The following is a 57,671-nucleotide window of genomic DNA, read 5'->3' as shown; positions in this document are numbered from 1 at the left end:
ATTGTTGTTTCATCGGCTGTATAAGACAGCTTCAGCTCTTCAAAATGAATATCCTCCTGCTTGTTTTCCGTTTTATTTATATACGCACTGAATTTCTCTTTATCCGTCAGCTCTACTGTATATACCGTGTTTGCATCCTGCTCCTGCTTCTGGTAGCGAAAGCAGTCCTTCGCTTCCTCGATATATTTCTGAAAAAGCAGTGAGGATAGAAATTTTTCCTTATCCTTGGATGTGGCAGGTGTTTCCTGCATTTTCTCGTAGGTATTGTCATGGTTCACAATATATACATGCAGTATGTCATCCTTCAGCTGTAAAACCGTATCTATCCCGCTTGGATCACTGGTATCCGAGTGGATTCGCACCTGATACTGCTTCAGTTCTTTCTTCTGAAATGCAATATCTGTCTGTATGGTATCGGTATCATGATTGCGTTTTTCATCTATCATTTTTTCATCTTTGAAGTATTGCTGCGTACTGCTTATATCTTGTGTATCTTCGATATGTAAGCCGTTTGTAGCTTTCAGCATATCAATTTTCGCAAGGATTTCCAAGCGTATGTTCTCTTCCTTTGCATGCTCCTTCTGCACACTGCAGCCGCAAAGGACAGCGGCAGCACATAGAAAAATTCCTATCCCTCTACAGTTCATATCCTACCTCATTTTCAGGAAGCTGTTTGTTCCTCTCCCATTGGCTCAGTGCGTTCCAGCACCTCAATCACCGTATAGAGCCAGTCCTTGAGCTTTGGCAGCTTCATGGTAATCTTACCATTCGTATAGCGTATCGTTATATTTTTCGATATGGTTGTCATCATTTCAAATAATGCAACACCGTCAATGCTGTTTGACCAGGCACTTGTAAACGTCAGCTCAACAGCCTTGGGCAGTTCACGGAAGGCATTAACGTGCGGTTCATTGATACAGATATCCAGCCGCTTCTTTTCAAATAACAGCTGTACAGCCTTGGGCAGCTTTCCATAATTATCCTTGATTTCATCCATCATGGCAAGCAGCTCCTTCTTGGAATGAATGTCCTCCATGCGTTGATACAGCGTGATTTTTTCATAATCCTCAGTCGCAAAGGTGCTTGGTATATAGGCATCAACCTTGACATTCGCCTTTGTCATTTCCGGCTTTATCTTTGGCTGTATGCCCTTTTTCTCCATGATGGCACTGTTCAGCATTTCAATATACATGTCAATACCAACCGTATCAATAAAGCCTGCCTGCTGCGGTCCCAGCATATCTCCGGCACCACGTATGGTCAGATCGCGCATGGCGATTTTATAGCCGCTGCCCAGCTGGGTGAATTCCTTGATGGATTTTAAGCGCTTCATAGCTATCTCGCTTAGTTGCTTTTGCGGGGAATACATCAGGTACGCATAGGCAAGCCGATCACTTCTGCCGACTCTTCCCTTAATCTGATACAGCTGACTCAATCCGAAGTGGTCTGCATCCTCAATTAAAATCGTGTTGGCATTGGGAATATCAATGCCCGTTTCAATGATTGTCGTACAGACAAGCACCTGATATTTATTATCCGTAAACTGCAGCATGACATCCTCGATATCCTCCCGTGTCATCTGTCCGTGTGCAACACCGATTTCCACCTCCGGCATTGCATCCCGAAGCTTTCTTGCAACATTGTATATTTCCTTTACATTATTATATAGATAGAACACCTGTCCATTTCTGGCAAGCTCCCGCTGTATGATCTCCTTCACCATTTGAAAGTTCTTTTCAATAACATAGGTCTGTACTGGCATACGGTTCATCGGTGGAGTTTCCAGCTGTGACAGGGAACGGATACCAATCAGTGACATCTGCAGGGTACGCGGAATCGGTGTTGCACTCAATGATAACACATCCACGCTGTTTTTCAGCTCTTTGATTTTTTCCTTATGCTCCACACCAAAGCGCTGTTCCTCATCGATGACAAGCAGTCCCAAATCCTTAAATATAATATCCTTGGATAGCAGACGATGTGTTCCAATCAGGATATCCACATTTCCCTCTTTCAGATCCTGGATGATATGCTTTTGATCCGAAGGCTTTATAAAACGATTCACAACTGCAATATTCACAGGGAAATTGCGGAACCTCTTCATAAAGGTTTTGTAATGCTGAAGTGATAAGATTGTCGTCGGACACAGGAAGGCCACCTGCCGTCCATCCGCAACTGCCTTAAATGCCGCACGGGCTGCAACCTCTGTCTTCCCAAAGCCGACATCCCCGCATAACAGTCGATCCATCGGCTTCGCAGATTCCATGTCCTGCTTGATTTCCTGTACTGCTCTTGCCTGATCCGGGGTCAGCTCATATTCAAAATCCTCTTCAAATTGCTTCTGCAAAGGAGTGTCCTTTGCGAATGCATGACCGATATTCTCATCCCGTGACGCATACAGCTTCACCAGACGATCCGCAAGCTCCGCAATCTTAGCACTGACCTTTTTCTTTGTCTTCTCCCATTCTCCGCTGCCCAGCTTATTCAGCTTCGGACTTGCCCCCTCCTTGGACACAAATTTCCGGATAAGCTTAAACTGTTCCAGTGGAACAAGCAGCACATCATCCCCCTTATAGGCGATATGCAAAAAATCCTTATGTACCCCATCGATCTTTTTATTCACAATCCCCAGATATTTCCCAATACCATGCTGGTTATGAACAACATAATCCCCGACATTCAGCTCCTGATAATCATGCAGAACCTCCGCCTCTTTGAATTTATTGCTGTAGCGTGTTGCCTTTTTTACGCTGTGAAACAATTCCTTTGCGGTATAGACACAGATTTGTTCCTTCAGACAGGTAAAGCCCTCGGGAAGACTGGCATTCAGAAACTGAATCCCTGTTTCCAGCGTATCCGATGACGTTACCGTACGCCAGGATACATTTGCCTCCTCCAGCAGCCTTTTCACCTGTTCCTGCTCCTTATGCTCCAGAGCAAGTAAAACCTTTCGCTCCCTTGCCTGATGCACAACCTCCTGCATCGTACGTTCCAGATTGATATCCCCCAGTGACATCGTCATAATCTGCGAGGTGATTGGTTTTTTATAATCGACAAACTGATGAAATTCCATAGGACTGTGCTGTTTAAAGGAGCTGTTTAAATCTGCGAATACATCAAAGCTGTGCAGACTGATTCCCTCCTGAAAGAGCTCCTGAAGATAGGCTACCATTTCCTCATGCATATGCTTAACACTATCCTGCACTTCCTCTACGCTGGACAGAATAATCTGTGCATCCGGTGCATAATCAAAGACCGTGCTTCTGTTTTTCAAAAAAGCATAATATTTATAGAACCGGCTTTCCATCATGTGGTTACTGATCAAATCCAAATCCTCATTCACATGCTCCTGCAGCAGCTTCTGCATAGAGGAATCATGCTGGGACAGCTGTTTTTTCAGTTCTTTGTTCGCCTGCTCCACCAATTCGGCAATCTGTGCATCTGTAAACAGCAGATCACTGGCAGGAATAATCATAGCATCGTGCACAATTTCAATCGTCCGCTGTGTGCCAATATCAAAGAAGCGGATGCTGTCCACGATATTATCAAAGAACTCTATACGCAAGGGGTGATCGTAATTCATGGAATATACATCAATGATACCGCCACGGGCCGCATAGCACAGCGGCTGGTCAACACGGCTGACATGCGTATAGCCTGCTTCAAAGAGAAGCTGCTTCAAAGCCTCATATTCAATTTCCTGATCCTGCTTTAATGTGATGCAGTGCTGCCTGAATATTTCTGGAGATGGAAGAAAGCGGATAGCTGCGGCTGTATTCAAAACCGCAACATAGGCATCCTGCTGCTGCAGCTTTGCCATCACCTCCATCTGTATCGCTTTGTTTTCCGGTGAGGCGGCAATCGCTTCTACGCGAAGGGACTCCTCCAACGAGAAAAGCAGCACTTCATCCCCCAGGAGGGCCTGCAGGCGCTCGTAAAGTTTCTGTGCTGTATAGGCGTTATTTTTGATAATCATAAGCTTCTGCGGTGTTCGACGGTAATCTGCCGCCAACAGAAGTGCTTCCTCCATATACGAAAGATTTCCCAAAACACTTTCTTTTCTCTGTATACTTAAAGCCGCTTCATTTTGCTGCAGTTCCTTTAAAAGGATATCCATATGCATTCCCCTATTTCCGGTTGAAGTGGCTCATGGTATCCATAAAGGAATGAGAACAGCTGTAAATTGCTGCATCCCTGGCCAATTCAACTGCCTGCTTGTAATCTTCCAGTTCATCCTTGCGTATCTTGCCGAGCACCCAGTCAATTACCGGAATTCGTGCATCCTTGCCAATACCGACGCGAATTCTGTCAAATTCCTGTGTACCGATATGGCGGATGATATTCTTCATTCCGTTTTGACCACCGGCACTCCCCTGTGCACGCAACCGTATTTTTCCTACCGGCAAATCAAGATCATCATAAATCACAAGCAAATCCTGTGCTGACAGCTTGTAAAAGTCCATTGCTGCACGCACCGCTTCCCCGGACAAATTCATAAAGGTTTGCGGCTTCATCAGAAGAACAGCCTCCCCGGCGATTCTCGTATTTGCAATCAGTGCCTTAAACTTTTTCTGTGCTATATCAACACGGCACTCCTCTGCAATGGCATCCAGTACGCAGAAGCCGGAGTTATGACGCGTCATTTCATATTCCTTACCGGGATTTCCCAGTCCTACAATCAATTTCATGCAATCACCTCAATTTCGCTTCCTATATTATACCAAAAAAGCAGAGAATTACATCCTAAAAAGCCTGTTTTCGTACAGGCTTGCTATATGCTTGTATTTCTTAGGGGATGAGACAGGAACAAATGCTGGCTTTTTGCATATTTCCATCTGAAGATTCGTTCAACCTGCTTCCATGTATGCTATGTGATGTTCCTCTTTATGGTTTCTTCTTTTCATCCAGGTCCGTTTCAGGTGCAATATCCTTTTTTGAGTCCTTTTGCTTTTGATTTGCTGACTGTTCCTTTGTATCGTCCTTTACAAAAAAATCTTTATGCAATATAAACTCTGTCCGTTTTAGCTTTTTATCTGTCATGGGAATCTCCTCTTCTTAAGTTACAGAACGATTGCCTGTCTGTTTTGAACAAGCGCTAACATTAGCCGTAAACATAATCATTATCAGAACGAATAGATATTTTTTTCCTTTATTTGCTTGGTATCGTGTCATACCGTCATCTTCTTTCTATCATATTCTGTCACAAACAGCGTTACACACTCACAAAACATATGGTCCAGGGTTATACCTGTGCTTATTGAAGGAATCAGCGTTTTGTTATAAGATTATTTGGCGCATTTTTATTTTTATTTAGATAGCATATTTTTGATTCCTCAATAAGTTCGTTAATACATATTCTAAATGTTTTAGAAATACCCCCTGTATAGCCCATTCTCTTGTATATCTCACTAGCCGATAAATCATTTTCTTCTAAAATTTCCAGAATGAGTTTTTTTATTTCTTCCTTGGTTCTTCTAATTTTTCTTATTTTGCTTTTTTCAATATCTACTTTTTCAATAAACATATCGTGTATTGGTAAAATAACTGAGAAAAATGATCTATCACTATCTGTTAATAATTTTGGTAGAGGTGATCCATTTTCTTTGATACTCTTTAATGCAGTTGGAATACCTGTATTTCTACCTTCTACTAAATGAAGTTCCTTTAAAAAATCACCAATCCTACGATTTCTATATCTTCTCGTTCTCATATTATACTTTTTAATATCCTCATCTTGTATTGATCTATCAGGACCAGGGATACTTGTTATTTCTATTAGATTTTTTTCAATACGAATAGTTATAGGCTCATGAATTTGATATGACTTATGGTAAACCGCATTAGATATAAATTCTTCAAGTGCTTCATAGCTATAGTTTTTAATCCTAACTGATTCAGCCTGATTATCAACTTTATATATTTTTTCAGCAATAATATTATTCTTTATAAATTTTAAAACATCTTTTAATTGTTGATTAATAGGTCCATTGAAAATTCTCTCCTCCATACCTTGTCCTGTAGGGTCAGGTATAATAACCACCTCGATTCGGCAATAGGGAAAGAATTTTTCCGGTGTATCATGAAAGAATAATAAACCTACATTCAATGGCTTAAAATACTCCTTCGGCCCATCAGCTATTCTCAAATCGTTTGCCAATTCATTAACTGTTTTGACCTCTAAATTTCCTAACAAATTACTTTTTACCTCTTCCAAATAATTTACAAGTAACGGATATTTCAAATCTGAAATCTCTGCTTTCATATTTATACGGTCATCATATGGTATATTATGTGATAGCGCCATCAATTCTTTGACATCCATATCTGTTGCTTCTATTGTACTTGAAAGTTTTCGTATGTAATATATCCTTTCTGATTTTTTAATAGAAGGTTTCTTGGGACATTGATATGGTCTGTCATAACCACCAGGGCACCAAATTAATAAGACTTTTTTTCCTTCATAATGAACAGGCTCAATCTGAGGGATATAAGATGGCTTTAAATACTTGCAATATTGTAAAATTTCTTTTTGTATTCTATCGATTTTTTCTTCATTTATACCCTCTATGGGTTTTACTAATTTTCCATTTTTCTCTTTTACACCTATTACAATGTAACCACCTCCCCAATTATCAATATCATTTGCGAAAGCACTTATAGTTTTAAGGGTTGAGTCCGGATTCCAACCTTCTTTAAACTCTATTCTTGCCCACTCTATAACATTTTCTTCCAATAGTTTCTCTATTGATATAGGTATTGACATATAGTTTCCTCCTCACGACTTTACTCACGACTTTACTCACGACTTTACTCACGACTTTACTCACGACTTTACTCACGACTTTATTATACTTCTATATCAAAGATAATCAATCAAAGAAATTGAATATTTATAGAAAAAGAGCAAAGCTGAAGAATCCTACTCTATGCTTTCCTCTTTATTTACTATTAGAATTATTTACATCACAACAGCTTTGCCAGCTCACCGATATGCTCGATAACAATATCCGGCTTTACATCACCTGATGCGATATCTTCTGGCTTTGTTTCACCGCTTAAAACAAGAATACTCGTAACCTCGCTGCCATCTGCCACCTTGATATCCGTATACAGGCGATCTCCGATAATGGCAATCTGACTTGGGTCACATCCGGTTTCCTCAACGATGTAATCTAGTGTTTTTCTGCTCGGTTTCCCGAAAAACTCAGGATATTTCCCCGTACTTGCTTCTATCAGCTTCGCCATACTGCCGCAGTCAGGAATAAATGTATCATGCTCCATCGGACAGTTTAAATCCGGATTGATTCCGTAATACAAGGCACCTTCCCGAATAAAGGTACATGCCTTAGACAGCTTATCGTAGGTCAGCGTTGTATCAAAGCCAAGAATTACGATATCCGGATGCTCTTCATCCAGTGTCCAGCCATGTTCTTCAAACTCTTTGCGTAATGCAGGTGTCCCTACCACATACACACGCTTTCCGTCATGATGCTTCTGTAACCAGCGAAGAATAACATGCGTTGATACCATCATCTGTTTTCGTTCAATATGAATTCCCATACCATGCAGCTTATCGATATACGTTTCCAAATCTCTGGAGGAATTATTCGTAAAGAAATAGTATTCTCTTCCACTATTCTTCACCGTATTTAGAAAATCATGTGTGTATGGAAATAGCTCCTTCCCCAGATAGATCGTTCCATCCATATCCAGAATGAAGACACGTATTGTTCCCATCCTCTTCTGAATCAGTTCCTTATCTGTAATCATATAACTCCCCTTATCTCTAATTCTTCCGATAATAATCTACAAATACCGTAATATAGTCTTCTAGCAACCCAAGATCCCACAGCAGCTGCAAAAGTCCGTACCGCACTCGCACTTCCTTTGCCAGTATCACACTGTCCTTCGCCATTGCTTCATCAATGTCAATCTGTTCTGGACAGTAGGGTGCCTCTACAGACTTTAGAATGGCAGACACTTCTTCCGGCTGCGGCAGCTCCTGCTCGATGACTGCTTTGATATCCGGCCACGTTTCCTCGATTAAATCGATTCGCTTCAACGCCTTTTCAATATTATTTTTTCCGGTTTTTTTCTCCAATGCCAGAACACCAGCTGCAGCTCCTTCAAAGCGATCCTTCACCAGCGCTTCCCATGCTGCACTATCAAAGTTCTTTATGCGCTCTCTACATGCCGCAAAGTCAATACCATCCTGTGCAAGCTTCTTCCACATGGCAAGAACTCCCGGTGTTGCCAATCCGACCTTTGTTCCATGGAATACCGGCTTATGATGGGCAAATAGAAACTTCATTTCCCAGTAATGCGATATATGATGCTCACTGCCGGATGCCGGACGTGAATTACCGACAAAGCCCATAGCCATACCGGTTTCTATCAACGCCTCAGTGATTGCCTTCACTGCCGCTTTATCGCGTGTCAGCACACCATCCGCATGCGCTACAACCTCTTGGATCGATTTATAAACCATATCAACTATCGTCTGACAGTAATACTCATCATTGATAATATGTGCAATCTTCCAGTCCACAAGACAGTTATACTTCCCTACAATATCACCAAGACCTGCCTTGATCATATCCAGCGGTGCATTTGCCAGTACCTCCAAATCAGCGAAAATGGCAGTTGGTACATGACAGTCATAGGTTGTCTTTAGATCATCGATAATCAGCGCTGCACCGACAGAAGCGAAGCCATCCATACTCGGTGCGGTTGCCGCAATCCCATAGTCCAGAGAGACCTTATAGGAAATGAATTTACTCAAATCATTCAGAGTACCGGATCCAATACCTAAAATATAATCATATTTCCGCTTCATATTTACAAGAATACGAAATACGGATGCTTCATCAGGTACAACATCAGCACCAAGGATGACGTGATCACTATCGATGCCATTCGCGTTCAAATATATCTCCAGTTCTTCCCCATAAACACGGCGGGTATTTTCATCCTCAATCAGATAGACTGTTTTATATGCATGCTTCTGAAGATACTTCAGGATGTCCTCCTTCGCATGTTCACAAACACGGACATGCTCCAGACGGGTTGTATGCACTTTACCGCAATCACATGCAAATTCATGATTGAGATAATCATTGATTTCAAAAGAAGCTACATTCATTTTCATAAAAGCACCTTAATCCATATTCACAAAACAGCGCATTGCAGACTCGATATCCTTCTGCATAGCATCCTGTCCTGCTTTGGCAGCATCATGAAAATATTTTACAGGATACGCAGCATTCACACCTTCTCCGCCTGCCTTATCCATATACGTAAAGTAATTGATTTTACGCACACCGTTGGCGATGACTTTTTTGTAGTCTTCATGGCTTACACCACTGCCTCCATGCATAACGATCGGAACGCCGGTAGCCTCAGATAGTTCCTTTACCAGTGCAAAATCAAGCTTCGGCTCTGAAAAATATTCACCATGTACCGTACCAAAGGAGCATGCCAAACAGTCAACTCCCGTCTTTTCTACAAAATCCTTCGCCTCTGCAGGGTCTGTATAATTTTTGCGGTCGGTTGCACGGTTTTCTGTGATACCTTCATTGTTCAATGTAATCCCCGCCATTCTACCGATTTCAGCTTCTATGGTAACCCCATATTTGCGAGCCATGGCAACGGCTTCCTTTGTCTGCCTGATATTTTCCTCATAGCTTAGTGCAGAACCGTCAAACATGACAGAGGTAAAGCCCATTTTCAGTGATTGTTCAATATAATCCAGATTTACACCATGATCCAGATGCACAACGACAGGTACCTTAGCACGCTGTGCCATCAGGACCATAACAGGGCCAATGGTATCCAGTTTCATGACATCGTTTTCCTCATGCGTCTGTGCGAATGCAAGTATGACCGGCATATCCAGCTTCTCTGCCGTTTCCAGCACAGCCAGGATATTTTCAAAATTCACGATATTGAAAGCACCGATGGCAATATTCTTTTCATTGGCAAGCTTATATACATCATTTAGATTTGCTAACATAAAATCTCTCCTTTATTTTTCAGCTTTTTCTTTATCAGGCTGTCGTCTATTACAGTAATTCCGACAGCTTTAAAGAACAGATATTTTAATGCTGCTGGCACTGTCATTTTGAGAAGCGCAGCATGACCTTATAGGTATCCGGACGGCTTGCACATTCCATCGCTTCGACAACATCCTCATAGTCATAGACAGCTTCAATCAGTGGCTTCACATCAATAATCCCTTTGGATATACAGTCAATCGCCTGTGCAAAGGTCTCGATTGTCCCATTCTGTGTTCCGGTCACAACAATTTCCTGAGAGTGAAGACGTCCGGCATCCACAAGGATCGGCTCGTTGGGATGAATAGAGCTGAACATATTGCACAGACCGCTCTTGGCAGTCATCTGAACCGCCTGCGCTGCAACAGCAGGAATAGCGGTTGTATTCTCAACAACATTGGCACCGCGTCCATTTGTCAGCAGCTTAACCTGTTCTACCGGATCAGATGCCAGTGGATCAATAGCGATATCCGCACCGATTTTCAAACCGAACGCGCGTCGCTTTGCGTCCGTTTCACTTAAAATAACACGTGCTCCCTGACGTTTCGCACAAAGCACATGCAGCAGTCCCATAACGCCGCCGCCAATGACAACAACATCATCTCCCATGTTGATATGAGAACGGTTAATACTGTTGATCACACAGGCCAGTGGTTCCGCAAAGGCTGCCTCATCATCTGCTGTTTCCTTTGGGTATACATAAAGATGGCGTGCTTTTACAGCCGCAAATTCTGAAAAGCCATAGAAGCCGGAATATCCGTTGTCATTGAAATATGCAGTACCTTTTGTGAAATTGCTGCAGATATTTTCATGATGATGTTTACAATCCGGACAGACGCCGCAGTCATCAATGATATAGTTTATAACCTTATCGCCTATATGAAACAGACTGGGATCTACACCTGCGCCTATTTTTTCTATAACCGCACTATACTCATGTCCGCCAATACGCGGATATGACCATTTACACCCCTGATAGTCTCTGACATCATTTACACAGATACCGGATGTCAGAACACGTACCAATACTTCATCCTCTTTGATTTCCGGTACCGGTATGTCTTTGATATGATAATCTCTAGGTCCTTCTAATACACAGGCTTTCATTATAGTCCTCCTATTTTCCTAATTATGAATCGCAATTTTATGCAGGGAATATTCCTGTCCCTTCTTCTTTAAAAAGCAGGGACCAGCAAACAAGAACTGGTCCCTTTTCTTCATGATACTATGCTAAGATTCCAGTTAATCCGCCGATAATACCGATGATAACAATCAGAATGATAATCTTGATGGATGTCCATCGCTTCTTCATCAGCCAGTAAACTAACATCGTGAATCCAAATGGCAGTATGCCAGGCATGACAGCATCAAACAGCTGTGTCTGCACATTGAATTTAGACCCCGATGTGACAAGCTCCAGACCACAGGAAACCTTTACATAGTTGGCAATCAAGCCACCCATAACCATACATCCCATGACCTGTGCTCCCAGCAGCAACTTGTCGAGCAGCCCCTTTTCCAGAAAATCCATGATGGCTTCGGAGCCCTGCTGGTAACCGAAGAAGAAGTTAGCGAAACTGAAGATATAGCTGATGGCAAGCATCAGAATCAGATATACGATAGCGCCCCATACCGTACCAGTTAGCGTGATATCGATACAGATTGCCAGAAGGATTGGAATCAATACACCCTGATAGATCGTATCACCGATTCCTGCCAGAGGTCCCATCAGGGATGTTTTCAAGGAAGTGATAAATTCACCCGGAATCGGTTCTCCCAGTGATTTCTGTTCCTCCAGTGCGATTGCCATTCCCAGAATACAGGAACCGAACTCAATATGAACGTTGAAGAATTCCATTTCACGCTCCATGACCTCTTTCCGCTTTGCGGCACCATCCGGATCATCTTTATACAAATCATCAATCACCGGTACAAAGGTGTGACCACAGGCCATCCCCATCATTCGTTCGTAGTTGTAGCAGCACTGTACCCAGGTTTCCCAGTTAAAGGCTGCGCGGTATAAGTGTTTCTTCGGGATGACGTGTCTTGCTTTTTGTTCTGCCATTTTAGAAATCCTCCTCTAGCTCAGCTTCTTCAGCGATGTTCCCCTTGCCGCTGTTTTCTCTGTAACGAACCTGTACGTAAACCAATGCGCATAATAAGGACAATACACCAAGAGGCAGCAGTGCAAGTCCGGAATATACAGCTACAACAAATCCGATGAACAGGAATACACGGCTTTCCCCTTTAAAGATATATTGCAGTGTAATCGCAATACCCAAGGCTGGCATCAGACCGCCAATGATCTGGAAAATTTTCAAAGGTGTTCCGGCAAGCATTGTAATGAATCCCTGAATATAGGTTGCTCCGAAATATGCAGCCAGGGAGCAAGGAACGATACAGATAACTGCAGCCATGATCTGCGGCAGCAGTACGTTGGCAATCCAGATTTTATTGTATTGCTCTTTTTCAACAAATCTGTCTCCGATGTGAACGAAGATGGAGTCAAAGGTCATACGGCAATACCATACCAGTGTACCCAGAAGTCCAATAGGAACAGCCAGTGCAAGGGCTGTATCGGCATCCAGATTACCGGTGATGGCAAAGGCAGCCCTCAGTGTTCCTGCCAGCGCCATGTCCGCAGGCATGGACCCTCCGGCTGAAATAAAGCCTAAATAAACAAGGTTGATGGATGCTCCAACCATAGCTCCCGTTAATGCGTCCCCAAGGATGATTCCCGCAATCCAGCCGCAGACCAGCGGTCTTTGCACCGTCCATAACCCGACAAACGGCAGGTTTGCTTCACCAATCCAATACAGGACCCCCAATAGAATCGCTTGTACTATTGACATAAATTTCTCTCCTCTCTGTTAGTTTTTATGTCCAGCAGAATCTGTCTTATAACAGGTTTGATATATCGACTACCTTCTGCTCAGGTACTAACTGATAATAAACATTTACACCCTTCTCATTTTTCATTCTGCGAATGGAATCCACTTCATCCGGACTCGCTGAAACATTATTGATGAATGGCTTTCGGTCTCCGCGGATTCCCATACCGCCAAGACATACCTCTTTGATTTCCACTCCGCCATCCAGCAGCTGTTCAAATACGATCGGTGTTTTTGTCAGAACGATAACATGTTCATTTCCCGGATCGGGCTTTTGGAGTGCCTTCGTTGCACCTTCGACAGACAATACAGCAACCTTGGTACCCTGTGGCGCCAAAGCCATCAGTACCCGTTTGTTGAATTTATCCGCAGCAACGGTATCATCTACAATGACAATTCTGTTCGCACTCAGACTCGGTGTCCAGGCTGTTACGACCTCCCCGTGGATCAAACGATCATCCACACGTGCTAAAACGATGTTTCGCATTTTTCATCCTCCTCATTATCAAGCATGTCAGCTAAGTATTTTTTTACATCCTGTACGGTGCTGCCTGTCAGCTTCATAGCTTCATCACAAATTTCCGCAGCGCTTTTTCCATTTCCTCTCATCAGTAGGATTTCCATCAGCAGGGGAACATTGATTCCTGTTACATGGTATACATCATAGGTGTTCATCAGCTGTACGACAGCATTGAACGGACTGCCATAGAACAAATCGGTCAGCACAAGGATTTCTTCCCCCTCATCTGCCTTTTTAAATTCATTCTCAATATTTTCTTTCAGGATATCCACTCCCTGATGAGGATACAGGCCAACATATGAGAGATTCTGCTGTTCACCTAATACCATTTCCATTGTCTCAAATAATCCCTTGGAAAAAGAACCATGAGATACTAAGATAACCTTCATAATACCCTCCTTTCTCTATACATTTTTCACTGGTGAAAGCACTGCTCTGGAAGCGGTTCCACCATCTGGTTATATTCTATACGATTTACCGCAGCGTTTTTTATTTTAATATGCGTAATCATTACGTAACCGGATTTTTTATGAGGTTCGTATTGATTATGCAATTTTATAATTTTTTTATTACAGGTGAGCTCACTCCTGCATGATTTGCTTCAGCGCAGAATACATGCGCTTGTATTTTTCATACTGACGATGGTATGCCTGGACTGCCCCATACTGTGCTGTATATACCTCTCCCTGCTGGTCGCAGGACCTCTGCTTCAAAACGTCATCTGCCATAGCAGCCAGAAGCGCCGCCCCATAGCCGGGTGTTGCTTTTCCCGTGACGACCTCCAGCTCAGTGTGCAGAATATCAGCCAGAATCTGCATCCAGATACGACTCTTTGTTCCACCGCCATTGATTTTTATACGGGAAGGCCATTGTGCTAGCTTCATATTTTCAAGCGCTTCACGAATCGCGTAGCCTACTCCCTCGAACACAGCTTGTGTCATATCCTCCCGTCGGGAATTGGCGCTTAAACCGATAAAGGCACCCCTTGTGCTCAGATCATGATAGATGAGCTTATCCCCTGTGATATGCGGAAAAAAGAGAATGGTGTTCTTTCCGAAACGATCCGGTGAAATAAGCTTTTGATCCACTGCCATATCATCTGTTTTAATTATATTTTCCACCCACCATTTATGCGTTCCTCCGGCTGCGCGCACGGTTCCCTGCACCACATTGACGAACTGTGTATGATCGGCATTGAACAGGACATTCTTTCCTCTTCCTTCAAAATCCATATCCTGCTTTGGCAGAATAACAACTCCGGAGGTTCCCAGCGAAATGATCGGCTCTCTCCTGTTTACTATCCCCATTGCCACCGCATTTGCGGGGTTATCCCCGGTTCCTGCAATTACACGGATATCATGTGTCACCTGCAGGCGTTCACAAAGTGACTGCTGCAGTGTCCCTGCCACATCACAGCTGGCATACAGCGGTCCCAGAAAGCTTTCCGTGATACCAAGCTTATGCAGCATATACGGTGACCATTTCTTTGCGGCGATATCATATAGGGAGCTTGTGGAGGCCTCACAGTAATCCGCACTGCTCTTCCCTGTCAGTCTATATACGATATATGCATACGGTGTCATGATCTTGTGAATGCGTGCAAAGCTACGCGGTTCATGCTCTTTGACCCAGAGTGTATTCACTGCCGGACTGCCCGGTGATAAAATTTTAGCGATATATTTCGTTTCTTCTCGCTGCAGGCATTCCTTACGAAGCTTTTCCACCATACAATCTGTTCTTAGGTCTGTCCACATAATAGCATTGCGCACAGGCTCTTTGTTTTCATCCAGAAACACGGTGGTATGCATCTGTCCGGTAACCCCGATTACAGAAATATCCTTTTGGTTAAAGGTATCAACTATATCTGCCAATCCCTGCATAACAGCCTGCATCCATACGTCTGGATCAATCTCCCGCCAGCCCTCCTTCGGCTGCAGGATTGTATATCCATAGCTGTTTTCGTATATGATATTCCCACTATCATCAATCACTGTTGTTTTCAATGCGGATGTACCGATATCAAGTCCTATATAATACACAGAATCCGTCCCTTCCTATGATTCCTTCAACCCGTTGATAATTTGAACAAGATCAGCGGCAGTTGCGCTGACATTCTCTACTGCCTTGGCACTGAGACCATACAGATTTGCTTCGTTATGGTTCTTTTCATAAGCCTCACCAAAGGTCTGAATAAATGCTTTGCGTAAATCTGATCCGTAATTCACCTTGATCATGTTGTAGTCCTTCATGCGTTTCACCTGATCAAACGGGATACCGGAGCCGCCATGCAGCACCAGCGGAACAGGAGATACTGCCGCAAGCTTTTCCAGCAGAGCAAAATCTATCTTCGCTACCGCATCCAGACCATGTACATTTCCGATGGAAACCGCCAGAATGTCACAACCGGAGCGCTCCACAAATTCTTTTACCAGAGATGGATCTGTTTTACAGTCTGCCTCATTTACATCATCATCCTCTTTCCCCATGATTGCTCCCAGCTCTGCTTCCACCGGAACATTATAGAAGTGACAGTATTCCACTGTTCTCTGCACCTCTTTTATATTTTCTTCAAAATCAAGATGGGAAGCATCTACCATAATGGAGGTGAAGCCCGCATTCACACAGGCCTTTACATCATCAAAGCTTTTTCCATGATCCAGATGCAAACCGATCGGTGTATCTGTCCCCTTTAAAAATTCTCTCATCATATAGGCTATCACTTCCGGATTTGATAAATGCAGATTATTTGAAGATATCTGTACCATACCCGGGAGATGAACAGCATGTAAGCCCTGTATAATTGCCTTTGTCATTTCCAGATTCGTCGTATTGAATGCCGGCAGCAGAAGATTTTTTTCCTTTGCATAAGCAAGCAGGTCATATCCATTTACAATTTTCATCCTCGTTCCTCCCTTATTCTGAAAACCTTAGCAGCACCTTAAATGTCTCCGGACGCATAGCATCCTCCAGGGCAGCCTTAACATCGGTATAGTCATACACCTTTTCAATCAGCGGCTTTACATCAATGATTCCTTTGGCTATGCAGTCAACCGCCTGTGCAAAGGAGCGCACCGTCGGACTAACTGTACCAGTAACCCGGATTTCCTGAGAATGCAGACGCCCTGCATCCACAAGAATCGGCTCATTGGGGTGAATGGAGCTGAACATATTGACAAGACCACTCTTGGCACACATAGCGATTGCCTGTCCGGCAACAGCCGGAATCGCCGTGGTATTATATACAACATTTGCTCCGCGTCCGTTTGTCAGCAGCTTTACCTTCTCCACAGGATCTTCCTCCATAGGATCAATCACTGCATCTGCCCCCAGTTCAAGTGCAAATGTTCGACGTTCGGCGCTTGTTTCACTGACAATGACCTTTGCCCCCTGCCGCTTCGCACAAAGAACATGAAGCAACCCCATAACACCACCGCCGATAATCACCACATCATCCCCCATGCGAATGCCGGTTTTATTGATGCTGTTGATCACACAGGCAAGTGGTTCACTAAAGGCAGCCAGCTCATCCGGTGTATCCTGCGGAACGATATGCAAATGACGCGCCTTTACCGCAATGTACTCGGCAAACCCAAAGTATCCGGAAATACCTCCCTCGTTATAAAAGGTTTTCCCTTTTTCCGCAGCGTCACAGATATTCTCATGCGCATGCTTACAGTTGTAACAGACTCCGCATTCATCTATAATGTAATTTACCACTTTTTGACCAATGTGGAACATTCCGGTATCAACACCGTTTCCAAGCTTCTCGATTACACCGGCATACTCATGTCCGCCAACACGCGGATACGTATACTTGGAGCCTTTGTAATCCCGAACATCATTCGTACAAATTCCAGCGACAGTAATTCTCAACAATACTTCATCGTCTTTTGGTTCAGGAATGGGAAGATCTTCAATACGAACATCTAAAGGTTTCTCTAAAACACAAGCTTTCATACTTCCTCCTTTTACGTGGTAGGCTTATCCTTTCTGTAACAAAAAGCCTTACCATACGTCTTACAATACCATTATAAATAAATTCAATGGCCGTAGTTTCGGATAATTGCAGAGTAATTATGAAGTCATTTCAGGGGTAGTCTTGCGTATCAATTACGCAAAAGACAATTTTTTTCGTAATTGATAATACGGTATGATGTACTTGCTTGCATAGGGTGGGGCCTACTTATTTTTGATTTGTTCGTTTTGAATACATAAGGAAAGGAGAAGTGAAATCCCGCAGACAGTTTTGGGTTTCATAGTGAAAAGAATGCTAACAAAAAGACAATCCAGTATTTTTTTAGAGCTTTGCGAAAAAGTTGGTGAGTACTATAAAGCGAACTATTTTTCGGATAAATTTAATATTAGTCTTCGGACCATCCAAAATGACATCAAGGCGATCAAAGAGGACACTGCTTCTTTATCTGATATATTCATCATTGATTCCAAGGTACCCTTTGGTACAAGGATCAAAATTCTGGATAGAGAACGCTTTACACACTATCTCAATGATTTGAAGCTGCAATCAGATGAATACAACATCAATTACAGGGATGATCGCATCTATAAGCTTCTGAATTTCTTATTAAGCCAAAGGAAAAGTATATCCCTGACAAAATGTGCAGATTATATCTATGTATCAAAATCCACTCTGACCAGTGATTTAAAGGAGCTGGAAAAGACCCTGTCGAAATTTTCTTTACGTTTGATTCAGACAAAGGGATATATATGGATTGACGGACTGGAACGGGATAAACGCATCTGTCTGATGGATGTCAGCTATGCATATCACCCCATGATTCCCAGTAAGCTGATTTCTGATACAGAAGCTGTTCATGTTGAATTTATACGAAAGACGCTGATGAAGGAGCTGCTGGAAAAGCAGTATCCGATTTCCGATGTTGAATTTCAGAATATCATTATCTGGCTAAATATCTCCATCCGAAGAATCACCAATTTCTTTTATCTGAATGACGAGGATATTGACGGTGAGGGAAACTATGACACGGAAATCAAAATTGCAGGAAATATATTTGAGCGTATTGAAACAAAATATCTGATCCGTGTACCGCAGACAGAAATCAATTTCCTTGCCATGTATATTAACAACCACAGTAACTTCAGCAATACTGATTATATATCAGAGGATCTGAATACATTTATTCTGCATGCGCTGCAGAAAATACACGAATCCTATCCAACGGATTTCACACACGATGTAAACCTGCGAATATCACTGGCTCTGCATTGTGTTCCGCTGATATCCAGAGCACGCAATAATGTACAGATCAAAAATGAAATGCTGGATTATATCAAGCAGAGCTTTCCATATGCATTTGATATTGCCACATATTTCTCCTATCTGTTATCCGAGCGGTATACATGTAAAATTAAAGAAAGTGAAACGGCCTTTCTTGCAATTTATTTCAATAAAAGCATCAATGAGTATTCTGTTTTAAAGGGCAACAAACGAGTATGTATCATCACAAATCTAAAACGCTCCGAGTATTTTCTTCTGGAACAGTTTCTGTATGATAAATTTCAAAAATATATCGTATCCATAACCTTTGTTTCCTCCAATGAACTGGATGATCTGGATCTGGATGCATATGATTTGTTTTTTTCTACCGAGGATAACCGGGCTACGGAATCCGGTTTAGCGACAAAGATTGCATTTTTTCCGGATTCCAATGAGCTGGAGAAAATCAAGGTGCGGATCGAAGGCTTTAAAAACGTTGAGGACATTATGAAGCTGTTTGATCCAAAGCTGTTTTTCGTAAAGGATTTCACAGAAAAGGAAGAGATTCAAAAGTGTCTGGTCGATGCTGCCTCTGTGCTGTATCAATTAGATAATCTCGCTGAGGAAATCGAGCTGCGTGAGGAATTCGGCTCCACCTATTTTGGCAATGGAATTGCAATTCTTCACCCGATGCATCTGCTTACAGACGATTCATTTATCGGGGAGATCATACTCAAAAAGCCGGCAGTCTGGGATACGGAGGGAAACCATGTCAATCTGATTTTCCTCGTATGCATTCAGAAAAACAATTTAGAGGCCTTTCGTGCCTGGGATTATCTTTCCCCTCTGCTGTTCAATAATGAATTCAAGCAGGAAATACTGTCCGTTGAGGATTACGGAGATTTCAAACGGATATGTGAAGAGAATCTGAAATCGCATATATTGTAGGAGGAACATCATATGACATTTACATTTCTGATTACCGCTGCTGTTCTTATTATCCTGTTGATCATTCCACAGATCATGAAACGTGTTGTATACAAAAAACTGACAGGTTATCTGTCAGAAAGAGATTATGAGCAATTTGAAAAGCTGCTGGACGGGTTTGCCTGCACCTTTTCCTTCAAGCCATACAATCGGGAATACATGCGGTTAAATTCCTATTTCATGCAAGGTGATAAAAGGAAAATCGAGGCACAGCTGGATACGATTTTCAGTAAGATGAAAATGAAGGATGAGCAAAAGGCAGCAGCGGCCAGGCAGGGATTTTACTTCTATATGGAAAATCAGAGGTATAAGAAAGCAGAAAGCATGCTGCATATCTGTCGAAAAGCTGATAAACATACTCCTGAGCTGCATACGATGGAAATGATGTACAGTATTCTTGCTCTGAAAAAGAGTGAGTATATACAGGAAATCAGAGAGCGGCTGGAGCCGATGAAGAAAATGCCGGATGCTTTTACCAATGATGCAAAGCGTGTTCGTATTGGTATCTTTGAATATTTGCTTGGTCTGCAGTATACGTATCTCTGCAATAAAAAATTAAGTAAAACCTATCTGAACTCTGCACTGAAAAATTGTAGAAATACGCCTTATGAGGTTGAAATCCAAAAGCTGTTGAAGGCGTGATACCATGAAGCTATCCACCACAGAATACAGTTTCAATGCCTCTTTGTCCTGTATCGATCTGGGACATGTCGCAGACAGTATGAAGGAAATCAATCAGTCGCGTATAAAAAGTCTTCACTATGATATTGTGGACGGTCAGTTTAATGAATGCTTTATATTTGGTGATCTGATGCTGAAGGTATTTCGCAGCTATACGACACTGCCAATCACTGTGCATCTCGCCTGCCGTAACCCGCTTCCATATATAAAGCCCTGTATAGCGAATGGTGCTGATTATATCGCCATTCATTACGAGGCGGAAACAGACATCGAAACGGCCTTTCAACAAATACGCAGACTTGGAGCAAAGCCGGTACTTGCTTTTCGCTGTGACACGCAGGTACCAAAGGATTTTATTAAGCTAGCAGCACATTCTGAATGGATTCTTAAACTGAGTGTCCAGCCTGGCTTTTCCGGGCAGCTTTTTCAGAAGGAAGCACTTCAGCACATAGTACAGATGAAGCAGCTGCTTTTGGAGGCAAAGCTGAATAAGGTGATAGAGGCTGATGGAAATATTCATACGGGAACGATACACAGCTGTGCAAAGGCTGGTGCAACGATGTTCACAGGAGGAACCTCCGGTTTATTTCACCAAAAGCACAGCATTGATGAAAGCATCGTGCTTCTTGAACAGGCCATCGCTTCAGGAGGAATTTCAAATGGCATTGACAATGAATGAGGAAAGTAAACAAAAGGAACTGAAAAAGCTGCTTTGTGAGAACGAGAAATATCTGGCTTCCACATGGGGAAATATCGTATCCTCTACACCGAAGCTGTTATCCTATGCCGTTGCCGCAGACAGACGTCCGAAAATTGGTTCCAGTAATATATACTGCTATGTCGGTTTGACAAAAGCAAGTCTGAATATCGTCACATTGCATTCTCTGGATGTGACAAGAGCAACCGGATATTTTCGTATACCATTGCAGGATATTCAGAATGCAGCAGTGAAAAAGGGAGTATTAAAAAGCAGTGTGATTCTGAGCTTTGAAAACGAAAGGTTTAAAATATTATGGTTTAATGAGGCAACCGGCACGGATATGAAGATGCAGAGAATCAGTGTACGAAGAATCTGTGATTATTTCATTCATGTATCAGAACAGTAAAAACCGGCAGTGCTACCATAGATTCTTACGCACATTGGATACAAGTAGTTGAAAAGCTAAAAGAAGAAATAAAATCCTATCGCAGGAGCTTTTATTTCTTCTTTTTTTTTTTACTTGACTCTACGATTTCCATAATCGAAGAAAACCTTCAATAAGCTTCCGTTTTTTTAATCTTCCCTGTGTATCGTTTCCAAGTCGGATACCTTCCTTTCGTGCGTATCATATTTTAGAAAAGGTATGATACGCGTCGAAGAAGGCCATATAGCAAAAGGCTGTTTCATAAGCATAGTTACTTATGAAACAGCTGTTTGCCTTCATCCTGAAAAAGAAGTCAGAGATGTTAAGATATATGGTTCGTGAACTACCACCGGCTATAGAGCAAGCGGCTTCTAATGATTGCTTGCGCATTCATAAAATCTCTATTCATTTCGCTTGTCAATAGATGATATGCTCCAGTATTCCCTTCATATATGCAATGGCAATTCCGTAATTCGTCATCGGTATTCCTTCCTGTTTTGCCTGCTCGACTCTGGACAGGACATATTTCTTATTGAACATACAGGCACCACAGTGGATGATCAAATCAAACTCCTGTAAATTCTTTGGAAAATCTGTACCGCTCACAATATCCACCTGCAGGCTGTCTCCATATTTCTTCTTAAGCATAGCCGGAATCTTCACACGCCCGATATCTTCTGCAAGAGGAGCATGTGTACAGGCCTCCGCAATAAGTACTTTGCTATCCGCATGCAGCTGATCAATAGCCTTTGCACTCTGGATGAAATATTGAATGTCCCCCTTGTAATTTGCGAATAACACAGAGAACGAGGTTAGTAGACTCTCCTCTGGTTTTTTTTCATATACAAGAGGAAACACCTGTGAATCCGTAATAATCAGCTTCGGCGGCTTTGCCAGTGCTGAAAGAGCAGCCTCCAGTGTATCGCTTGTACAGCTTTGAACAATACATTTATGATCCAGTAAATCTCGAATCGTCTGTACCTGTGGCAGAATCAGTCTGCCTTTGGGAGCCTGTATATCCTGTGGCATAACGAGTAATACAAGATCATTTGCTGTAACCAGATGTCCGATTATGGTTTCTTCCGTAAATTCAGAGGGAAGCAGTCGAATCAGAGCCTGTCGAACAGGCTCCGCTGCCATATCCTCAGCCGCATTCACAACGAGTATCTCCCCACCTGTTTTTCTTTCCAATTTCTGTATCGTATCCATTGCATGATCCCTGTCAGCTGTAGCTGCATTCCATATACAGAGAACAGGAATCTGTTTCTCTTTCAATTTTGCATACCATTTCATTTCCCAGGAAATATCTAATTCCCGAAACACGAGAATAGCGATATCTGTTTTCTGCAATACCTCTTCTGTTTTTTCAACACGCAGTCGGCCAAGCTCCCCCTCATCATCAAAACCAGCCGTATCATAGAACACCACCGGTCCTATTCCATGAAGCTCCATCGCCTTGCTTACAGGATCTGTGGTAGTCCCCGCAACAGGAGAAACGGTAGAAACCTTCTGCTTCGTAATAGCATTTAACAGAGTGGACTTTCCGCTGTTTCGTTTTCCAAATATTCCAATATGCAGACGCACTGCATTGGGTGTATCCTGCATACTCATATCAAAACCGGAAATCCCGTTTCCCCTCATCGATGGAATGCAGATAGGAGGTACAGGTTTCTCTTGCCTTTTCATTTGGAATATTTAACAGCTCCTGTTCTATTCTGGCACTGCCAAGCTTTTTGGTATCCTCTTTTGCATAATCATCAAGATACTCCCGCAGTGTCAATAATGCATTTGGATGACAGCAGTTTGCAATCTGCCCGGATTTTACCAGACTCATAAAGCGGTCCCCTGTTCTACCTTCCCGATAGCAGGCCGTACAGAAGCTTGGAATATAGCCCAGCTTCAGCAGCCAGTTAACCACCTCATCGAGAGTACGATTATCACTTACATCAAACTGTGCACTGTTTTCCTCTTCCTTTTCCGGTACTGCATAGCCGCCGACACTGGTGGAAGAAGCACCGGATATCTGTGAAATACCAAGGTCAAGAACCTTTTCTCTTGTTTTCTGTGATTCTCTAGTAGAGATAATCATACCGGTGTATGGTACCGCAATCCGTAATACAGCAACGATTTTGGTAAAGATCTCATCACTGATCGCATTTGTAAATTCATCCGGATTGATATCATCGGCAGGACAGATACGTGGAACACTTATGGTATGAGGTCCTACGCCATGCACTGCCTCCAGATGCTCAGCATGCATCAAAAGTCCTACAAAATCATAGCGATACATATTTAAGCCGAACAATACACCGCAGCCTACATCATCAATACCGCCCTCCATGGCACGATCCATTGCCTCCGTGTGATAGGCATAATTTGATTTTGGACCATTGGGATGCAGCTGTTCATACGATTCCTTATGATAGGTTTCCTGAAACAGGATATAGGTACCGATACCGGCATCCTTCAATTTCTTATAATTTTCAACGGTTGTTGCCGCGATATTTACATTTACTCGGCGTATTGCTCCATTTTTATGCTTGATACCGTAAATCGTTTTAATGCTTTCCAAAACATAGTCGATCGGTGAATGAACAGGATCCTCTCCTGTTTCCAGAGCAAGGCGCTTATGTCCCATATCCTGCAGAGCAATGACCTCCTGCCGAATTTCTTCCTGCGTCAGCTTTTTTCTGCGAATATGCTTGTTCTTATGATGATAGGGACAGTATACACAGCCGTTTACACAATAATTGGAGAGATACAGCGGAGCAAACATGACGATTCGATTGCCATACAGCTTCTGCTTGATCTGCTTTGCCAGCGTAAACATTTTTTCGTTTTCCTCCGGTAGCTCACATTCCAGTAATACAGCAGCCTCCCTGTGTGTAAGCCCCTTACAATCTTTTGCACGTTCAATCAGGGAGCTGATCAATTCCTTATTACGCTTGTTCTCCTGTGCAAAGCGCAGCGTTTCTTTGATTTCCTCATCGTCGATAAATTCCGTCGCTTTCAGTGAATGTTTATTGTACATATACGTTTTTCCTCTATCTTTCTTATACTGTCGCCGCGATCTATTACCAGTTCATATCCTATGCGTTTCATACGATTGGACAGACATAATCTGCATTCGGCTGCTTCATCACCGGTGCAGATTTTATTATCATACAGCATATATTTTTTTCTCACAGCCACCGGACTTAGATTCGGCATGACAACATTGGCACCTGCCAGAATTCCCTGTTCTCTTCCCTGTGGATCAATCGTACCCAGAGCTGTAGTTGCCGGAAGCAGAACATCCGGCAGTATCAGGCGAATGATGGAAAGCAATGTCAGTGTCAGCGTGAAGCTGCCGGCCTGCTCATTACAAAACGGTGTATCATGATGCGGAAGAAAAGGTCCGATGCCCACCATTTCCGGCTGCAGTTCCTTCATGAAATGCAAGTCCTCCACAATATTCTTTAGCGTCTGTGATGGAGAACCGACCATAATTCCACAGCCGGTTTGAAAACCGATTGCCTTCAAATCCTTCAAGCACTGCTTACGATGCTCACTGGAAAGCTCTTGCGGATGCAGACATCGGTAATGCTGTGCATTGCTTGTTTCATGTCGCAGCAGGTAGCGATCAGCTCCCGCATCAAAGTAGCGCTGATAGCTCTCCTTTTCTTTTTCCCCAAGTGACAGTGTAATGGCACAGTCTGGATACTGCTGTTTTATATCGGTTATGATTTCAATGAGTTTCTCATCCGTATAATACCCGTCCTCTCCGGACTGCAGGACAAAGGTGCGAAAGCCCAATCCATAGCCTTCCTTACAGCAGGCAAGTATGTCTTCTTTTTCCAGACGGTATCTTTGCGCACGGGTATTGCTGCGGCGGATACCGCAGTAATAACAGTCATTGCGGCAGTAATTGCTAAATTCTATCAGTCCGCGGGTATAGACCTTATTTCCATAATATCTGTGCGCTGTTTTTCTTGCATACGCAGCAAGCTGACTACGTAAGAAAGCATCCTCGTGATGAGCAAGCAGTTCCAGAAATTCTTCATCCCGCAGCCATCCACTCTTATACAGCTTTTCCATCAGAAATCCGTAATCAGCCATCCGTTTTCTCCATCACATTGGAATACAGTGCCTTTGTACTGACACCCTCCAGCTTTCCAAGCTTTCCGGATAAAGCAGAAATCACAGGCTGTGGCGCGTCCATAATGATACTGATTACCGAAATTTTTCTTTTTTGATACGGTACTCCCATACGTCCGAGAATATATTGTGCATATTCATGAAGTATGGAATTGATTTTCTCTGCAGATTCCGTATTTTCTACAATGATGCCGATAACAGCTACTCTTGTTTCCATATGATCCTCCTAACATAAAAAAATTCTTGTCCGAAAAAACAAGAATACAGTAAAAAAACTATTTGCATTCCCGTCTTTTTCCTCAGGCTGTTCCTTTAGAAGCAGATCGTCAGCGATCGATGTTTGATGTTTACAGTCAGATTTACTTTCCGCTCACTTCAACACCTTGATTATAGCACCTTGTTTATTTGTTCACAAGCAATATGGTGCGGCTATTAAAAAAAATGTAACCCTTTATTTATAAAATTATGTATAGGATACAAAGCATCTGTCAATCCTCAGCCTTTCACAATTGATTCATAAGAAAAATACACCGTTATTATGTTCATTTGTTTCTATATATGTTTTCATATGTTTTCCTTCATATATGCTGTAAAAGAATTTCAATAAATTCATAATAGGATTTTGCTTTTAGTAATTCTTCCAGCTGCATATCTTCCATCAATACAGATGATAGAAATTCATATAATTCAATAAACAGCTTTTTATCCTGATCATTAATAGCGATGAGTATAATCAAATGTACCTTACGGCTTCCCCAAAGTACCGGCTCCTTATTCAAGACAATATTCATACAGGTTTGTATTGCATTCATTTTTGTCGCATGCGGGATAGCAACAGAATGAAATGAGGTACTGGATAAATTTTCTCTTTCCTGGACATCATGTTCAAAAAATTCTTTCACCATTCCAGCTTCATACAGCTGCTTTGACATTACATGAATTGCCTCCTCCTGCTTTGAAAGCTTGCATTTTTCTTAAATAGAGACGGCTTTGTATATTCCATTAGGATGGATTGAAATTTCTGTTTCTTTTTCTCAATCAACAGACGATCCATCAGCAGCTGCACCTTTCTTTGGTCTGCCTTATTGAAAAACGGTGTAATGATAACCTTTGGCATATCCAGTTTTCTATCAATCGAAACCGTAGTTAAAATAAAATCAGCTGTATTCGTGATATCTTCTTCGTTGGTAATAATATTTTTTATGTCAGCATCCTTACGAAAAACAGATACAATTCGATCAGATAAGGAAATATCAAGATCATAATATTGTGGAAATAACAGAATAAAAGATAGCTTATGCTTCTCGTTATTATGATTTTCATAGACACTTCCAATATGAAATGCCAGATATGCTATTTCATCGTCATTGATAATATAACCTGTTTCTCTTTTAATAATGTGAGAAATATTCACAGCATAATCATAAATCAGCGGACATTTGTTCCGTATATTTTCAGTAAGTGGATTCTGCGTAAAAAAACTGTTTTGACAACGAATAAGAAGTCCATTCATATGAAGTGTAAATCGATAAATAAAATTCTTATCGGACAGATCCAGAAAATAGTTTTCACTCATTTCACGGATAATGCGTTCTGTTATATCCGAGCATTCTTTGGTAACAAGATTTTTTAATTCATGATCTCTGAAGTTTGTATTGATGGCACTTCCGATAACCAGCAATGTTAACTCATATAATTCGCTGTCATTAAAATGCAATTCATAATGCTCTTCTAGGGATGCTATAATCTCTTCTGTCAACTTGAATTCATGCTGCTTAATTTGAAATAATTTTTCAGGCTTCTCCATGTATTCATATTCATGATCGATTCTATCCATTGCAATGATAATATACAAAATTAAGTTTATCATGGAGTAATCATTGATATAAAAATGATATTTCCGGAATATCTCTTTCAAAACATATTGGATAAATTCTACATTATACTGCGGGTATGATTTCTGAATAAATCCCATATTCATGAATTTATCACTGGATTCCTCATACAGAAGTGTACGAACCATCTTTCTTTTATTCTTTTCGAGCCCTTCCAAATAGATATCATCCCCACACTGTACCAGCTTCAAATCGCATTCATACAATTTTTTACCGACTCTTTTCAAATCAAGCTTTAATGTGGACTCACTGATATAGAGCTCATCTGCAAGGTCATGAATGTTAATTTTTTCCTGATTGAAATCAATCAGCTGTTTTATGATATACTTTGTTCGTTCATAGGGTGTTTGCGGTAACTGTTCCTTGAATAAGACTTCAACCTCGATATCCTCCCTGAGCTTATATCCCAGGTTGGAAGATAAAATAATCTGTCTGCCTGTATCCATATTTATATCCGCAACATATTTACGTAATGTGCGAATGGAGCAGTCAAGCTCAGCAGCTAGCTTTTTTGAAGACTTCCAAAATGTGGTATCAAGAAATTTCAACAAATATCGCTGATTCTCCGTCATAGTATCCTCCTGCTCCACCGCATACCATATTCTCCGCCATATATATTATCCCATAAAATATATAAAAATGCAATCATTGAAATGCACAGCAGGTGTGCATTTTCTTATTTGAACCTACTGAATTTACAGCTTATAATGCAATCGTCAAAGAAACGGAGGATTTTATATGAACAAACGAGTATTTCCAGAAACATTTTTCTGGGGAGGTGCTATCTCTGCCAATCAGTGTGAAGGCGCCTGGAAGGAAGGAGGTAAGGGTTGGTGTATTGCAGATATCAATAAATTTGAACCACATAAGGATATCAAAAAGAAATTCAATGGTGAAATCACAACTGATGATATCCGTGTAGCAATGCAGGATACAGACGATCTGTATCCGAAGCGGAGAGGCATCGATTTCTATCATACCTACCCGCAGGACTTAAAGCTGCTTGCAGAAACCGGTATGAATTCTTTCCGCATATCCATTAACTGGTCAAGAATCTATCCAAATGGTGATGATGCAGAACCGAATGAGGAAGGACTGCGTTATTATGATCAGCTGATTGATGAAATCAAATCAAATGGAATGGAGCCGCTTGTTACACTTTCCCATTATGAAATGCCGCTCAATTTAACATTAAGCTATACCGGCTGGTACAGCAGAGAAACGATTGATTTCTTTACACGATATTGTGAAACATGCTTTCAACGATTTAAAAATAAAGTCACATACTGGATTTTGGTAAACCAGATCAACTTAATTTCACTGGAATCCTTCAATCACCTTGGTATTGCAGCGGATAAGGTTTCAAATTTAAAGGAGGCGAAATATCAGGGACTTCATAATGAACTCGTGGCCTGTGGCAGAGCTACAGCTGTAGCAAAAAAAATAAATCCGAATTTTCAGATAGGTGTGATGGTATGTGATGAAATATCACATCCTGCATCCTGTCGTCCTGAGGATATCTTTGCTACGGTGAAACGAAATCAAATGGAATATTATGTCACAGATATTGCACTGAGGGGTGCCTATCCGACATATGCCTTAGCTTTTTACCAGGAGAAGGGCTATCATATAAGCATGCAGGAAAGTGACTTTTCCGATATAAAGCATACAGCGGACTTTCTTGCTATATCTTATTACTATACACGGATTTCCGATTATAACAGTGTATTTCATCCAAAAACAGAAACAGCAAGTGTAAGTGAAACAAACGGTGCTTATCCAAATCCATATTTAAAAGCAAATGACTGGGGATGGGCCATTGATCCGCTTGGTTTGCGAACCTCTTTGAATATCTACTGGGACCGGTACCAGAAACCTATCTGTGTTGCAGAGAATGGATTTGGTGCCTATGATACACTGGAAGATGATGGCAGTATCCACGATGCTTACCGGATTGAATATTTGAAAGCACATGCTTCATCAATTAAGCAGGCGCTGCTTGACGGTGTGCAGTGCTTTGGATATTACCCATGGGGTCCAATTGACATTATAAGCTGCTCCTCCAGTGAAATGAGCAAGCGCTACGGCTTTATTTATGTTGATCTGGATGATTATGGTAATGGTAGTGGTAAACGATTGAAAAAAGACAGCTTTTACTGGTATCAGCATGTTATACAGACAAAAGGAGAGGATTTATAATGAAAAAGCTTACCATTATGCTATGCTGTGGTGCAGGTATGTCCAGCGGGTTTCTGGCACAGAAGACCCGACAGGCTGCGAAAAAACAGGGAATTGAAGTAAGGGTGGACGCAAGAAGTGAAAGTGCTGTGGAGCAATATGCGGAAGATATAGATGTTCTTCTAATAGGACCACATTGCGCATCATCATTTAAAAGTCTGTCTGAAGTATGCAGGGAAAATCAGATTTCCATCGCAATGATACCCTCTGATATTTATTCCAATCTGGACGGCGCCGGAATCCTTGCACTGGCATTTGAAATTTACAGGAAGGAGCATACCTTATGAAAAAAATTATGTTATGGATTACAGATAAATTTGCACCAAAAATGAATAAGGTGGTGGAAAATCCATGGGTTGCTGCTGTAGCCGGATCCATGATGAAGGGGCTGCCCTTTATTCTTGCAGGCTCCCTGATTTCCTTCTACAATGTATTTCGTTCCTATGTTTCAGCGCTTCCGGACTTGGGTAAGGTTGCGGATTTCAGCTTTGGATTTATCAGTATTTTTCTCGCCTTTCTTGTCGCAAACCAGTGTATGGAAAAAAAGAAGCTCAGTCGTTATACCATTGTTGCCGGATTGATTTCAATCGCTGTATTTGTCATGTTCTCTATGCCAGAGTTCAATGAGCAGGGAGAAATCATTCTTACGTTTAACCGTATGGGGGCAACCGGTATGCTTGTAGCTATGCTAGTCGGCTTATTTACAGGATGTATATTCAATTTATACTCTAAATTACATATACTTGAAAATAACGTAACTATTCCTGATTTTGTAACGGAATGGATTAATAATCTGATTCCTATCCTATGTATTCTATTGATTTCCACCACCATTGTTTTTACCATTCAATTTGATATCTTTGATTTCATCTTATCCTTATTCTCACCGTTGCAGAATTTTGGACAAACACTGCCCGGCTTTGTTCTCATCTGTCTTATCCCTGCTGTATTGTATACATTAGGTGTTTCCAACTGGCTGTTCTATGCCGCCAGTCTACCTATCTTTATGGCCGGTATTCAGGGAAATATTGAAGCGGTTGCCGCTGGAAAAGAGGCTGTGAATATTGTTACATCTGAAACTGTATTTACAGCTGCTTTGATTACTATGGGTGGTATGGGAGCTACACTTCCGTTAAATGTCATGATGATGTTTTCAAAAGCAAAAAAATTAAAGGTCATGGGAAGAATCTGTATTGGTCCATCTATCTTTAATATAAATGAACCTCTTGTATTTGGTGCACCTATCGCCTTTAATCCGATCATGATGGTGCCTTTCTGGCTCAACTCAATTGCAGGACCTGTTATCATCTGGTTCTCTATGCGCCTGGATCTGTTAAATATTCCTTACCGTATGATGCAGATTGGGCAGATTCCCGCACCATTTTCCAGTGTTATGATAACGGAGGATATGCGAGCTGTGATTGTGTATATCATTTTATTTGCAGTATATTATATAATCTGGTTACCGTTTTTCAAAGTCTATGAGGTTCAATGCCTAAATGAAGGAGAATAACGTGGATACAGAAATTACACAGATAGCCATGCAGATTATCCTGCATGCTGGTGATGCACGAACACAGCTTGAAAAAGCACTGGGTGAAGCGGAAGATGGAAATTTTCATAAGGTGGATCAGCTGATGGAGGAGGCAAGAGATAATATCATCCTTGCACATAATTCACAAACTGCACTTATACAAGAAGAAGCCCGTGGTAATCATCATGAATTCAGTATGCTGTTCACACACGCTCAGGATACCATGATGACAATTCAGTGTGAATTAAGAATAGCACAGCATATTATAAAAATATTACGACGTCTTTAATAGAAAAAAGCCATATGATTGTGAAGCCTATGGCTTTTTTTCTGAAATCTCTTAATCTTATTTATATTCCAACACAATAATATCGTGAGAGCCTTATGAATGCTGTGATGTTAAGCTCTTTTCATCATTTCTGCCATAAGCTTTTCTCCTTGTATAACACAAATTGTGATATACAAATTGTCCTTGTTTATAGGTATCTGACACAATACTCTATTATAATATGGAGGTTCGTTATGAAAATAGAGGCAAACCCCCGAAATATTAGCTGTACACCTCTTATGGAGTTACGATTCACAGCCAATTCATAAATATGTGATTTACGTATGAACTATTAGAATATGGGGCTAATGTAGCAGGTCCTATATTTTCATTTATTCTCATATGCTGATCCTTCTCTATGTTTCAAAGGGCTGTGAATCGTAACCTTATGGATGATGTTTCTTTTTTTGCATCGCCTGTATTATCCTCTCATAATGAATGATTTTCTGGTCATCGGGTATAGGAAAAAGCGCAGGCTCTGATAATCCTATGGTTTTATATTTTTCTCTTCCAAATGTATGATAGGGAACAATACGAATTTCTTCTAGTGTGTGAAGCTGTGCGGCAAGTTGGGCAATCGCCTCTATTTCCTTTAGATCATCATTGATTGTAGGAATGAGAGGAATACGGATAAAAATTTTTTTCCCGCAGGAATCCAGTCGATGCAGATTATCTAAAATTTTATGATTTGAAAAACCTGTAGCTTTCCTGTGTATCTCTTCGGATGCCGCCTTTACATCATATAAAACATAATCCACAAACGGAAGAACAGCTTCAAAAGCCTTCCAATCTACATTGCCGGCAGTGTCTATAGCGATTGTATTTACGCCCTTCTTTCTACACAAATCAGCCGTTTTTGCGACAAATGAGGCCTGAAGAAGGGGCTCTCCACCAGAAAATGTGATACCTCCGTTTTGCTGGTAGTACGGCATATCCCTTAAGCCAATCTGAGCCAGCTCCTCTGCAGTATATTCTTTCCCGCTTTTTTGTAATGCATTTGATGGACAAGAATTGATACATTCTTCGCATAAACTACATTGATCGAAATGAACGATATGTACACTTTCATGAAAAACATGCACATTCTTTGGGCATACCTTTTCACAGATTCTACATTGAATGCACTGTGATTCATCATACTGTAATCTGACCCTACTCTGTAATCCTTCCGGATTATGACACCATTGACAACGCAGTGAACAGCCTGTAAGAAAAAATGTTGTACGGATACCTGGTCCGTCATGCAGCGAAAAGCGCTGAATATTGAAAACGGTACCCATCAGTTCACAGCAGTAATGCGGTTGATTACATGGTCCTGCATTTCCTTGCATAAGGTGACAAAGCGGGCGCTGTATCCCCATACACGTACAATGATATCTTTGTGCTGCTCAGGATTTCGCTGTGCCTCTCTTAACAGTTCAGCATCATATATTCCTATATTCATATGGTTTAATCCACCCGCAACTGCTGCCCTGTTTAATCCGTCCAGAATCATCAGACTTTCTTCATCCGTATTGCCAAGATTACGAGGAAGCGTAATCTGTACTGCACATACTCCAACCGCCATACTGATTTCTTCCTTTGCTTTTGCTATGGAATTAAGTAAAGCCGTAGGACCATTTACAGCTCTTCCAGGTGTTGCGCAATAATGCTCAGCAATTGGATCACCATAATGTCTTCCATCAGGAGTTGCTGCTACACCATAGGATTCCTCCAGAAAACGGAATCCATACAATGCCGGCATAACAGCAAATCCACTCTCTTTCCGAAAGTTTTGCAGGCAGTCACAAAAGCAGCGAGCGATATCTCGAGCAAGTAAATCTACTTCATCGATATCGTTACCGAATTTAGGAGTGTTCAGCATTTGTTTTCGCATTCCCTCATAACCCTTAAAATCTACACGAATGGCCTCCTTTAGTTCCGAAATCGTATATATTTTTCTGTCATACACAAGTGATTTAACAGCTATTAAGCAATCGGCTGCTGTTGGAATAGAGCCTGAAAATAGCATATATTCTGCGAAAGGAAAACCGCCTCCCAGAATATCATCCCCATGTTCCAGCACAAAATCATAGGTTCCATTCAAAAATACAGAAGTGGTCACAAAACTCATTCGGTCATCGTAAAGGCGCTTCAATTCCTCAGCTTTATTTCTAATCTGAAATTCATACTGCTTCAAAAACATCTGATAGAATTTTTCAAAGGTCTCACAAGTCTGCGGATCGCCCGATGCATATCCACAGACTGCATGAGGTGTATAAAAATAATCCGGATCACTGTTATTCCAATAATGAACCTTTTTACGGTAAGTACGGTCTGCCCAGCTTCCATTGTTAAAAGCCAATTCAAATACTCCGACAATATCTATATGAGCATAATCAATACCACTATATCCATCTAAAGTTATTTCAGAACAGCCGTCATTGGCATAACAGCAGGCAAGCTCTTCCGGGATGCCAAACTTCATAAGGGATGGAATTATGACTTCATCATTATACATAGTCGCCTGTCCCTGCCCCATGAGCTGTACCTCCAGCATGGCCTGATAAATAGCAGGATCCAATTCCGGATGTACACGCACATTGATATGCGGCTCCGTCTGCCTGCAAAGCTGTACTGCTTTCAGCATGAGAACAGATAGCCTGCTGCCGGCATCACTTCCATCTATATTTCTGCCACCTACCATAACATTAAGCAATGTATCCCCGCTGTCATTTTCATTCAAGAGCTCCCAAAAACAAAGCAGATAGTCAAGCACATCCTGCTCGCTCATATAGCCGGAAGTCATATCCTTTTCAAACAACTCTCGCAGATGAACATCCAGTCTTCCCAAGTCAGCATGTTTTTTATACAATGTACGAAGCTTCCACATGATATACACAAGCTGAAGTGCTTCATCAAAATGCTGTGGAGGTCGTGTCGACAAAGCCTTCAGCATGTCCCCTGTATGCCGCTGTTTATCTGATTCAGCTTGCTTATGAACAGCTTCTGCATAGCGTGATAAATAATTGCTGATTTCCCTATATACGATTGCTATGGATGATAATAATTCACGCTGCTTTTCGGTTTCCACAGTTTTTGATGATTCTTCAGCTTTTTCAGATACCCCAAGAATACCAAGCTTAAGATAGGCTGTTCCCATGGCGTAATGATAATTATCGTTCATAAACATTTCCTGCTGAGGTGCTCTGTACTCTTTTACAATTCCCGCTAAAAGTCTGCTTTCAGGAAACGGTACAGGCAGCTGGCAAAGTATTTCTACCGTATTTTTTACGATTGCTTCATACATGAAATCCCTTCTCTCATCGTTTTTCTACTATACGCATATCTATAATGCATACATCAAATCGCTGTGATCTCCTCTTTTCTACTTTTGTAATCCCAATACAACAGGAACGGATTTATACCCGATTCCCATTCGTTCTACCCCCATGTCAATCAGCTTCAGAAAATGCTCTCTGGTACGTATACAGCCGCTTCCTTTAACTTTGATTTGATCTCCCACCTCATCCAGCATGATTTGTATAATTTCAGGTGTTCCTCCGACACATTCATGTCCGGTTAAAAAGCCTGTGCTTGTTTTAACAAAATCAGCACCTGCAGCTGCAACGCTATGACAGGCTTTTCGGATCTGCGCTTCAGTCAATGCATCTGTTTCCAATATGACCTTCAATCCATAACCTGCGGCATGAACTATTTCGGCTACTGCCCGAATATCTTGTTCAACAGCTTCGTACTTCTCAGAACGGATCCATCCATAATTGGCGACCATATCCATTTCACTGATATGTGGATATCTGCATAATATTTTTGCCTGTTCCACCTTACATTCGGTAGAGCTTGTACCAAAGGGAAAGTCTAAAACAGGGGATAGCTTGGTATCTGTACCCTCAACATAAGGAAGACATAAATCCATGTAGGCCGGATTGATACATAGATTAAAACAGCCTAATTTAACACAGTCCTTTGTCAATTTGATGATTTCTTCTTCTGTAAATTCCGGTTTCAATACACTGTAATCAATAAATCTTGCCAATTCTCTCTGACTCATTTCAGCAGCTTTCTTTTTCAATTTCATATGACATCACCTCTTATGATTTAATTCTATCAATATCTATCACAGTTGTAAATGAATATTGATAGTTTTTGATTATTAGACAATATTTTTGTAACTACTCATTGGTATGAAAATCGATATATGCCCATAAGAAAGTTTCATAAAAATATCAAATGAAAGGGTATTTATAAACTACGAAAGAACGTACTATACATATAAATGATATTACATCATATGCTATCAGCACTGTTAATTGGTGAACAGTAACCTGACTCTTCTAACAAAAAATGGCAGTAAAGGGTTCACTTGTAAAGGGAATAACAGTATAAATCCTACTCCCTCATAGCATGAACGCAGCTGAAAAAGATACTTTTCAAACATGTTGAAAAAAATATTGGAAAAACTAAAGATATGTTAATTATCCCTTCATTAAAATGTGAAAAAGGTCCCGTTATCATTAGCGGATTTCAATTTCAAATAATTCACAGATAGAGTAAAGTTTCTTTATTCTTTTAATCGCTGCCTGTGACTTAATTTAAGATTTTGGGATTCTCCATAAGGTTGAGCATAGTAGTTCAGACAATTCAGTGGAACTTCAATAATAGTAAGGAAAAGTGCAAAGCTATGATTACATGTATTTAATAATCTGTAAATACAAATCTTTATTGCGATTACTATCACAGTTAAAATTTCGCAAATTATGATTTCTTAAAGTTATCAAACATGATAAAAAGCGGAAGGTTAGTCCATCCACATTTTTACTTATTTATATCCGGACATTCATAAATCTGCGGCAATCATCCAGAAAATTATTCTCTCTTCTTTTTACATGCTGAATAAGGAAAATCATATCACTAGAAATATATACCCTCTATGTATTATATTTCATACTGATTTGAAATCTCTGTATAACTATTTTAAACCAGCTATATCAAATGAAGCATCACTGATTTTCTCTGCTGTTATATCTAACAGATATCTATGAGATTTAAAATTATCCTACTTATCTATTCCTTATCCGCTATGATTAAAGCTGCATCAGTATTCAGAGCATCGCTGATTTCCTCCGTAATAAGACCGTTGAAGCTGTCAAGATTGGCAAAACTATAAAACCCGTAAATATTCAATTTACTGGAGTCCATTACCAGATAGACCTCCTGTGATTTTTTTATCGCTTCTTCCTTTATCTGTGCTGTACCTACTTCAGAAGTAAATACATTTAAATTTTCTACACTCATTCCTGCACAGCCAATAAACGCTTTATCAAAATTGAAAGAATGCAGTCCCTTGATAGCGAGTGGGCCGAGATTCATCTTATAAAACGTGCTGTTCTCTCCACCAATGACAAATATAGAAAGTGTAGAATCATCTTTTGCTCTGATTAAATCACTGTGTGTTACAATCGTTACGTTCTTCCCTTCCAGATATTCACACATATACATAAAGGTAGTCCCGCCATCAATAAATATACAATCATTTTCTTCCACCAGCTCAGCACTTTTTCGGCACAATCGGCGTTTGATTTCCGGCACCATATCCATACGGTTATCCATATGAATATCTGTGCTTTCATAAAGACGGTTATTGAATTTAACGCGAACCGCCCCACCATGCACTCTCCGGCATTTGTTTTCTTTTTCCAATTTTTCAAAATCTCTGCGTATGGTACATATGGAAGCATGCAACTCTTCACTTAACTGCTTTAGATATACGACACCCGATTTCTCCAATTTCTTCAATATTATTATTTGACGTTCACTAGCAAGCATATTTTTCACCCTGTTTCTGTTTTATTTCATATAAGAAAACTGCAATTAGAATCAATCTCCTTTGATTAGTATTAACAGTATACCATATGATTTTTAAGTTTAACACTTTTTCTATGAGACGATTCTTATATTATCTGATTTCCATGCTACTGTTTACTTCAAATTTTCATATATAGTAAAATCTTTATATCTGCGCCAGCAAAAAGAATTGCGTTCCGGTCTTTAAAACAATACCGAAATACAATTCTTATCGTTTATTCAATCGCAATCAGATAGGTCGCAAATGCATAGGAGAGATTACGGAGCAGCGATAAATCATCTTCATTCCATTCATGTACTCTTCGATCATTCATACCAAGTACACCAATCATTTTATGATCATACAAAATCTGATGCTGCATGGTAGCCTGAATGTGATAATATTCATATTCATTTACATACTGAATTTCGTTAACATTGATCTGATTCTGATAATAGAGATGTCTGTCATCAAAGACCTTCAGATAAATTGGATCTGTCTGTATGTGAACATGCTTGGATGCCTTCTTCTTTTCCAAATCATATATATACACTCTGCCCATAGTATATGCTTCATTTTCAAAGCGAAGCAGAAATATGTTTTTTACATTCATAGAACGACAGATGAATTCCATTGTCTGCTCCAGTAGCTCGTCCCGTTTATCAAACACATTCAGCATTTCAAATACCTTTGGCAGAATGTCATTGACGGTGACCTCGTGGCGGTCCTTGCGCTTTTCCTTTTTCTGCATAATCTGACTGAAATAATCATTTTTATAGACTACAAACTGATCACGTCCGTTTGCTTTCGCTTCATACAGTGCATGATCTGCTTTCATAAAGATATCTTCAAAATCCTTTTCTGTATCTACGACACAGATTCCCATACTGACTGTCAGCTGTTTCTGCAGCTTGCTGATATTTAAATTGCGTATATTGTCAATAATACGCAAAGCATTTTTTTCTATATCCTCAATGCGGGAAATATGATTCAGGTACATACAGAATTCATCACCACCAATTCTGCCAACGAGATCATCCTCTCTCAAATTATTTTGAAGATTGGCAGCAACCTGCACGATCACCTGATCACCAACCAGATGACCGCAGGTATCATTGATAATTTTGAAATTATCAATATCCAAAATAAAGAAGGCCCCCTTTTCCTCTGGACGCTTTTCGCGGATTGCATCCAGCACATGGTTACGAAAGGCTGTTTTGTTCAATACCTCGGTAAAGGGATCCAGCTTGTTGCTGCGAAGGAGCTCTTCATTGCGCTGCAGGATAATATGCTGTTCATAAAGTGCATTTTCCAAATCCATTTTATTCATCATGCTTTGCAGATTATTGCGCTTCTCCTGTTCTCTGGCTTTTCTGTTCAAACGATAGGCCTCCAGCAGATGGAGAAATAATTCTTCCTTTGAACAAAATTGCATTGCCAGCTCCACCTTGATATCCGCAAGCCTTGCAGAGTTAATAGAGCTTGGATGCTGTGATTCCATTTTTTCAAGATTGCGAAACAGCAGATAAGCCTGATCCTTTAGTTTTAATGATATGCAGATTTGAATACAATCCATATAATTTCTCACTGTATTCTTATAATCAGAGGTATGGGAAGCTACCTCCAGAAAATCATATAGCTGCTGCTTAATTTTTTCTATATCCTTCCTGTGCCATAATTCAAATATACGTATCATAATTTTATTCTCTGTCAGTACGACATGATCATCATCTTTGAAATAGCGCAAAAAGGTTTCATACCAGGGTGCTGCCTCTGCCGCCCGATTCATTTTCATATATACCATCAAAATATTCGTCAGGATGATACCGTCATGCAGCGAAAATTCCAGATGCAGCTTTCTACGTTCCTGAAATGCCCGGATAAAGTATTCAATCCCCTTTTCTTCACAATCTATCTCATGAAATAAAGTTCCCAGATTGTTGATAATCGCATAATGATATTCAAACTCCGGATGATCCATTGTTAGGTAATAGGCTTTGAGAAGAAAATGCAGGGAGGTGAGAAAATCTCCCAGATCAGAATAAACGATTCCCTGAAGGTTGTGTATGTAAGCAAGAATTTTCAGATAGTCATTCTTTTCACAGTATTCCTCACTCTGAAAGCAGTGCTGAAGGCATTCCTTATAATTCCCTTTTGAAAACTCATAGTATGCCTGAAAATACAATGCTGCTGCAGTGTAGTAGGAATCCTGATGAAGCTGCGCAATTTCCAGTAATCGGGAAGCCCTTTTAAGAATATCCTCCGGTCTTCCCTGCTTGCGCAATGTAAGAAGCTGTTCTACAAGATCAGCAGCCTCTTTTTTATATACTTCCATACTCATCCTCTTTTCTTTTAATAAAATAACACGTATTCGACAAATTTCGCATATGGAAAGGGAGCCATGCTGTCTTGCATGACTCCCTGATTTTATGCATTATCTTCGCTGTAAACGATTTTCAGACGTCGCTGATTACCTTCCCCTTCACTAACAGTAGCAATATGCTTCATATTGGCTAAGTAGTTGTGAATAGCCTTTCTTTCATCGGCCGGCATAGGATCCAGTGTTGCATCAGTTTTTGTCCGTTGTACGCTTTTCGCAACCCGAAGAGCCAATGAACATACTTTCTGATATTTCTCTTCCTTATATCCGTTGATATCAATCAGTACACCGATCCGGCGCTTAAATTCACTGGAAGAAGCAGACTTCAGGACGGTATTGATTGCCTGTAATGTCTGTCCGTTCTTTCCAATCAGAATCGCGTTGTTCTCAGCATCCAGATTAACACGGAAATATTCACCGTCATCCACTACATCAATGGAGACCTCCATATGAATACCTTGGAAATAGGTCTGCAGATATGCTTTCATGAATTCCCGAATATCATTTCTACAGTAAGCCGTAATGGTTGTTTTGCTGCCAAGTCCCAGAAAACCTGAGGTTTCCTCCGTTACATTATAAGTGAGCTCTTCAACACTTACTCCCTTATCCTCAGCAGCCTGCTTCAATACATCTTCCAGATTTTTGCCAGTATACGATTTCATCCTGTTATCCTCCTAATCTTTGATAAAGAATTTGTGGATTACAATATTTTGGATAACTCTAGCAAGAGAGTTTACCAGCCAGTAGAAGGACATACCCAGCGGCCAGTTGATTGCGAAGATGGCAATCATACCGGTACTCATGTACATCATCATGTTCATGGAGCCCATCATACCATTTCCGCCCTTTTTCTTAGGCTCTGCATATTTTTTCTCTTTGACATGCATCTTTTTCTTTCTGTGTTCCTGCAGCCACTGCGGCATCTTGAAAGACAACAGCTGGAAGGCTACCATCAGAACAAAGATGACAACATACCAGTAATTTCCTAGATTGAAGCCTTCGATCGGCGTCTTAGCCAGGTTGATTCCCTGGAAGGAACCGGTAACCACGCTGTACGCACGCATAGTCGCCTGATACATCCCCAGAATTACCGGGAACTGTATAAACGTTACCAGCAGTGTTCCAAACGGATTGATTTTGTATTTGCTGTAGAGCGCCTGCATTTCCTGTGCCTGCTGCATCTTGGAGCGGTCATCGGTTTTGCCTGCATATTTCGCCTGAATCTTATTCATTTCCGGCTGAATTGCCTGCATACGCTGTGATGCTACCTGTGATTTGATTGAGAACAGGAAGATCAGCAGCTGAATCAGGAAGGTTGCTGCAATGATACCGATACCTGCATCACTGAAATCTGCTACAAAGTTGATCAGGAAAGCAATCGGCCATACGATCAGCCCATTGAACCATCCTTCATCCATTGCATCAGAGAACGTTGTTTTTTCGATTGTAATCAGATCATCTGCCTTATAATCCTTATACTTCTTTTGAAGTTCTTTATCGTCTGGAATGTCAACTTCTCCGCGCTTCACCTGAACGTCATTGTTCGTGTAAATAGAATTGACATATGTCTTACCATTCTGCCCACGTGGAACACTACATCCGGTCAGTGTGACGACCATCAGCATAACGACCAGAAGAAACTTCTTTTTGCTTCTAAAAAAATCTTTCATCTTTTTGTCTCCTCGCTAAGTTTGCCTACCTTTATATTTTAACTTTTTTAACCAATCTTTCCAAGAGTTTTTTGTTGTTTATATAATTTTCTTCATGATATTTAACGCGAACGAGTATAATCGTATCAAATTTCTCTTCAAAACTGTAAATATCCTGTACCATCATGCGTACCTGACGCTTGATTTTATTACGTACAACTGCTTTTCCCATTTTCTTGCCAACGGAAATTCCTACTCTTGCATGATCTTCTTTTCGCGGCTTCACATAAATAGCAAAGGAAGGACAGGTGTAAAATTTTTTGTAATTCATGATTTCGGCGAATTCCTGGCTTTTTTTCACACGATATTCCTTTTTCATGCAGTTCTTCCTTTCTGTCTTCCGCTTCCCTGATGCTGTTATCTGCCTGCTATACGCTTTCACAGCATCATACGCTTAATCATAGCCTAAATCAGGGGAAAAAGCAATAACGTACGACAGGAAAGCACCTGAAACAGGGGAAGCCTTTACTTTTTACAAAGCGAAAAAAAATCACCACAGGGTGATTTTTTATGCTGATAACACTTTTCTACCTTTGGCACGACGACGCGCTAATACTTTACGTCCTCCTACTGTAGCCATACGGGCTCTGAATCCATGAGTTTTCTGGTGTTTTCTTTTGCTCGGTTGATATGTTCTTTTCACAAGAGCCACCTCCACTTCTTCTTTATCATTTTATACAAATTGAGCATTGCTTTAAAATTATACATAAAAACTCTGTCAAAGTCAATAATTCGTTAAAAATATTTGAAAATACGTTTATTTGTCAATCCATGCCATTTTTCGACAGAAGACATGTGTAAAAATAGGGAACAGCAGCACAATAAAGGTTGAAACCACTACAAATATAAAGATACTTGCATGAAAAAATAAAATGGTGGAGATCAGCGCCTGAAGCAGCAGCATAATACCGTAAACAATTCTGGTTTCCATACGCAGCGACATGACTGCATAAAGAAAGATAATTCTTGCCGCTACAAGTACAGCGAGAATTCCAAAGAACACAGATAAGGAAGAAATCTTATCCGCAATTAAAACAAAGGAAAGCAGCGCCAGAAACAGTTCCAGCAGCAGACTCATCTGATAGGTTGAGCCTAGACGGTGCTGAATCGTGCGTTTTGTACTTTTTTCAAACCAATTCATATTATCACTTCCTATGTATTTATCCTTTTCATTATATAGGAAGATAAAAAAGAATACAATTCCGCATTGCAAATTACTGAAGTTTTCTATTATTCAAAGAGTTTTCAACAATTCACCCTCCAACCGGTGGAAAACTTGACGCTGCAAAGCAATTTACAGCATGAATCAGCGAATATCCGAAAACCTCACAATGCCGACTGGTTTTCCACGCTTCTTCCACAATGATAAAACCAATCGTTTTCCACCATGTGTGGAAACTGTAGAAAAGCTTTACATCTCCTTTGTTTATCGTATTTCTGATCAGTGTAGAAGGATGGAAAAGTGGAGAGTGACAATACTTGTTTTCCACTTTTCCACAGAATCATATATTCCACACCCTATTTTTCCCCATGTTTTCCATATGGAAAGCTGTGGAAAGTGGAGAAACTCCTTTATTTATCCTGTTTTTAGGATGTTTTCCTGTGGATAACAGCAGTGTGAAAATAAAATCCACTGGACATTCTTCAGAACATGACTCCTATCCGGTGGAAAACTATCATCACTGCGATGCTTTTCCTGCTATACACAAATAATTTCCATTTTCTCCTTGAAACACGGCACTTTTCATCGCTCTCTTTGAATCCCTTCATCTTAATCAGAATAGCCGTGGTATTTTTCCACAATCTATAGTAAAATATAAGGTGCATGAAAAAGGAGTCGTTTATGTCTAATTTTGCCAAGGTACAGCTTGAGCAGATCTGGCAGAAGACACTTCAGCTCATAAATGAAAGTGCGCATTTTGATGATGCCGTATTCAACGCATGGTATAAAGAAGATTCTCATCTCTTTGATATAGAGGATGATTTTGCGACCATTGTTGTTCCTTATAAGATCAACAAGCAGATTATGATGGATTCCATTGATCTGATTCAGCAAAAGCTATCTGATGTACTGGATATGAAAGTCTCCTGTCAGATCCTGCTAAAGAGCGAAGTGGATATGCTTCAGCCATCATCTGTCATTAAAAGAAGAAATGAAATCTTATTTGAAGACAAAGTAAAAAAAGAGTATACCTTCGACAGCTTCGTCGTAGGAAAAAACAACCGGGAGGCTCACGCAGCGGCATTATCCGTATGCTATTATCCCGGAAAATTCAACAACCCGCTGTTTATATTCGGAAATTCCGGACTGGGAAAAACCCATCTGCTGCATGCCATCGGAAATTATGTTAAGGCAAATAAGCCGGATGAAAAGGTTTTGTACATTTATAGTGAGGATTTCGTCACGCTGCTGATTGAGGCGATGAAAAACAAGACGGTTGAGGACGTTAAAGAGATGATCTGTTCGGTAGACTATCTGCTGATCGATGATATTCAGCGTCTGAAGCAGAGCACCTCGCAGGAAATCTTTTTCAATATGTATAACAAGCTGATTTCCGACAACAAACAGATCGTCATTACCAGTGATATTCATCCCACGGAGCTAAAGGGGATTGAAAACCGTCTGATTTCACGTTTCTCCAGTGGTTTATCCGTATCGGTAGGCTCTCCGGAATTCGAAACTGCGAAAGCTATACTGCAGAAGAAGATGGAAGGCCGCAGCGATGAAATCATGATTGATGACGAGGTTCTCGATTATCTGGCAACCCGCTTTGCGAGTGATGTCAGAAAACTGGAGGGAACACTCAATGAGCTGTTCTTCAAAGCAATATTATACAATCCGGAGCGTATCGATATCACTTTTGCGAAAGAGATATTTAAAGAAAATCCAATCGTTGTCAAACAGGAGGATGAATTAACGCCGAAGAGAATTAAGAATGCGGTATGCGAATATTATGGTCTGACCAGAACTCAGATTGAATCAAAATCGAGAACAAAAAATATCGCCAATGCACGACATATCGCAATTTATCTATGCAGAACACATCTGGAAATGCCGTTTGCCAAAATCGGTTTTGAATTTGGAAATCGTGACCATTCCACGATCATGTCCTCTTATGAAAAAATGATGAAGCTGTTGAAGGAAAAAGAAACCTTTCAGCAGGCAGTCATGCAGATTGAACGTAATCTGGGGATAAAATAGGTAAGATATCCACACGTTTCAACTTTTCATCCACAGCAAAATTTGTTAAAATAAGCCTATGTTCAAAGTGTTTTCTTATCTTTTCCACACTTTCCACATACTTATTATTGTTTATTTACTTATAAAAAATAAAAGAAGGGAGCATCACCCATGTACTTTAAGGTGTCTAAAAAAGAATTCTACAATGCACTATCTGTGGCATCCCGTGCCATCTCTACGTTTTCACCACTTCCTGCGTTCTCCGGTATTAAAATCGACGCAAAAGAAGACTGTCTGATTTTAACCGGAAGTGATTCCGATGTATCCATTCAGACAAAGCTGACAAAATCAGAAGAATGCGTACTTGAAATTCGTGATATGGGATCGATCGTTATTGAAGCCAAGTATATTCTGGAAATCGTACGTAAGATTGATGCAGATGAAATCGAGTTTGAAATGATTGACGGTTCTCTGACAAAAATCAGCGGCAACACAGCAGAATTTCGTATTAACGGAATGCGTGCAAATGAATATCCGGCAATCGACTTCTCCAAGCCGAAGGAATGCTTTGCATTAAAAGAAGAAACATTGAAAAAAGTCATTTTGCAGACCAGCTTTGCGACAAGTGACAAAGAAACCCGTCCGGTATTGACCGGTGTGAATTTTCACTGTGAAGGTAACACCCTGAACTGTGTTGCTACCGATTCCTATCGACTTGCGAAGAAAACCATCGATATCAAGGAATCCCTGAACTTTAATATTACCATTCCTGCAAAATCCCTATCTGAGGTTGTTAAAACACTGGAAGGGGAAGGAGAGGTAGAAATTGCCGTCAATGACAAAAAGGCGCAGTTTATCATCCATGACACGATTGTCCAGACGCGTCTGATTGATGGCGTATATCCGGAAACAAGCCGATTGATTCCTTTGCAATTTGACTATGAGCTGACGATTGATTCTCGCGATCTTCTCAATGCCATTGATCGTGCCAGCTTCATTAAGAATGACGGTGTATCGGTAATTAAATTCAGTCTGAGTGAGCAGGAATGCGTGTTATCCAGCAAATCCGTAGAGGTCGGCTCCTCCACTGAGGTTTTAAGCAGTGCCAGCTTTACTGGAAGCTCTCTGGAAATCAGCTGCAATGGAAGGTATGTGTTCGATGCGATCAAAGCATTGAGCGGCAGTCTGGTGACCTTCCGCCTATGTGGAGAAATGAAGCCGTTTATTATCAAATCAGTAGATGACGATAACGTTCTGCAGCTTGTTCTTCCTGTCAGAACCTACGCTTAGCCTATCTGGCAGCACGGTGAAAGCCCTGCTGCTTTTTCTATGTTTTTTAACAAAAGTAGACCTTTTTAACGGCACGAGCGCAACGTTTGAAAAACGAATAAAATTACATGTGTAAAATGATGCAGAAAAGTTTGAAAACCATAGGAAAAACTAACAAAAAAGCCTTTAAATATGATATAATATATAAGAATGTGAAAGAGGTTTTATAATGGATATAAAGATAACCGGTGAATACATAACATTAGGTCAGCTGCTTAAAATGACGGATTTTATCCAAAGCGGCGGTGAAGCAAAATTTGCGGTGAAAGCCCTGGCAATCAAAGTGAATAGAGAACAGGAAAATCGCAGAGGACGCAAGCTGTATGCAGGCGATGTCATCGAAATTGAGGGCAGTGTATTTACTTTGTCATGAGATTGGAAACACTTCGTCTTCATGATTTTCGCAACTATGCAGATGTAAATGTCAGCTTTTCTGACGGTATCCATATTCTGACAGGGAAGAATGCGCAGGGAAAGACCAACCTGCTGGAATCTATTCTTTATTTGTCAACGACCAGATCCCATCGAACCAGTGAAGATAAAGATCTAATCAAAGAAGGTGAAGAGGCCTTCTTTATTAAAGCCTTGATTGCAAAGGAACAGAAAACGGAGGAAATTCGTGTTGCAGTAAATGAAAAGGGAAAAAATCTTTTTATTTATCAGAATCCCGTGAATCGCGTTAGTGATTTTATCGGGGAATTTAACTCCGTGATGTTTTGCCCGGATGATATGAATCTGTTTCAGGCCTCTCCTCGCGTCAGAAGACGCTTTGTGGACATGGAACTGAGTAAGATAAGTAAGAAGTATGTATCGACGCTTTATGTCGCTTCACGGCTCTTAAAAGAGCGGAATGCATATCTGAAGCAGGAACGGGTGGACCGCTCGTATCTGGAGGTCTTGACCGCCCAACTGGTAGATGCATCCGTTGTCATCATGAAGCAGCGGCATTTCTTTCTGGAGGAGCTGTTGGAAAAATGCAGGACGTTTTACCGTCAGCTTTCCAATGACGATACGGATATCACGGTTCGCTATCTCAGCTGTGTACCCTTTTCCGACAGGGAAGAGGAGCTGAAGGAAGCCCTGCTGAAAAAGTATCAGAAGCATCAGGAGCGTGATCTGCTGTTGAAACAGACGACTGCCGGTATTCATAAAGAGGATTTTATCTTTGAAATGAATGGCCGCGAACTTGTCAGCTTTGCTTCCCAGGGACAGAAGCGAAGTGTTCTGCTGGCATTGAAAATCGGTATGATTCATATGATTCATGAAATCATACAGGAATATCCGGTGCTTTTGCTGGATGATGTGTTTTCGGAGCTGGACAGCTACCGGAAGAAAGAATTGTTAAAATCTCTGCCGAAAGAGGTGCAGATTTTTATATCCACGACAGATGTTGTGGAGCTTGACGATATGAAAAGTGATCGCAGAGTCACGTTGTGGAATGTGAACAACGGTACAATCGAGAGATGTTAGGAGGATGAACTATGGATGAGAATCAGATGAAAGAAATCGAAGAAATGGAAGATAAGGTTGATCATTCTTATACGGCTGATGATATTCAGGTCCTGGAAGGACTGGAAGCTGTACGGAAACGACCTGGTATGTATATCGGTTCTACCAGTGAGAGAGGTCTTCATCACCTTGTCTGGGAAATCGTTGATAACTCGATCGATGAGGCTCTTGCCGGATTCGCTACAGATATTGAAATAACGATTGAAAAAAATAACATAATCCGGGTAGAGGATAACGGACGAGGAATGCCGACGGGAATCGTTGAAAAGACTGGAATATCCGGTGTGGAGACGATTTTTACCGTACTGCATGCCGGAGGTAAATTCGGCGGTGGTGCCTATAAGGTATCCGGAGGTCTGCATGGTGTCGGTGCCAGTGTTGTAAATGCATTAAGTGAATGGCTGGAGGTTAACGTACATCAGAACGGACATGAGTATTTCCTTCGATTTGAAGATGGTGGAAAGGCAACAGGACCTTTGAAAATCATCAATGACAGCGGAAAGCATGGCTCTATTGTGCGCTTCAAGGCAGATCCTGAAATTTTTCAGGAAACACAGGAATATGATTTCGATACCTTAAATGCCCGTATCCGTCAGCTCGCCTTTTTGAATAAAAGCATCCGTCTGGTGCTTTGTGATGAGCGGGAAGCGGACGTGAAGCGTATTGAGTATAAATACGATGGCGGTATCCGCCAGTATGTGGAATATCTGAATAAAAATAAAACACCGCTGCATGAAGAGGTTGTGTATGTGGAAGGGATCGAGGATGGTATTCTTGCGGAAATCGCCATGCAGTATAACGATGGTTACATTCCTAGCATCTATTCCTTCTGTAATAACATTAACACGATGGAGGGCGGAACGCATGAGGACGGCTTCCGACTCGCTCTGACAAGAATTATCAACGCCTATGCGAGAGAGCAGGGAATGATAAAAAAAGACGAGACACTGGCCGGGGATGACGTACGTGAAGGTTTAACGGCGATTATCTCGGTAAAGCATCCGGATCCGCAATATGAAGGGCAGACAAAGACCAAGCTGGGAAACTCAGAGGTACGAAAAATCGTTTCCAGTATTCTGGGCGAACAGCTGGATCGCTTCTTCATGGAAAATCCGGAAACAGCAAAGATTATTGTAGATAAAGCGATTCTTGCAAGTAAGGCGCGTCTTGCGGCAAAAAAGGCAAGAGAGCTGACAAGAAGAAAATCTGCCCTGGAAATCACATCGCTGCCAGGCAAGCTTGCGGATTGTTCCAGTAAGGATGCCTCGGAATGTGAAATCTATATCGTCGAGGGTGATTCCGCCGGCGGAAGTGCAAAGCAGGGAAGAAATTCCAAGTTTCAGGCAATTCTGCCACTGCGTGGTAAAATTTTGAACGTTGAGAAGGCGCGTTTACAGAGAATCTTTGAAAATAATGAAATCCGCTCTATGATTACAGCGTTTGGCTGCGGGATCGGAGAGGAAATGGATGTCAGTAAGCTGCGTTATCATAAAATTATCATCATGACCGATGCCGATGTCGATGGTGCGCATATTTGTACACTGATGCTGACCTTCTTCTACCGTTATCTGCGCCCGATCATCGAGGGTGGCTATGTATATATCGCCATGCCTCCATTGTTCAAGGTTGCCAAGGGAAACCGCGTAGAATACGTATATAAAGAAGAGGAAGTGGAAACGGTACGTGCTTCTATGGGGGAGAATGTAAACGTACAGCGATATAAAGGTCTGGGAGAAATGAATCCGGAGCAGTTGTGGGAGACAACCATGGATCCTGCTTTCCGTACGCTGAAGCAGGTAAATATCGATGATGCTATGGAAGCTGACAGTATCTTTGAGATGCTGATGGGCGAAGAGGTTGAGCCAAGACGTGACTTTATTCAGGAAAATGCAATCTATGCGACACTGGATATCTAAGGAGGTGTAAAGGAACATGGATTTAAACAAGGAAAAACTGATTCAGGTAGATATTTCAAAAGAAATGAAAACCTCCTTTCTGGACTATTCAATGTCTGTAATCGTAGATCGTGCACTGCCTGATGTTCGTGATGGAATGAAGCCTGTTCATCGCCGTATTCTGCATGCGATGAATGAGTTGGGAATCGTAGCGAGTAAGCCGTTTAAAAAATCAGCGCGTATCGTTGGTGAAGTAATCGGTAAGTATCACCCGCATGGTGATACGGCTGTATATGATGCCATGGTTCGTATGGCACAGGATTTCAGCTATCGTTACATGCTTGTACAGGGACATGGAAACTTCGGTTCCATGGATGGTGACGGTGCTGCGGCAATGCGTTATACCGAAGCTCGTATGTCCAAGATTGCTATGGAAATGATGAAGGATATCAACAAGGATACGGTTGACTTCATACCCAACTATGATAACGAGGAAACTGAGCCGGCTGTGCTTCCTGCCAGATTTCCGAATCTGCTGGTAAATGGTTCTGTCGGTATTGCTGTAGGTATGGCGACCAATATACCGCCGCATAATCTAACAGAGACAATCGATGCGACCTTTGCCATTATGGATAATCCGGAGATTTCTGTCGTGGAGCTGATGGACAATTATATCAAGGGTCCTGATTTTCCAACCGGTGGTATTATTCTGGGAAGAGCCGGAATTCGTCAGGCCTTTGAAACAGGTCGCGGCTCCATCATGGTGCGCAGTAAGCATCATCTGGAGGATATGGGGAACGGTAAGACAAGAATTGTTGTGACTGAAATCCCTTATCAGGTAAATAAGGCGAATCTGATTACTAAAATTGCGGATTTGGTAAGAGAAAAGCAGATTGAAGGTATCACCTATCTGAATGATGAATCAAACCGTGAAGGAATTCGTATCGTCATCGAGCTGCGTAAGGATGCTCAGCCGGATGTCATACTGAATCAGCTGTATCGTATGACACAGCTACAGACCTCCTTCGGTGTCAATATGCTTGCACTGGTAGAGAAAACACCGAAGCAGATGGGTATTCGTGAGGCACTGCAGCATTATGTGAATCACCAAATCGATGTAACGGTGCGCCGTACAAAATTTGAATTGAAAAAAGCCGAGGATCGAGCTCATATATTGGAAGGTCTGCGCATTGCTTTGGATCACATAGATGAAATTATTCATCTGATACGTTCCAGTCAGAATGATGCAGAGGCACGAGCAGGTCTGATGGAGCAGTTTAAGCTGACAGAGATTCAGGCAAATGCAATTCTGGAAATGCGTTTACGCCGATTGACAGGGTTGGAGCGCGATAAGATTGAAAATGAATATCGTGAGCTGATGGCTACGATTGCCGATTTGCGTGATATTCTTGCAAATCATGACCGTGTTCTTGCTATTATCCGTGATGAGCTGACAGAGGTTAAAAGCCGCTTCGGTGACGAGCGTCGTACTGAAATAAGTGAAGCTGATTATGATATGCAGGATGAGGACCTGATTCCTGTTGAGGATGTTGTTATCACGATGACAACAAACGGTTATATCAAACGTATGCCGACTGACACCTACCGTACACAGAACCGTGGAGGTCGCGGTGTAAAGGGGATGTCTGTAAATGAGGATGATATTGTTGATCTGCTGATTACGATGTCCACGCACGACTATCTGATGCTGTTCACCAATCTTGGCAAGGTTTACCGAATCAAAGGATATAAGGTACCGAATTCAGGAAGAACGGCAAAGGGTCTTCCGGTTGTGAATCTGTTAAATCTGGATAAGGAAGAGAAAGTGCGTGCACTTGTTCCTGTTCGTCCGGATAGTGAATCCTCCTTCCTGCTGTTCGTTACAAAGAACGGTCTGGTGAAACGTACACCGATGAGTGAATTCGATTCCATTCGACAGAATGGAAAAATAGCTATTACGCTTCGCGAATTTGATGAGCTGGTCGGAGTGAAGGAAACTACCGGAGATGATGAAATTATAATTGCCGGTTCCAATGGTAAGGCAGTGCGATTCCATGAGGATGATATCCGTGCTATGGGACGTACAGCAAGTGGTGTGAAGGGCTTTAATGTGGATGGCTCTATCGTTGTTGGAGCCGCTACTTCAAAAGAGGGAACGCATCTGCTGGCTGTTAGTGAGAATGGCTACGGTAAGCGTACAGCAATTGAAGAATATCGATTGACAACACGTGGAGCGAAGGGTGTTAAGACGATCAATGTTACCAATAAAACCGGTGAGCTGGTATCTGTTCGCGCTGTAAATGGTGATGAGGATGCTATGATTGTTACAGATTCCGGTATTATTATCCGTATCTCTGTTGGGGATATTGGTATTTACAGCCGTAATACACAGGGAGTTAAGCTGATCAATGTCGCAGATGAGGAGTCTGTTGCCAAGGTAGCTATCGTTGAAAAGGAAGAAGAGCCCGAAGATGAAGTTGTCGGTGACACTTCAGAAAACAATGAGGAAAATGCAGAAGAGATAATTGACAATCCTGTAGAAGAATGATATAAAATAATAAAACGTTGAAAAGGTCAAGTAATAAAGCAGACTACTTTCAGAGATATAACGGTTGGTGTGAGTTATAATAGCTGCTTATGAAATCCGCCTTTGAGTGAATCAATGAACTATGAGTAGTTGATTACGGTAGCACCGTTATAGCTATGAGTGGGTATATCTATATAGATATATCAAAAAGGGTGGCAACACGAGGTATCGTCCCTTTATGGACATACCTCTTTTTTATATTCTAGGAGGTTATGATTATGCTTGATATGAAATTTTTACGCGAAAATCCTGAAATTGTTAAAGAAAACATCAAGAAAAAATTTCAGGATCACAAGATTGAGCTTGTTGATAAAGTGATTGCTATGGATAAGGAGAATCGGTCTCTGAAGCAAAGAGGAGATGAACTGCGTAGCAAAAGAAATGCTATGAGTAAGGAAATTGGCGGATTGATGGCAAAGGGCTTAAAGGATGAAGCAAATGCCATAAAAGCTAAGGTTCAGGCCATGGCTGATGAAATGAAGGAAACAGAGATCAAGGAAGCTGAACTTGCTGAAAAAATTAAGGAAATGATGATGCAGATTCCAAATATCATCCATCCGACTGTACCAGTTGGTAAGGATGATTCAGAAAATGTTGAGCTGCAAAAATATGGAGAACCTTTGATTCCGAATTTTGAGATACCATACCATACTGAAATTATGGAAAGATTCGATGGTATTGATTTGGATAGTGCTAGAAAGGTTGCAGGAAACGGATTCTATTATCTGATGGGAGATATTGCTCGTTTGCATTCTGCTGTTATTTCATATGCACGTGATTTTATGATTGATCGAGGATTTACATATGTTGTTCCTCCGTTCATGATCCGCAGTAATGTTGTTACAGGTGTCATGAGCTTTGCGGAGATGGAGGGAATGATGTATAAGATTGAGGGAGAGGACTTGTACCTGATTGGAACCAGTGAGCATTCCATGATTGGAAAGTTCATTGATACGATTCTGGATGAGAAAAAGCTTCCTTATACCTATACGAGCTATTCACCTTGCTTCCGTAAGGAAAAAGGTGCGCACGGTATCGAAGAGAGAGGTGTCTACCGTATTCATCAGTTTGAGAAACAGGAAATGATTGTTGTCTGCAAGCCGGAGGAAAGCGCTGACTGGTTTGTAAAGCTGTATACGAATACCGTTGATCTATTCAGGAGTTTAGATATTCCAGTAAGAACCTTAGAGTGCTGCTCAGGTGATTTAGCCGATCTTAAAAACAAGTCTGTTGATGTTGAGGCATGGAGTCCTCGTCAGAAAAAATATTTTGAAGTGGGTAGCTGTTCTAATTTGACCGATGCTCAGGCAAGACGTCTTGGTATTCGTGTTAAGGGTGAGAATGGAAAATATTTTGCTCATACGTTAAATAATACAGTTGTTGCTCCACCACGTATGTTGATTGCATTTTTAGAGAATAATTTGAATAAGGATGGAAGTGTGAATATTCCTGAAAAATTGCAGCCTTATATGGGTGGTACAAAAATTTTAATGCCAAAGAACTAAGTGTATAGAAAAGGGTGATTTTATATGAAATTCACCCTTTTTTTGCTTTGAAAACTGCTTGTTTTAATACTGGATTAAATGCTCATAAAGCCTTTATTTATCGTGTTTTTTTATTAACATCCATAATTATAATGACCCTCTGATTTGCATTAATATCTAAATAGCTGGATAACTGGTCATGTCAATGCAAATGGTTATGCCAGTTTTTATAGGAATTTTATGTTTCACGTGAAACAATTAAGGAAATGCAAAGAGGTCAGTGTATATCATGACTCTATGACTATGTTTAATGTTTTTTTTATGGAAGTGAAAACATCTTTAATGAAGGAAGAAAAAGTTATTTTATGCGATTCATGTTTTTATGTACTTGAATTAGTATAGTTTGTATTTAGTAATACCACCAAATAATAAAACGAGATTTTCTTTATTGTACTGATATTTATATAATCAAGAAATTTGTCTTTTACCAATACTTTACAAATATGTGTTTTAATGAAATATGTGAAAGAAAATTAACAGTTGAAAAAAATAGAGAATATGCTATAATATATAAGCTACTACAATGATATCTACTGAATTAGGTCAGATTGGGAATAAAGCAGCCTTAAGGGAGCTCTATCATGTGTGGTAGCCCTTTTTTATATTTGAGGTAATTTATGAAGGAAGAATATATGCGGGCTGCTTTAAAAGAAGCAGAAAAGGCTAGAAAATTAGATGAAGTACCTATTGGGTGCGTTATTGTTAAGGATGATAAAATTATAGCGAGAGGTCATAATCTGAGAGAGACAAGGCAGCAATCAATTAACCATGCTGAAATTATTGCAATTCAAAAAGCATGTAAAAAGATTGGCAGCTGGCGCCTTGAGGATTGTGAACTGTATGTTACCTTAGAACCCTGCTGCATGTGTGCTGGTGCTATCCTGCAATCGCGGATAAAAACTGTTATCTATGGTGCTGCTGATCCAAAGGGTGGAAGTATTGAGAGTACCCTCCATATGTATGAGCAGCCGGGATATAATCATTATCCGGATGTTACATCAGGTGTTCTTCAGAATGAATGTGCACGGCTCTTGAAGGATTTCTTTAAAGAAAAAAGATTAAAAAAGAAATAAAAGCAAATACTGTATGGAAGGAAAAGTATTTGCTTTTCTTATGTAAAATTCATTGTCAGCATGATATAATTGACAGTGGAGAAAGCAGGTGAAGTATGGCATATAAAGCGTTATATCGTACTTATCGTCCAAATAGTTTTGATGAAGTAGCTGGACAAAAGCACGTAGTACAAACCTTGCAGCATGCGGTGGAACAGCACAAGATTGCTCATGCTTATTTGTTCTGCGGTCCCCGTGGTACAGGGAAAACATCAATTGCAAAGATTTTTGCAAAAACTATAAACTGTGAGAATCCGGATCATAAGCCATGTCTGGAATGTGATAACTGTAAAGCGGTACAGGATGGCAGCCATCCGGATATCATTGAGATAGATGCTGCCAGTAATAATGGTGTTGAAGAAGTACGTACACTGATTGAAAAAGTTAAGTATGCACCTTTAAAGGGTAAATTTAAAATTTATATTATTGATGAGGTTCATATGATGTCAACAGGTGCATTCAATGCACTGTTAAAAACAATTGAGGAACCACCGGAGCATGTCATTTTCATTTTGGCTACGACAGAACCGCATAAAGTACTGCCGACAATAATTTCACGTTGCCAGCGATTTGATTTTACAAAGGTGCCAAGAGAAGAAATTATACAGAGAATTCATACAATTCTGGATAAAGAGCAGATTACGTGTGAAGAAGAAGTGATTCGGATTATCGCTCAGCTGGCAGATGGTGGGCTGCGTGATGCCTTATCAATCCTAGATCAGTGTATTGCCTATGCACAAAACGATATTCAGGTTCAGCATATAAATGAAATTTACGGTATTACAACTATTCAGGAAAAATTAGATTTATATCGTTATATCTATGGCAAAGATGCTATATCTCTATTGAATCAGATTGATCAGCTCATTGAAAAGGGAATCGATATCAAAAGATTAACAGTTGATCTTATTGAAATATTAAAAGAGAGCATTATTTTTGAATATACAAAGGATGCCTCTTTGTTACATAATCTAAATAGTGAAGAGGTTTTGACTTTAATTGAAGGAAAATCCATTGCGGAAAGATTTCAAATGATTCATCTTCTTATGGAAACATATGATAAGTATCGTAGTGCTGCTAACGTTGGATCTTATTTTGAGGTCTGCTTACTGCAAATGCTAGATGTACAGGCAACAGTAGTGTCAGCTTCCTCACAACCAGTAAAACAGCAGTTTAACAATGCAGCTTTACCAGAACAGAAACCTGCGAAAGCAGATAATAATGTTTCACGTGAAACATTAAAGAAAAAGCCAGTACTGGATATTCCTATAGATGATGAGCCATTTATACCGTATGATACACCAGTATTTGATACACCTGAACCAATACAGACTGCAGCCCCTCATATACAGGAGAATACGATAAGTAAGAATGCTGAAATGATTCCAGCAAAAGCACTAAAGCCATTGGATAATGAGTTTGTTCTTGGACTTCTTGCTGGAGCAAATAAGCCAGAGAAAGCAAAGGATAGTCAACATTTTCAGAGAATCCCTGAATTCATGCTTGATTTTAAATATGCCAAGTATGGAAGTCTTTTGAAAAACGCAAGTATCGTAGGTAGTGGTAAAACCTATATTGTCGTATGTGTTGATAATCAGGCAGTAGCAAATGAAATAAATGAGATGGACAGTAAAAATGAATTTCATGATTTCATAACAGAATTGATGGAAAGAAATAAAAAAATATTTGCTATTTCTGTTGATCAGCAGAAGTATGTTATCAAAGAATTTAAAGACCGTATGATTGCCGGCACACTGCCGGATCCTATACAAATAGATGCTGTAACAATCGAAAAAAAAGAAATAAAGGAATTAACACAGGAAGAAGCTGTATTGGATTTATTCGGTCAGGAAAACATAATAATAACGGAGGAATAAAATTATGAATATGCAAGGATTATTAAAACAGGCACAGAAGATGCAAAAGGAGCTTACAAAGCTTGAAGATGAATTAAACGAAAAAGTGTATGAAACAACAATGGGCGGTGGCGTAATCAAAGTAGAGGTAAAAGGAAATATGTCTGTAGAAAGTATCTCGATTGATGAAAGTCTGCTGGAAGTGGATAACAAAGAGGATTTGGAGGAAATGCTAAAGTCTGCTTTGAACGATGCATTCGCAAAAGCAGTTGAGGATAAAGAAAAAAATATGAATCAGATTACAGGCGGAGTGAAAATGCCAGGTGGCTTCTAATGTATCCTAAGAAGTTTGAAGCACTCGTTGAATGCTATCGGAGACTGCCGGGTGTAGGAATAAAAACTGCAGAGCGCTATGCATTTCAAACGCTCGAATGGGATGATGAAACTATGGACTCTTGGATTCATGCATTTCAAAATGCCAAAGAGGGCTTAAAGAAATGCGCGGTATGCGGTAATTTATCAGAAGAGGACACATGCGATATTTGTGGCGATCAAAGTAGAAACAGTCAGATTATCTGTGTTGTACAAAGTCCAAAGGACGTCATCGCAATGGAGAAAACAAAAGAATATTCTGGAGTATACCATGTGTTAAATGGCGTGATTTCAACATCAAAAGGTATTTTGCCAGAGGACATCAATATAGACTCTCTTTTAAACAGAATCAGTGAGGAAACTAAAGAAATCATTATTGCAACCAATCCAACAGTAGAAGGAGAAACTACAGCATTGTATTTATCAAAGCTGCTGGAAAAATATCCGGTTACTGTAACAAGAATCGCCCATGGACTTCCGATGGGTGGACATTTGGACTATGCGGATGAATTAACTCTGATTAAAGCAATTGAAGGAAGAAAGATAATGGAACCATAATTTTGGTTCTTTTCTTTTTGTAGTATAAATGGAACAAATGAATAGAAAGACAACTATATTAAAGTCAAGTAGTAATTTATGAAAAAGTATGAAATATAAAATACTTGAAAATATAGTATTCGATCTTTGAAATTGTGAATGTAAATATGTTGAAAAGAACTATAGTTAAAA

The 57,671-nt window shown here is 40.8% G+C and carries 51 protein-coding genes, 1 other RNA gene and 1 other annotated feature (1 of these 53 running past the window's edge); of the genes, 20 read left to right on the top strand and 32 right to left on the bottom strand.

The window, feature by feature from the left end; translation table 11 throughout:
* The 16 genes from NE665_RS09745 to NE665_RS09670 form a co-directional block, all read right to left on the bottom strand.
* Positions 1-647, bottom strand: the 5' portion of a protein-coding gene (locus tag NE665_RS09745; RefSeq protein ID WP_117443614.1) for a hypothetical protein. Its footprint begins 148 nt before the window's first position; the window shows 647 of its 795 coding nt (coding positions 1-647); the start codon lies at positions 645-647; the stop codon falls past the left edge of the window.
* 14 nt (positions 648-661) lie between these two features.
* On the bottom strand, positions 662-4,117 hold the full coding sequence (gene mfd, locus NE665_RS09740) for a transcription-repair coupling factor (RefSeq protein WP_117443615.1): 3,456 nt from the start codon (positions 4,115-4,117) through the stop codon (positions 662-664).
* Positions 4,118-4,127: 10 nt separating this feature from the next.
* Positions 4,128-4,688, bottom strand: coding sequence for an aminoacyl-tRNA hydrolase (pth, locus tag NE665_RS09735; protein WP_008816078.1), 561 nt, complete (start codon positions 4,686-4,688; stop codon positions 4,128-4,130).
* 196 nt (positions 4,689-4,884) lie between these two features.
* Entirely contained in the window at positions 4,885-5,040 is a 156-nt protein-coding gene (locus NE665_RS09730; RefSeq protein WP_178760147.1) for a hypothetical protein, read from the bottom strand.
* Between the two features lie 226 nt (positions 5,041-5,266).
* A complete protein-coding gene (locus tag NE665_RS09725) occupies positions 5,267-6,763 on the bottom strand; it encodes an RNA-binding domain-containing protein (protein WP_117443616.1) in 1,497 nt (498 codons plus the stop codon).
* A 200-nt stretch (positions 6,764-6,963) separates the two neighbouring features.
* The gene (locus NE665_RS09720; protein WP_117443617.1) at positions 6,964-7,770 is read right to left on the bottom strand and encodes an HAD-IIA family hydrolase; all 807 of its coding nucleotides are present in this window, start codon (positions 7,768-7,770) and stop codon (positions 6,964-6,966) included.
* 16 nt (positions 7,771-7,786) lie between these two features.
* Positions 7,787-9,148 carry a sn-glycerol-1-phosphate dehydrogenase gene (locus NE665_RS09715; protein ID WP_117443618.1) on the bottom strand — a complete coding sequence of 454 codons (1,362 nt, stop codon included), beginning with the start codon at positions 9,146-9,148 and terminating at the stop codon, positions 7,787-7,789.
* Between the two features lie 9 nt (positions 9,149-9,157).
* Positions 9,158-10,012, bottom strand: a complete 855-nt coding sequence (locus tag NE665_RS09710; RefSeq protein ID WP_117443619.1) for a class II fructose-bisphosphate aldolase — start codon at positions 10,010-10,012, stop codon at positions 9,158-9,160.
* Positions 10,013-10,115: 103 nt separating this feature from the next.
* Positions 10,116-11,159: a zinc-binding dehydrogenase gene (locus NE665_RS09705; RefSeq protein ID WP_178760275.1), complete on the bottom strand. Its 1,044-nt coding sequence runs from the start codon at positions 11,157-11,159 to the stop codon at positions 10,116-10,118.
* Between the two features lie 118 nt (positions 11,160-11,277).
* A complete protein-coding gene (locus NE665_RS09700; protein ID WP_002606658.1) occupies positions 11,278-12,117 on the bottom strand; it encodes a PTS system mannose/fructose/sorbose family transporter subunit IID in 840 nt (279 codons plus the stop codon).
* Position 12,118: 1 nt separating this feature from the next.
* The gene (locus tag NE665_RS09695; protein WP_178760276.1) at positions 12,119-12,904 is read right to left on the bottom strand and encodes a PTS sugar transporter subunit IIC; all 786 of its coding nucleotides are present in this window, start codon (positions 12,902-12,904) and stop codon (positions 12,119-12,121) included.
* Positions 12,905-12,950: 46 nt separating this feature from the next.
* Positions 12,951-13,430 (bottom strand): PTS sugar transporter subunit IIB, encoded by a 480-nt coding sequence (locus tag NE665_RS09690; RefSeq protein ID WP_178760278.1) that lies wholly within the window; start codon positions 13,428-13,430, stop codon positions 12,951-12,953.
* The gene (locus tag NE665_RS09685) at positions 13,412-13,852 is read right to left on the bottom strand and encodes a PTS sugar transporter subunit IIA (RefSeq protein WP_178760280.1); all 441 of its coding nucleotides are present in this window, start codon (positions 13,850-13,852) and stop codon (positions 13,412-13,414) included. The genes NE665_RS09690 and NE665_RS09685 overlap by 19 nt, the downstream gene beginning before the upstream one ends.
* 192 nt (positions 13,853-14,044) lie before the next feature.
* Positions 14,045-15,502: an FGGY family carbohydrate kinase gene (locus NE665_RS09680; protein WP_178760282.1), complete on the bottom strand. Its 1,458-nt coding sequence runs from the start codon at positions 15,500-15,502 to the stop codon at positions 14,045-14,047.
* 15 nt (positions 15,503-15,517) lie between these two features.
* A complete protein-coding gene (locus tag NE665_RS09675; protein ID WP_117443622.1) occupies positions 15,518-16,363 on the bottom strand; it encodes a class II aldolase in 846 nt (281 codons plus the stop codon).
* 13 nt (positions 16,364-16,376) lie between these two features.
* A complete protein-coding gene (locus NE665_RS09670) occupies positions 16,377-17,420 on the bottom strand; it encodes a zinc-binding dehydrogenase (protein ID WP_117443623.1) in 1,044 nt (347 codons plus the stop codon).
* A 310-nt stretch (positions 17,421-17,730) separates the two neighbouring features.
* Between NE665_RS09670 and NE665_RS09665 the strand changes: the two genes are divergently transcribed.
* Genes NE665_RS09665 through NE665_RS09650 form a run of 4 tightly spaced genes read left to right on the top strand, consistent with a single transcriptional unit; the run spans position 17,731 to position 21,473 of the window.
* Positions 17,731-19,647 (top strand): PRD domain-containing protein, encoded by a 1,917-nt coding sequence (locus NE665_RS09665; protein ID WP_008816064.1) that lies wholly within the window; start codon positions 17,731-17,733, stop codon positions 19,645-19,647.
* Between the two features lie 12 nt (positions 19,648-19,659).
* The gene (locus NE665_RS09660; protein WP_117443624.1) at positions 19,660-20,328 is read left to right on the top strand and encodes a hypothetical protein; all 669 of its coding nucleotides are present in this window, start codon (positions 19,660-19,662) and stop codon (positions 20,326-20,328) included.
* A 4-nt stretch (positions 20,329-20,332) separates the two neighbouring features.
* The gene (locus NE665_RS09655; RefSeq protein WP_117443625.1) at positions 20,333-21,046 is read left to right on the top strand and encodes a ribulose-phosphate 3-epimerase; all 714 of its coding nucleotides are present in this window, start codon (positions 20,333-20,335) and stop codon (positions 21,044-21,046) included.
* Positions 21,027-21,473 (top strand): hypothetical protein, encoded by a 447-nt coding sequence (locus NE665_RS09650; protein ID WP_008816061.1) that lies wholly within the window; start codon positions 21,027-21,029, stop codon positions 21,471-21,473. Before NE665_RS09655 ends, NE665_RS09650 begins: the two co-directional genes overlap by 20 nt.
* 435 nt (positions 21,474-21,908) lie before the next feature.
* Here NE665_RS09650 and hydF read toward each other — a convergent pair whose 3' ends face one another.
* The 6 genes from hydF to NE665_RS09620 form a co-directional block, all read right to left on the bottom strand.
* Positions 21,909-23,102, bottom strand: coding sequence for a [FeFe] hydrogenase H-cluster maturation GTPase HydF (gene hydF, locus NE665_RS09645; protein ID WP_178760283.1), 1,194 nt, complete (start codon positions 23,100-23,102; stop codon positions 21,909-21,911).
* A gap of 1 nt (position 23,103) precedes the next feature.
* The gene (gene hydG, locus NE665_RS09640) at positions 23,104-24,522 is read right to left on the bottom strand and encodes a [FeFe] hydrogenase H-cluster radical SAM maturase HydG (protein WP_118654631.1); all 1,419 of its coding nucleotides are present in this window, start codon (positions 24,520-24,522) and stop codon (positions 23,104-23,106) included.
* The gene (gene hydE / locus NE665_RS09635) at positions 24,501-25,589 is read right to left on the bottom strand and encodes a [FeFe] hydrogenase H-cluster radical SAM maturase HydE (RefSeq protein WP_118654632.1); all 1,089 of its coding nucleotides are present in this window, start codon (positions 25,587-25,589) and stop codon (positions 24,501-24,503) included. The genes hydG and hydE overlap by 22 nt, the downstream gene beginning before the upstream one ends.
* Complete coding sequence (locus NE665_RS09630; protein ID WP_008816057.1) at positions 25,582-25,845, bottom strand: TM1266 family iron-only hydrogenase system putative regulator; 264 nt, start codon at positions 25,843-25,845, stop codon at positions 25,582-25,584. The genes hydE and NE665_RS09630 overlap by 8 nt, the downstream gene beginning before the upstream one ends.
* A 361-nt stretch (positions 25,846-26,206) precedes the next feature.
* On the bottom strand, positions 26,207-26,560 hold the full coding sequence (locus NE665_RS09625; protein ID WP_233104649.1) for a PTS sugar transporter subunit IIA: 354 nt from the start codon (positions 26,558-26,560) through the stop codon (positions 26,207-26,209).
* Positions 26,560-28,095 (bottom strand): PRD domain-containing protein, encoded by a 1,536-nt coding sequence (locus tag NE665_RS09620; protein WP_233104650.1) that lies wholly within the window; start codon positions 28,093-28,095, stop codon positions 26,560-26,562. Before NE665_RS09620 ends, NE665_RS09625 begins: the two co-directional genes overlap by 1 nt.
* A gap of 166 nt (positions 28,096-28,261) precedes the next feature.
* Between NE665_RS09620 and NE665_RS09615 the strand changes: the two genes are divergently transcribed.
* The 4 genes from NE665_RS09615 to NE665_RS09600 are packed head-to-tail and all read left to right on the top strand — an operon-like array spanning position 28,262 to position 31,584.
* Positions 28,262-29,722, top strand: coding sequence for a glycoside hydrolase family 1 protein (locus NE665_RS09615; RefSeq protein ID WP_117443630.1), 1,461 nt, complete (start codon positions 28,262-28,264; stop codon positions 29,720-29,722).
* A complete protein-coding gene (locus tag NE665_RS09610) occupies positions 29,722-30,048 on the top strand; it encodes a PTS sugar transporter subunit IIB (RefSeq protein ID WP_008816054.1) in 327 nt (108 codons plus the stop codon). Before NE665_RS09615 ends, NE665_RS09610 begins: the two co-directional genes overlap by 1 nt.
* A complete protein-coding gene (locus NE665_RS09605; protein ID WP_118654633.1) occupies positions 30,045-31,274 on the top strand; it encodes a PTS transporter subunit EIIC in 1,230 nt (409 codons plus the stop codon). The genes NE665_RS09610 and NE665_RS09605 overlap by 4 nt, the downstream gene beginning before the upstream one ends.
* 1 nt (position 31,275) lies before the next feature.
* Positions 31,276-31,584: a PTS lactose/cellobiose transporter subunit IIA gene (locus tag NE665_RS09600; protein WP_233104651.1), complete on the top strand. Its 309-nt coding sequence runs from the start codon at positions 31,276-31,278 to the stop codon at positions 31,582-31,584.
* Positions 31,585-32,009: 425 nt separating this feature from the next.
* Here the strand turns inward: NE665_RS09600 and NE665_RS09595 are convergent, their stop codons facing one another.
* The 10 genes from NE665_RS09595 to NE665_RS09550 form a co-directional block, all read right to left on the bottom strand.
* The gene (locus NE665_RS09595) at positions 32,010-32,903 is read right to left on the bottom strand and encodes a glycyl-radical enzyme activating protein (RefSeq protein ID WP_117443633.1); all 894 of its coding nucleotides are present in this window, start codon (positions 32,901-32,903) and stop codon (positions 32,010-32,012) included.
* The gene (locus NE665_RS09590) at positions 32,903-34,912 is read right to left on the bottom strand and encodes a pyruvate formate lyase family protein (RefSeq protein ID WP_008816050.1); all 2,010 of its coding nucleotides are present in this window, start codon (positions 34,910-34,912) and stop codon (positions 32,903-32,905) included. The genes NE665_RS09595 and NE665_RS09590 overlap by 1 nt, the downstream gene beginning before the upstream one ends.
* A 78-nt stretch (positions 34,913-34,990) precedes the next feature.
* The gene (gene deoC / locus NE665_RS09585) at positions 34,991-35,701 is read right to left on the bottom strand and encodes a deoxyribose-phosphate aldolase (protein WP_008816049.1); all 711 of its coding nucleotides are present in this window, start codon (positions 35,699-35,701) and stop codon (positions 34,991-34,993) included.
* A gap of 986 nt (positions 35,702-36,687) precedes the next feature.
* Positions 36,688-37,449 (bottom strand): DeoR family transcriptional regulator, encoded by a 762-nt coding sequence (locus tag NE665_RS09580; RefSeq protein WP_008816048.1) that lies wholly within the window; start codon positions 37,447-37,449, stop codon positions 36,688-36,690.
* A gap of 254 nt (positions 37,450-37,703) precedes the next feature.
* A complete protein-coding gene (locus NE665_RS09575; RefSeq protein ID WP_008816047.1) occupies positions 37,704-39,803 on the bottom strand; it encodes a diguanylate cyclase in 2,100 nt (699 codons plus the stop codon).
* A gap of 92 nt (positions 39,804-39,895) precedes the next feature.
* Entirely contained in the window at positions 39,896-40,510 is a 615-nt protein-coding gene (locus tag NE665_RS09570) for a R3H domain-containing nucleic acid-binding protein (RefSeq protein WP_008816046.1), read from the bottom strand.
* A 12-nt stretch (positions 40,511-40,522) separates the two neighbouring features.
* Complete coding sequence (locus NE665_RS09565; RefSeq protein ID WP_117444728.1) at positions 40,523-41,518, bottom strand: YidC/Oxa1 family membrane protein insertase; 996 nt, start codon at positions 41,516-41,518, stop codon at positions 40,523-40,525.
* Positions 41,519-41,549: 31 nt separating this feature from the next.
* Positions 41,550-41,876 (bottom strand): ribonuclease P protein component, encoded by a 327-nt coding sequence (rnpA, locus tag NE665_RS09560; RefSeq protein WP_002606676.1) that lies wholly within the window; start codon positions 41,874-41,876, stop codon positions 41,550-41,552.
* 189 nt (positions 41,877-42,065) lie between these two features.
* Positions 42,066-42,200: a 50S ribosomal protein L34 gene (gene rpmH, locus NE665_RS09555; RefSeq protein ID WP_009274359.1), complete on the bottom strand. Its 135-nt coding sequence runs from the start codon at positions 42,198-42,200 to the stop codon at positions 42,066-42,068.
* 114 nt (positions 42,201-42,314) lie between these two features.
* On the bottom strand, positions 42,315-42,698 hold the full coding sequence (locus NE665_RS09550; RefSeq protein ID WP_118654635.1) for a hypothetical protein: 384 nt from the start codon (positions 42,696-42,698) through the stop codon (positions 42,315-42,317).
* Positions 42,699-43,400: 702 nt separating this feature from the next.
* On the opposite strand from NE665_RS09550, the gene dnaA reads away from it, so the two are divergent.
* From dnaA to recR, 12 genes are all read left to right on the top strand, one after another.
* Positions 43,401-44,759, top strand: coding sequence for a chromosomal replication initiator protein DnaA (gene dnaA, locus NE665_RS09545; RefSeq protein WP_117444729.1), 1,359 nt, complete (start codon positions 43,401-43,403; stop codon positions 44,757-44,759).
* Between the two features lie 150 nt (positions 44,760-44,909).
* The gene (gene dnaN, locus NE665_RS09540; RefSeq protein ID WP_117444730.1) at positions 44,910-46,028 is read left to right on the top strand and encodes a DNA polymerase III subunit beta; all 1,119 of its coding nucleotides are present in this window, start codon (positions 44,910-44,912) and stop codon (positions 46,026-46,028) included.
* Positions 46,029-46,236: 208 nt separating this feature from the next.
* On the top strand, positions 46,237-46,440 hold the full coding sequence (gene yaaA / locus NE665_RS09535) for a S4 domain-containing protein YaaA (RefSeq protein WP_117444731.1): 204 nt from the start codon (positions 46,237-46,239) through the stop codon (positions 46,438-46,440).
* Positions 46,437-47,537, top strand: a complete 1,101-nt coding sequence (recF, locus tag NE665_RS09530) for a DNA replication/repair protein RecF (protein WP_117444732.1) — start codon at positions 46,437-46,439, stop codon at positions 47,535-47,537. The genes yaaA and recF overlap by 4 nt, the downstream gene beginning before the upstream one ends.
* A gap of 44 nt (positions 47,538-47,581) precedes the next feature.
* Positions 47,582-49,492, top strand: coding sequence for a DNA topoisomerase (ATP-hydrolyzing) subunit B (gyrB, locus tag NE665_RS09525; RefSeq protein WP_233104652.1), 1,911 nt, complete (start codon positions 47,582-47,584; stop codon positions 49,490-49,492).
* Between the two features lie 16 nt (positions 49,493-49,508).
* Positions 49,509-52,019: a DNA gyrase subunit A gene (gyrA, locus tag NE665_RS09520; RefSeq protein WP_117444734.1), complete on the top strand. Its 2,511-nt coding sequence runs from the start codon at positions 49,509-49,511 to the stop codon at positions 52,017-52,019.
* An 8-nt stretch (positions 52,020-52,027) separates the two neighbouring features.
* Positions 52,028-52,237, top strand: a binding site (T-box leader).
* A 39-nt stretch (positions 52,238-52,276) separates the two neighbouring features.
* Entirely contained in the window at positions 52,277-53,563 is a 1,287-nt protein-coding gene (serS, locus tag NE665_RS09515; RefSeq protein ID WP_178759783.1) for a serine--tRNA ligase, read from the top strand.
* A 546-nt stretch (positions 53,564-54,109) separates the two neighbouring features.
* An RNA gene (ffs, locus tag NE665_RS09510) (signal recognition particle sRNA small type) lies at positions 54,110-54,207 on the top strand.
* Between the two features lie 12 nt (positions 54,208-54,219).
* Positions 54,220-54,675 carry a tRNA adenosine(34) deaminase TadA gene (tadA, locus tag NE665_RS09505; protein WP_117444736.1) on the top strand — a complete coding sequence of 152 codons (456 nt, stop codon included), beginning with the start codon at positions 54,220-54,222 and terminating at the stop codon, positions 54,673-54,675.
* Between the two features lie 95 nt (positions 54,676-54,770).
* Complete coding sequence (gene dnaX / locus NE665_RS09500; protein WP_117444737.1) at positions 54,771-56,591, top strand: DNA polymerase III subunit gamma/tau; 1,821 nt, start codon at positions 54,771-54,773, stop codon at positions 56,589-56,591.
* Positions 56,592-56,595: 4 nt separating this feature from the next.
* The gene (locus NE665_RS09495; protein ID WP_117444738.1) at positions 56,596-56,904 is read left to right on the top strand and encodes a YbaB/EbfC family nucleoid-associated protein; all 309 of its coding nucleotides are present in this window, start codon (positions 56,596-56,598) and stop codon (positions 56,902-56,904) included.
* Positions 56,904-57,500: a recombination mediator RecR gene (gene recR / locus NE665_RS09490; RefSeq protein ID WP_178759782.1), complete on the top strand. Its 597-nt coding sequence runs from the start codon at positions 56,904-56,906 to the stop codon at positions 57,498-57,500. Before NE665_RS09495 ends, recR begins: the two co-directional genes overlap by 1 nt.
* The last annotated feature ends 171 nt before the right edge of the window (positions 57,501-57,671 follow it).

Origin of the sequence: Clostridium sp. DFI.1.208, from assembly GCF_024463855.1 — a bacterium.
Lineage (GTDB): Bacteria > Bacillota_I > Bacilli_A > Erysipelotrichales > Erysipelotrichaceae > Clostridium_AQ.
Note: the sequence above shows the minus strand (reverse complement) of the source record. Positions and strands in the feature narration are given on the sequence as shown.

Coding starts and splice junctions, on each gene's coding strand:
- NE665_RS09615 (WP_117443630.1), top strand. CDS start 28,262: ATGAACAAACGAGTATTTCCAGAAACATTTTTCTGGGGAGGTGCTATC.
- NE665_RS09650 (WP_008816061.1), top strand. CDS start 21,027: ATGGCATTGACAATGAATGAGGAAAGTAAACAAAAGGAACTGAAAAAG.
- NE665_RS09675 (WP_117443622.1), bottom strand. CDS start 16,363: ATGAAAATTGTAAATGGATATGACCTGCTTGCTTATGCAAAGGAAAAA.
- NE665_RS09550 (WP_118654635.1), bottom strand. CDS start 42,698: ATGAATTGGTTTGAAAAAAGTACAAAACGCACGATTCAGCACCGTCTA.
- NE665_RS09715 (WP_117443618.1), bottom strand. CDS start 9,148: ATGAAAATGAATGTAGCTTCTTTTGAAATCAATGATTATCTCAATCAT.
- recF (WP_117444732.1), top strand. CDS start 46,437: ATGAGATTGGAAACACTTCGTCTTCATGATTTTCGCAACTATGCAGAT.
- rnpA (WP_002606676.1), bottom strand. CDS start 41,876: ATGAAAAAGGAATATCGTGTGAAAAAAAGCCAGGAATTCGCCGAAATC.
- serS (WP_178759783.1), top strand. CDS start 52,277: ATGCTTGATATGAAATTTTTACGCGAAAATCCTGAAATTGTTAAAGAA.
- NE665_RS09705 (WP_178760275.1), bottom strand. CDS start 11,159: ATGAAAGCCTGTGTATTAGAAGGACCTAGAGATTATCATATCAAAGAC.
- NE665_RS09630 (WP_008816057.1), bottom strand. CDS start 25,845: ATGGAAACAAGAGTAGCTGTTATCGGCATCATTGTAGAAAATACGGAA.
- NE665_RS09610 (WP_008816054.1), top strand. CDS start 29,722: ATGAAAAAGCTTACCATTATGCTATGCTGTGGTGCAGGTATGTCCAGC.
- yaaA (WP_117444731.1), top strand. CDS start 46,237: ATGGATATAAAGATAACCGGTGAATACATAACATTAGGTCAGCTGCTT.
- NE665_RS09690 (WP_178760278.1), bottom strand. CDS start 13,430: ATGCGAAACATCGTTTTAGCACGTGTGGATGATCGTTTGATCCACGGG.
- NE665_RS09595 (WP_117443633.1), bottom strand. CDS start 32,903: ATGGGTACCGTTTTCAATATTCAGCGCTTTTCGCTGCATGACGGACCA.
- NE665_RS09575 (WP_008816047.1), bottom strand. CDS start 39,803: ATGGAAGTATATAAAAAAGAGGCTGCTGATCTTGTAGAACAGCTTCTT.
- NE665_RS09495 (WP_117444738.1), top strand. CDS start 56,596: ATGAATATGCAAGGATTATTAAAACAGGCACAGAAGATGCAAAAGGAG.
- NE665_RS09590 (WP_008816050.1), bottom strand. CDS start 34,912: ATGTATGAAGCAATCGTAAAAAATACGGTAGAAATACTTTGCCAGCTG.
- NE665_RS09580 (WP_008816048.1), bottom strand. CDS start 37,449: ATGCTTGCTAGTGAACGTCAAATAATAATATTGAAGAAATTGGAGAAA.
- recR (WP_178759782.1), top strand. CDS start 56,904: ATGTATCCTAAGAAGTTTGAAGCACTCGTTGAATGCTATCGGAGACTG.
- NE665_RS09670 (WP_117443623.1), bottom strand. CDS start 17,420: ATGAAAGCTTGTGTTTTAGAGAAACCTTTAGATGTTCGTATTGAAGAT.
- hydG (WP_118654631.1), bottom strand. CDS start 24,522: ATGTACAATAAACATTCACTGAAAGCGACGGAATTTATCGACGATGAG.
- deoC (WP_008816049.1), bottom strand. CDS start 35,701: ATGAAATTGAAAAAGAAAGCTGCTGAAATGAGTCAGAGAGAATTGGCA.
- NE665_RS09625 (WP_233104649.1), bottom strand. CDS start 26,560: ATGTCAAAGCAGCTGTATGAAGCTGGAATGGTGAAAGAATTTTTTGAA.
- NE665_RS09655 (WP_117443625.1), top strand. CDS start 20,333: ATGAAGCTATCCACCACAGAATACAGTTTCAATGCCTCTTTGTCCTGT.
- mfd (WP_117443615.1), bottom strand. CDS start 4,117: ATGGATATCCTTTTAAAGGAACTGCAGCAAAATGAAGCGGCTTTAAGT.
- NE665_RS09685 (WP_178760280.1), bottom strand. CDS start 13,852: ATGAAGGTTATCTTAGTATCTCATGGTTCTTTTTCCAAGGGATTATTT.
- hydF (WP_178760283.1), bottom strand. CDS start 23,102: ATGAGTATGCAGGATACACCCAATGCAGTGCGTCTGCATATTGGAATA.
- NE665_RS09660 (WP_117443624.1), top strand. CDS start 19,660: ATGACATTTACATTTCTGATTACCGCTGCTGTTCTTATTATCCTGTTG.
- NE665_RS09710 (WP_117443619.1), bottom strand. CDS start 10,012: ATGTTAGCAAATCTAAATGATGTATATAAGCTTGCCAATGAAAAGAAT.
- NE665_RS09605 (WP_118654633.1), top strand. CDS start 30,045: ATGAAAAAAATTATGTTATGGATTACAGATAAATTTGCACCAAAAATG.
- pth (WP_008816078.1), bottom strand. CDS start 4,688: ATGAAATTGATTGTAGGACTGGGAAATCCCGGTAAGGAATATGAAATG.
- dnaX (WP_117444737.1), top strand. CDS start 54,771: ATGGCATATAAAGCGTTATATCGTACTTATCGTCCAAATAGTTTTGAT.
- NE665_RS09565 (WP_117444728.1), bottom strand. CDS start 41,518: ATGAAAGATTTTTTTAGAAGCAAAAAGAAGTTTCTTCTGGTCGTTATG.
- NE665_RS09700 (WP_002606658.1), bottom strand. CDS start 12,117: ATGGCAGAACAAAAAGCAAGACACGTCATCCCGAAGAAACACTTATAC.
- dnaN (WP_117444730.1), top strand. CDS start 44,910: ATGTACTTTAAGGTGTCTAAAAAAGAATTCTACAATGCACTATCTGTG.
- tadA (WP_117444736.1), top strand. CDS start 54,220: ATGAAGGAAGAATATATGCGGGCTGCTTTAAAAGAAGCAGAAAAGGCT.
- NE665_RS09570 (WP_008816046.1), bottom strand. CDS start 40,510: ATGAAATCGTATACTGGCAAAAATCTGGAAGATGTATTGAAGCAGGCT.
- NE665_RS09720 (WP_117443617.1), bottom strand. CDS start 7,770: ATGATTACAGATAAGGAACTGATTCAGAAGAGGATGGGAACAATACGT.
- gyrB (WP_233104652.1), top strand. CDS start 47,582: ATGGAAGATAAGGTTGATCATTCTTATACGGCTGATGATATTCAGGTC.
- NE665_RS09730 (WP_178760147.1), bottom strand. CDS start 5,040: ATGACAGATAAAAAGCTAAAACGGACAGAGTTTATATTGCATAAAGAT.
- gyrA (WP_117444734.1), top strand. CDS start 49,509: ATGGATTTAAACAAGGAAAAACTGATTCAGGTAGATATTTCAAAAGAA.
- hydE (WP_118654632.1), bottom strand. CDS start 25,589: ATGGCTGATTACGGATTTCTGATGGAAAAGCTGTATAAGAGTGGATGG.
- NE665_RS09620 (WP_233104650.1), bottom strand. CDS start 28,095: ATGACGGAGAATCAGCGATATTTGTTGAAATTTCTTGATACCACATTT.
- NE665_RS09665 (WP_008816064.1), top strand. CDS start 17,731: ATGCTAACAAAAAGACAATCCAGTATTTTTTTAGAGCTTTGCGAAAAA.
- dnaA (WP_117444729.1), top strand. CDS start 43,401: ATGTCTAATTTTGCCAAGGTACAGCTTGAGCAGATCTGGCAGAAGACA.
- NE665_RS09725 (WP_117443616.1), bottom strand. CDS start 6,763: ATGTCAATACCTATATCAATAGAGAAACTATTGGAAGAAAATGTTATA.
- NE665_RS09695 (WP_178760276.1), bottom strand. CDS start 12,904: ATGTCAATAGTACAAGCGATTCTATTGGGGGTCCTGTATTGGATTGGT.